This is a genomic window from Methylobacterium indicum, from assembly GCF_017347565.1.
Taxonomy (GTDB): Bacteria; Pseudomonadota; Alphaproteobacteria; order Rhizobiales; family Beijerinckiaceae; genus Methylobacterium; species Methylobacterium indicum.
This window is the reverse complement of sequence record NZ_AP024145.1, coordinates 449013-506402: the sequence shown is the minus strand read 5'-3', so window position 1 is coordinate 506402 and position 57390 is coordinate 449013. Positions and strand designations below refer to the sequence as shown.

The window sequence follows — 57390 nt, the reverse complement described above, 5'->3', positions numbered from 1 at the left end:
CCAGGCGCCGCGGCCGGGAAGCCGGGCGCGCAGGTCCGGCACCACCTGGCCGTCGGGGGCGAGCGCGAAGCGGATCATCCGGTCGGGATTGCCCGCCTGCCGCGTGACCAGGCAGGTCCGCTCCGCGTTGGCGCGGCCGCGCCCGACGCCGGCGTCGAGGACGTCCGGCGGCAGCGCCTCCGCATCCTGCGTCTCGTCCTGCATGGTCGCGCTCATGGATCGACGCTCCCCGATCAGGTCGGCTGGCGCTCGGCGGTCGCGGCGGCATCCTCCTCGACCGGCACGGTCTCGGCGGCCTCGCCCTCGGATTCCTCGCTCTCGGCGTGCTCGCCCTCGGTTTCCTCGCCCTCTTCGGTCTCCTCGACCGGGGGCGCCTCGACCCAGCCGGCATGGACGCGGGCGGCCATGATCATCGCCTCGGCCTCGGCCCGCGAGAGCTCGAACCCGTCGAGGAAGCCGGCATGGCGCACGGCCTCGGGCCCGCGGCCTTCGGTGTAGCCGACGAGATCGTCGGTGGCGCAGCCGGCGAGGTCCTCGACGTTCTTCACGTCGTTCTCGCCGAGCGCGACCATCATCGGGGTCGTGATGCCGTCGATCTCGCGCAGGTCGTCGGCGACGCCGAGCTCGATGCGGCGGGCGTCGTTCTCGGCCTCGATGCGGTTGAGGTAATCGAGGGCGCGAGCCTGGATCTCGGCGCCGGTCTCCTCGTCGAGACCCTGGATGTTGGCAAGCTCCGTCGGCTCGACGTAGGCGATCTCCTCGACCGAGCGGAAGCCTTCCGCGGCCAGCAGCTGTCCGACCGTCTCGTCGACGTCGAGGGCCTGCATGAAGGTGTTGGTGCGCTCGACGAACTCCTTCTGCCGGCGCTCCGATTCCTCGGCCTCGGTCAGGATGTCGATGTCCCAGCCGGTGAGCTGGGAGGCGAGCCGCACGTTCTGGCCGCGCCGGCCGATGGCGAGCGACAGCTGGTCGTCGGGAACCACCACCTCGATGCGGTCGGCCTCCTCGTCGAGCACGACCTTGACGACTTCCGCCGGCTGCAGCGCGTTGACGATGAAGGTCGCCTGGTCCTGCGACCACGGGATGATGTCGATCTTCTCGCCCTGCAGCTCGCCGACCACCGCCTGGACGCGCGAGCCGCGCATGCCGACGCAGGCGCCGACCGGGTCGATCGAGGAATCGCGCGAGATCACCGCGATCTTGGCGCGCGAGCCCGGATCGCGGGCGACCGCCTTCACCTCGACGATGCCGTCGTAGATCTCCGGCACTTCCTGGCCGAAGAGCTTGGCCATGAATTGCGGGTGCGAGCGCGAGAGGAAGATCTGCGGCCCGCGCACCTCGTGGCGGACATCGAACAGGTAGGCGCGGATGCGGTCGCCGGGGCGGAAGGTCTCGCGCGGGATCGATTCGTCGCGGCGCACGATGCCCTCGCCGCGGCCGAGATCGACGATGACGTTGCCGTACTCGACGCGCTTGACGAGGCCGTTCACCACCTCGCCGATGCGGTCCTTGTACTCGTCGTACTGGCGCTCGCGCTCGGCCTCGCGGACCTTCTGGACGATCACCTGCTTGGCCGACTGGGCGGCGACGCGGCCGAAATCGAACGGCGGCAGGGTGTCGGAGATCACGTCGCCGACCTGGGCGGCCGGGTTGTGGCGGCGGGCCGCCGGCAGGTCGATCTCGCGGGCGTCGTTCTCGACCTCCTCGACGACGAGGAGGTGGCGCGACAGGCGCAGGGCCCCGGTGCGGGGGTCGATCTCGGCGTGAACGTCGGTCTCGGCGCCGTAGCGCGAGCGGGCGGCCTTGGCGATCGCCTCCTCCATCGCGCCGATCACGATGGAGCGGTCGATCACCTTCTCGCGGGCGACCGCGTCGGCGATCTGGAGGAGTTCGAGCCTGTTGGCGCTGACGACGGCCATCGGTTCAGTCCTTCCTGGGTTGGTGTCTTTGGAAATTCGGCTGGATCGACTTCAGTGGGCGAGCGGCGGGGCGGCGCCCTCGTCCTCGTCGTCCTCCGCATCGTCCTGCGCATCGTCCTGCGGCGGGGCCGAGCCGCGCCGGAGCGACTCGCGCACGAGCGCGTCGGTCAGGACGAGGTGGGCCTCGCCGATGTCGCGCAGGGCCAGGTCGTAGGAGGAGGGCAGGCCCTCCTTGGCGTCGGGCAGATCGATCCGCACCGTGTCGCCCTGCGGCGCCCGGATGATGCCGCGGAAGCGCTTGCGGCCGTCGAGCGGCGTCGCCAGCTCGACCTTGGCCTCGTAGCCGGCCCAGCGGGCGAAGTCGCCGGCGCGGACCAGGGGCCGGTCGATGCCCGGCGAGGAGATCTCGAGGTAGTAGGCGCCGCCGATCGGGTCGTCGACGTCGAGGATCGGCGAGATCGTGCGGCTCACGGTCTCGCATTCGTCGACCGACATGGTGCCGTCCGGCCGCTCGACCATGATCTGCACCGTGCAGCCGCTCTGGCTGGAGACCTTCACCCGCACGAGGCGAAAGCCGAGGCCCTCGATCGCGGGCTCGATGATCTGCGCGACGCGAGCGGCGACGCCGGTCTCGGTGATCAGGCGCTTCTCGGCCGGGTTCTGGTCTGGGGCGTCGGTCATGAGGTCGGTGCCGTGGTGCGGTCCCCAAGGTTCCCCGGAACGGGGCCCTTGGAGGGGAGGCAATCTGGCGTTCGGCTCGCGCCCGGGGAGGCTTGCGGCAATAAAAAAGAGCGGGCCCCGGGGGGACCCACTCCCGCACCGCAGCCTCATCGGCCACGAACAGAACTGATGAGGCGGAGATAATCCGGGCGGATGCCAAATGCAAGACGTTCGGCGATCGGGCCGCCCGGCGCCTCCCTCCGCGGCCGGACGGAGGCACCGGGCGGGACGTCGTTCAGCCGGCGAGCGCCGGGTAGTCGGTGTAGCCGCGCTCATCGCCGCCGTAGAAGGTCGACCGGTCGTAGCGGTTGAGCGGCGCACCCCGGCGCAGACGCTCGGCCAGGTCGGGATTGGCGATGAACAGGCGCCCGAAGGCGATGGCGTCGGCCCGGCCCTCGGTGAGTGCCGCCTCGGCGGTGTCGCGCACGTAGCCGCCGGCGGAGATCACCTTGCCGCCGAAGGCCGCCTTCACCCGCGCGGCGGCGTCGGGCGCCTCGGGATCGAGGGCGTTGACGTCGCTGTTCTGGTCGGCACGGGGCTCGACCACGTGGAGATAGGCGAGGCCCCGCGTGCCGAGCGCGGCGGCGACGTGGTCGAACAGGGCGCCGGGATCGCTGTCGCGCATGGCGTTGAAGCTGCCCCAGGGCGAGAGCCGCACGCCGATCCGGTCGGCGCTCCAGGCCTGCGCCGCGGCATCGACCACTTCGAGCAGCAGCCGCGCCCGGTTGGCGATCGGGCCGCCGTAGCGGTCGGTGCGGGCGTTGACCCCGTCCTGGAGAAACTGGTCGAGCAGGTAGCCGTTCGCCGAGTGGATCTCGACCGCGTCGAAGCCGGCGTCCCGGGCGTTGCGCACGGCCTGCGCGAAGCCCGCGACGATGCCGGGGATCTCGGATTCCTCGAGTGCCCGGGGCGTCTCGAACGGTACCGGCTGCCCGCTCGCATCCATGTGGCCCATGCCGGTCACCGGCCGGGCCGAGGAGGAGACCGGAACGGCGCCGCCGGGCTGCATCGAGGAATGCGAGACGCGCCCGGTGTGCCAGATCTGCGCCGCGACCAGCCCGCCCCGGCCATGGATCGCCTCGGTGACACCGCGCCAGCCGGCGATCTGCTCCTCGCTGTAGAGGCCCGGCGCGCCCGGGTAGCCGCGGGCCTGCTCGCTGATGTCGGTCGCCTCGGTGATGATCAGACCGCCGCGGCTGGCGCGCTGGCCGTAATAGGTGGCGTTCAGCGGGACCGGCACGTCGCCGGGGCGGCGGGCGCGCAGACGGGTCAGCGGCGCCATCACGACGCGGTGGGCGAGCGACAGGGCGCCGAGTTGGAGGGGCTGGAACAGGGGATCGTGAAGCGACACGGGTGGTTCTCCGGGCGTGATAGGGCCGAGATGGCCGATCGCGCGGCGGCGGTGTAGTGCCGGGCCGGAGGAGCCGCCTTAACGGGACGCGTTATAATCATGGAGACCCGCGACTTGGCGGTGCTGGCGGCGGCGGCGAGCGCCGGCAGCCTCTCGGCGGCGGCGCGCCGCCTCGGCCTGACCCCGATGGCGGCCTCGCGCCGCCTCGCCGCCCTGGAGCGGGACTGCGGTGCCCGCCTCCTGCACCGCACCACCCGCTCGGTCGCGCTCACCGCGGAGGGCGAAGCGCTGCTGCCCTACGCCCAGGCGATGCTGGAGGCCGAGGAGGCCGCCCGCGCCGCCCTCAGCCCCGGCCAGCTCTGCGCCACCGGACTCCTGCGGGCGACGGCGCCGGCCGCCTTCGGGCGCAAGGTGGTGGTGCCGCTGATGCCGGAGCTGCTCGCCGCCCAGCCGGGCCTGCGCATCGACCTGCAGCTGACCGACGCGGTGGTCGACATCGTCGGCGAGGGGTTCGACGTCGCCATCCGGATCGCGCCTTTGCGGGATTCCGGGCTGATCGCCCGGCGACTCGCCCCCAACCCGCGCCTGCTCTGCGCGAGCCCGGCCTACCTCGCCGCGCGGGGCGCACCGGCCGGCCTCGCCGACCTCGCGGCCCACGACTGCGTGCGGCTGACCGGCGTGACGCATTGGCCGTTCCGCTCGGGCCACCAATCCCGCAACGTGCGGATCGAGGGGCGCTTCACGTCGAGCAGCATCGAGGGCGTGCACGAGGCCTGCCGGCGCGGGCTCGGCCTCGCGCTCCTGTCCTACTGGGACGTCAAGGACGAGCTGGCGGAGGGGCGCCTCGCCAGCGTCGCCCTCGGCGATGCCGAGCCGCAGGACCTGTCGATCTGGGCCCTCTACCCGACGGCGCGCTACGCGCCGCCGAAGCTGCGGGTTTTTCTGGCGGCCCTGGAGCGGGGATTGGCGTGAGGGCTCAGACCGACAGCCACCGCCGCACCTGCGCCTCGACCATCCCCGAGCGCGGCCCCGCCTCGACCACCTGGCCGCGATCCATCACCGCGTAGGTGTCGCAGAGGTCGCGGGCCCATTCGAAATACTGCTCGACCAGCACGATCGCCATGTCGCCCTTGCCCCGCAGGTAGTCGATCGCCCGGCCGATATCCTTGATGATCGAGGGCTGGATGCCCTCGGTCGGCTCGTCGAGGACGAGGACGCGGGGACGGGTCACCAGGGCGCGGCCGATGGCGAGCTGCTGCTGCTGGCCGCCCGAGAGGTCGCCGCCACGCCGGCCCAGCATGTCCTTGAGAACCGGGAAGAGATCGTAGATCTCGGCCGGCACGTAGCGGTCGGCGCGCTTGCAGGGCGCAAAGCCCGTTTCCAGGTTCTCCTTGACCGTGAGGAGCGGAAAAATCTCGCGGCCCTGCGGCACGAAGGCGATGCCCTGGCGGGCGCGGTCGTAGGGGGCGAGCCGGCTGATGTCGCGCCCGTCGAGCTTGACCGCGCCCTTCGACACCGGCTGCTGGCCAACGATGGCGCGCATCAGCGAGGTCTTGCCGACGCCGTTGCGGCCGAGCACGGCCGTCACCTTGCCGGGTTCGGCGCTCAGCGAGACGCCGCGCAGGGCCTGCGCCGCGCCGTAATGGAGATCGATGGTCTCGACGGAGAGCATGACTGAAAAAGATCCTCAGCGGCCGAGATAGACCTCGACCACCCGCGGGTCGGCCGAGACGGAATCGATCGAGCCCTCGGCGAGCACCGCGCCCTCGTGCAGGCAGGTGACGCGGCACTGGAGCGCGCGGACGAAGTGCATGTCGTGCTCGACCACGATGACCGCGTGGTCTTTCGCGATGCGGCGCAGGAGCGTCGCGGTCGCCTCGGTCTCGGCATCGGTCATGCCGGCCACCGGCTCGTCGACGAGGAGGAGCTTGGGGTCCTGGGCGAGCAGCATGCCGATCTCCAGCCACTGCTTCTGGCCGTGCGAGAGGTCGGCCGCCGGCCGGGTCCGGTGGGCGGAGAGCCCCACCGTCTCCAGGATGGCGTCGATCTGCGCCCGCTCGACCCGGTTGCGCCAGCCGAACAAAGAGGCGGTCGCGGCGCGGGGGCCTTTGAGCGCCAGCAGGACGTTGTCGGCGACCGACTGGCTCTCGAACACCGTCGGCTTCTGGAACTTGCGGCCGATGCCGAGTTCGGCGATGGCCGCCTCGTCCATCCGGGTCAGGTCGTGCACGCCGTCATAAATCACCTGGCCGGTATCGGGCCGGGTCTTGCCGGTGATGCAATCCATCATCGTGGTCTTGCCGGCGCCGTTCGGCCCGATGATCGCCCGCATCTCGCCGGGCATCAGGGTCAGGGACAGGCCGCGCAGGGCCCGGTAGCCGTCGAACGTGACCTTGATGTCGTCGACGTAGAGCAGGGCCTGGGTGAGGCGCTTCTCGTGAACCGGGTCGGAGGGAGGAAGGGCGATCGCCGCGCTCATGATCCGCGGCCCTCCTCGGCGAGCGTTGGGGGAATGTCCGTGCGCACCTTGGCCCGCCGCGCCCCGAGGCGCTCGGCGAGGGTGCCGAGGATGCCCTTGGGCAGGTACAGAGTGACGACGACGAAGAGGGCGCCGAGGGCGAACAGCCAGGCATCCGGCATGGCGCCCGTGAGCAGCGTCTTGGCGTAGTTGACCAGGACCGCGCCGAGGGCCGCGCCGACGAGGGTGCCGCGGCCACCCACCGCGACCCAGATCACCGCCTCGATCGAGTTGGCGGGGGCGAATTCGGACGGGTTGATGATGCCGACCTGCGGCACGTAGAGGGCGCCGGCCACCCCCGCCATCATGGCGGAGACGGTGAAGGCGAGCACTTTGTAATGCGCCGTGCGGTAGCCGAGGAAGCGGGTGCGGGACTCGGCGTCGCGGATCGCCACCAGCACCTTGCCGAAGGCGGACGTCGTCATGAAGCGGGCGACGAGATAGGCGAGCGCCAGCGCCACGGCGGTGAGGACGAACAGGACGACGCGGGTGCCCTGCGCCTGGACGTTGAAGCCCAGAATATCCTTGAAGTCGGTCAGCCCGTTATTGCCGCCAAGCCCCATATCGTTGCGGAAGAAGGCGAGCATCAGCGCGAAGGTCATCGCCTGGGTGATGATCGACAGGTAGACGCCGGTCACCCGCGAGCGGAAGGCGAGCCAGCCGAACACGAAGGCGAGGAGGCCGGGGACCAGCAGCACCATCACGGCGGCGAAGGGAAACCAATCGAAGCCGTGCCAGTACCAGGGCAGGGACTTGTAGTTCAGGAAGACCATGAAGTCGGGCAGGATCGGGTTGCCGTAGACGCCGCGCGGGCCGATCTGGCGCATCAGGTACATGCCCATCGCGTAGCCGCCGAGCGCGAAGAACGCGCCGTGGCCGAGCGAGAGGATGCCGCAATAGCCCCAGACGAGATCGAGGCTGAGCGCCAGGATCGCGTAGGCGAGGTACTTGCCCATCAGCGAGACGGCGTAGGTCGGGACGTGGAGGCCCGAGCCCGGCGCGGTCAGCAGGTTGAGGGCCGGCACGGCGATGCAGGCCGCCGCCAGCACGCCGAGGAAGATCCAGCCCGGCTTGTCGATGCGGGAGAGCAGCATGGTCAGGCCTCCACCGCCCGGCCCTTGAGCGCGAACAGGCCGCGCGGCCGCTTCTGGATGAACAGGATGATGAAGACGAGGAGCAGGATCTTGCCGAGCACCGCGCCCGCATAGGGCTCGAGGAACTTGTTGGCGACGCCGAGCGTGAGCGCCGCCACCAGCGTGCCCCACAGGTTGCCGACGCCGCCGAAGACCACGACCAGGAACGAATCGATGATGTAGCCCTGGCCGAGATTGGGCGAGACGTTGTCGATCTGCGAGAGCGCGACCCCCGCCACGCCGGCGATGCCCGAGCCGAGGCCGAAGGTGAAGGCGTCGATCCAGGGCGTGCGGATGCCCATGGCGGCGGCCATGCGGCGGTTCTGGGTGACGGCGCGGGTCTTCAGGCCGAAGGAGGTCGCCTTCAGGATCAGGTTGAGGGCGACGAAGACGGCGAGCGCGAACACCACGATCCACAGCCGGCCCCAGGTGATCGAGAGGCCGAAGAGATCGAAGGCGCCGGACATGTAGGACGGCGCGCCGACCTCGCGGTTGGTCGGGCCGAAGACCGAGCGCACCGCCTGCTGGAGGATGAGGCTGATGCCCCAGGTGGCGAGCAGGGTCTCCAGCGGCCGGCCGTAGAGGTGGCGGATGACGGTCCGCTCGATCAGGACGCCGACGGCGCCGGCCGCCAGGAAGGCGAGCGGGATCGCGATCGGCAGCGACCAGTCGAACAGGCCAGGGGCCTTCTGGCGGATCAGCTCCTGCACCAGGTAGGTGGTGTAGGCGCCGAGCATCACCATCTCGCCATGCGCCATGTTGATGATGCCCATCACCCCGAAGGTGATGGCAAGGCCGATGGCGGCGAGCAGCAGCACCGAGCCGAGCGACACGCCGTACCAGGCGTTCTGGACGTTCGCGATCAGGGCCTGGCGGGTCTCGATGCTGGACACGCCGCGGGCGGCGGCGTCGCGCACGCTCTGGGCGGGATCGGTCGCGAGGCCGCGCAGGATGCCGAGCGCTTCCGAATCGCCGCGGGCCTGGAGGATGTCGATCGCCGAAAGCCGCTCGATCTCAGGGGTGCCGGACTTCGCCAGCAACGCCGCGGCGCGGGCCTCCTGCAGGCTGCGCTTCACGCCCGCGTCGGATTCGCGGGCGAGCGCGGCGTCGAGGGCCGGCAGCGCGGCGGCGTCGCGGGCCTTGAACACCGCATCGGCGGCGTTGCGGCGGGTGGCGGCGTCGGGGGCGAGCAGGTTGAGGCTGCCGAGGGCGGCGTCGATCGCGCGGCGGACCCGGTTGTTGACGCGCACGGGCTTGAGGCCGTCGGGGCTCACGGCGGCGCCGGTGCGGGCGTCGGTCACCTTGGCGCCGTCCTTGATGGCGAGCGCCTTGTCGTCCGGGCGGTAGAGCAGGCGGTTGTCGGCGAGCGCACGCAGGACCGGCCCGGCCTTGGGATCGCCGCTGGTGGCGAGCGCCGCGATGCCGGCCTCGATGTCGGAATAGCTGTCGCTGGCGAGCCGGGCATAGGCGGCGTCGGGCCCGGTCTGCGCGGCGGCGGGCAGGGCCCAGACGGCGCACCAGGCGACGAGGAGAAGGACGAGGCAACGGCGCATTCAGTCAGTGTCCGGGGGAGAAGAATGTATTTGCCTCGCGAGACGAGGCGGCGGTGGTGGCGTCCATCGTGCTGGGCGCCCGCCCCTTTCCCGGACGACTGGAACGAAGTGGAAGGAGATCCGGGATCCAGCACGAGACGCCGCGAAGCGTCCGCTCGTCTGCAACGTCGCAGTTTGCAGAGCCGCTTCGCGGCGCTTCTCTTGCTGGATCCCGGATCTCCTTCCGCTGGCGCTGCAGTCGTCCGGGAAAGGGGAGCCAGGAGGCATCCCCTTGCAGCCTCTCCCCTTCCGGGGGAGAGGCCTATCGTCAGGCGCCTTACGCGCCGCCGCACTTCTTCGTCTGGGTGTTGTAGTTGCCGCACTTGAGCTTCACCCAATCGGCCTCGAGGTCCTTCGAGCCCTCGAGCTGCTTCGACCACGCCTCGCCGGGGATGAGGTCTTTGGTCTTCCACACCACGTCGAACTGGCCGGAGGCCTCGATCTCGCCGATGAAGACCGGCTTGGTGATGTGGTGGTTCGGCAGCATCTTGGCGGTGCCGCCGGTGAGGTTCGCCTGCTCGATGCCGGGCAGCGCGTCGATCACCTTGTCGGGATCGGTGCTGCCGGCCTTCTCGACCGCCTTCACCCACATGTTGAAGCCGATGTAGCTCGCCTCCATCGGGTCGTTGGTGACGGCCTTGGGGTTCTTCTTGAACGCCTGCCACTGCTTGATGAACGCCTCGTTCTCCGGCGTCTTGATCGACTCGAAGTAGTTCCACGCGGCGAGGTGGCCGACGAGCGGCTTGGCGTCGATGCCGGCCAGCTCCTCCTCGCCGACCGAGAAGGCCATCACCGGGATGTCGGTGGCCTTGATGCCCTGGTTGCCGAGCTCCTTGTAGAACGGCACGTTGGCGTCGCCGTTGACGGTCGAGACCACCGCGGTCTTCTTGCCGGCCGAGCCGAACGCCTTGATCTTCGACACCTCCGTCTGCCAGTCCGAGAAGCCGAACGGGGTGTAGTTGATCATGATGTCCTCGTCCTTCACCCCCTTCGACTTGAGGTAGGCTTCGAGGATCTTGTTGGTGGTGCGCGGGTAGACGTAGTCCGTCCCCTCCAGCACCCAGCGCTTGGTGCCGCCGCCATCCTCCGACATCAGGTAGTCGACCGCCGGGATCGCCTGCTGGTTCGGCGCCGCGCCGGTATAGAACACGTTGCGCTCGCTCTCCTCGCCCTCGTACTGGACGGGGTAGAACAGGATGTTGTTGAGCTCCTTGAACACCGGCAGCACGGACTTGCGCGACACGCTGGTCCAGCAGCCGAACACCGCCGAGACCTTGTCCTTGGCGATCAGCTCGCGCGCCTTCTCGGCGAAGAGCGGCCAGTTCGAGGCCGGATCGACCACCACCGCCTCGAGCTTCTTGCCGAGCACGCCGCCCTTCTTGTTCTGCTCGTCGATGAGCATCAGCATGGCGTCTTTGAGCGTCGTCTCGGAGATCGCCATCGTGCCCGAGAGCGAGTGCAGGATGCCGACCTTGATGGTCTCCTGCGCCGAGGCGGCCGTGTTCGCCAGCGTGCCGAGTGCCACGCCGCCCGCGACCGCAGCGCGCGAGAGCCAACCCTTCCACGTCATCGTCATCGTCTCCCTGGGCCGATGCGGCCGCGCACCGATCCGCAAAGCTCGTGCCAAGGAATTTTTCGAAAAGGTTCCCGCCGCTCCAGGCTCATTTTGTGGGCATGCGCCGGATTTCGGGGCCGTTTGCCCGTGTTCCACCACCCAATCTGCCTGCCTTGGCGCCATTCTGCCTAGGCCGGCGCCAAGGCTACGCTCGCGCCGCGCCTGCCCTAATTGTCCAGTCGAGCGACAATCGACGAGGCGTGAGGAGAACCGGGGTGATCGAGGACCTCTGGTACAAGAACGCGGTGATCTACTGCCTCTCGGTCGGCTCCTTCATGGATGCCAACGGCGACGGCATCGGCGATTTCGAGGGACTGGAACGTCGCCTCGATTATCTGCTCGGCCTCGGGGTGACGGCGATCTGGCTGCACCCGTTCCAGCCCTCGCCGGGGCGCGACCACGGCTACGACGTGGCCGATTATTACGGCGTCGATCCGCGCTACGGCACGCTCGGCGACTTCGTCGCCTTCACGCACGCCGCCAAGCAGCGCGGCATGCGGGTGCTGATCGACCTCGTGGTCAACCACACCTCCGACCAGCATCCCTGGTTCAAGGCCGCCCGCTCCGACCCCGACGCCCCTACCCGCGACTGGTACGTCTGGTCGAAGACCAAGCCGGCGAACGCCCACGAGGGCGTGGTCTTCCCGGGCGTGCAGAAGAGCACCTGGACCTACGACAAGGAAGCCAAGGCCTGGTACTTCCACCGCTTCTACGACTTCCAGCCCGACCTCAACACCGCCAACCCCCACGTCCAGGCCGAGATCCTGAAGATCATGGGGTTCTGGATCCAGCTCGGCGTCTCGGGCTTCCGGATGGACGCGGTGCCGTTCGTCATCGCCGAGAAGGGGCCGGAGGTCTCGGGGGAGCCGCGCGAGCAGTTCGAGCTCCTGCGCCTCTTCCGCGAGTTTTTGCAATGGCGCCAGGGCGACGCGATCATCCTGGCCGAGGCCAATGTCCTGCCGCGCCAGGACCTCGACTATTTCGGCGACGACGCCGACCGCATGCACATGATGTTCAACTTCCAGGTCAACCAGGCTTTGTTCTACGCGCTGGCCTCGGCCGATGCGCGCCCCCTGGTCAAGGCGCTGCAGAAGACCTGGAACCGGCCGCCCTCGGCGCAATGGGCGATCTTCCTGCGCAACCACGACGAGCTCGACCTCGGCCGGCTCACCGAGAAGCAGCGCCAGACCGTCTTCCAGGCCTTCGGCCCCGAGCCCGAGATGCAGCTCTACGACCGCGGCATCCGCCGCCGCCTCGCGCCGATGCTCGGCGGCGACCGGCGCCGGATCGAGCTCGCCTACAGCCTGATGTTCACCCTGCCGGGCACGCCGGTGCTGCGCTACGGCGACGAGATCGGCATGGGCGACGACCTCTCGCTGCCCGAGCGCGACTGCGCCCGCACGCCGATGCAGTGGTCGCACGAGCCCCAGGGCGGCTTCAGCCTGAACGACCGCCCGGAATCGCCGCCGATCCACGAGGGCCCGTATGCCTTCAGCCACGTCAACGCGGCGGCCCAGCGCTGCGCGCCGGAATCGCTCCTCAACTGGATGGAGCGCATCATCCGCATGCGCAAGGAGGTGCCGGAGATCGGCTGGGGCGACTTCACGGCGCTCGACACCGGCGATACCGGGATCCTCGCCCTGCGCTACGACTGGCGCAACAACGCGGTGCTGTGCCTGCACAACCTGTCGCCGGAGCCGAAGGAGATCACCTTCGCCACCGGCCTCGACGGCGACGGCCGCAACCTGATCGACCTGCTGACCGGCCAGCGCAGCCTCGCCAACGACGACGGCTGCCACCGGGTGCTCATGGAGGGCTACGGGTATCGGTGGTTCCGGGTCGGAGGCCTGGACTACCTGCTGCGGCGCAGCGAGATCTGACTCACCCCACCAGCCCCGGATCGATCGTCCGGGGCGCCGCGAGCCAGTGCGGCACCGGCAGGTCGCGGGCGCGCAGGAAGTCGGGGTCGAACAGCTTCGAGGCGTAGCGGGTGCCGTAGTCGCACAGGATCGTCACGATGGTGTGGCCGGGGCCGAGATGGCGGGCGAGCCGGATCGCGCCGGCCACGTTGATGCCCGACGAGCCGCCGAGGCACAGGCCCTCCTCCTCCAGGAGGCCGAAGACCAGCGGCAGCGCTTCGCTGTCCGGGATGCCGAACGACACGTCCGGGCGAAAACCCTCGAGGTTGCCGGTGATGCGGCCCTGGCCGATGCCCTCGGTGATCGAGTTGCCCGAGGCCTTGAGTTCCCCGGTGGCGTAGTAGGGGTGCAGCGCCGAGCCGTCGGGATCGGCGAGCCCGATCGCTACCCCGGGGTTGCGGGCGCGCAAAGCCGCCGCGGTGCCGGCGAGCGTGCCGCCGGTGCCGGCCGCGCAGATGAAGCCGTCGACCTTGCCCCCGGTCGCCTCCCAGATCTCGGGACCCGTCGTGGCGATATGGGCCTCGCGGTTGGCGAGGTTGTCGAACTGGTCGGCGAAGAAGGCGCCGCCGGGCTCGGTGGCGGCGAGCCGCTCGGCGAGGCGGCCGGCCACCTTCACGTAGTTGTTGGGGTTGGCAAACGGCACCGCCGGCACCTCGACGAGGTCGGCCCCGGCGAGCCGCAACGCCTGCTTCTTCTCCGCCGATTGCGTGTCGGGGATCACGATCACGGTGCGGTAGCCCCGCGCCGCGCCGACGAGCGCCAGCCCGATGCCGGTATTGCCCGCCGTGCCCTCGACGATGGTGCCGCCCGGCCGCAGGGTGCCGGCGCGCTCGGCCGCCTCGACCATCGACAGGGCGGCGCGGTCCTTCACCGACTGGCCCGGATTCATGAACTCGGCCTTGCCCAGGATGGTGCAGCCGGTCTCCGCCGAGGCGCGCTTGAGGCGGATCAAGGGCGTGCCGCCGATCGCGGCGAGGATGTCGGGGCGGATCATCGGGACCATCCGGTGCGGGCGGGCGAAGGGCCCACCAAGGGTGACCGGTGATGCCGCGAAACCGCAGGAGCGGCAAGGCGCGCCGGCCTGGAATGCTTCCAGGTCGCGTTGACGCCCAGCCCCGTAAATGTCAGCCTTCCTGCCATATCGGCGTGGTCTCGAGAGGCTGGTGAAACCGGCCCGCACCGCGCGAGGAGGAGAGGAACACGCGATGGGCACGCCCGCGACCACCCCGTCCCTTCGGCCGGTCAGCCTCGACGACAAGTACGACCTCTCCCGCGACCAGGTCTTCGTCACCGGCACTCAGGCCGTGATCCGGATGCTCTTGATGCAGCAGGCCCGCGACCGGGCGGCGGGGCTCAACACCGCGGGTTTCGTATCGGGCTATCGCGGCTCGCCGATCGGCGGGCTCGACCAGAACCTGGTCCGGGCGAAGAAAGTCCTCGACGCCGCCAACATCGTCTTTCAGCCCGGCCTCAACGAGGAACTGGCCGCCACCGCCCTGTGGGGCTCGCAGCAGGCCGAGATGCGGGGCGAGGGCCGCTACGACGGCGTGTTCGGCCTCTGGTACGGCAAGGGCCCGGGCGTCGACCGCTCCGGCGACGTGTTTCGCCACGCCAACATGGCCGGCACCTCGCGCCACGGCGGCGTGCTGGCGCTGATGGGCGACGACCACACGGCGGAATCCTCCACCGTCGCGCACCAGTCGGAGTTCCACTTCGTCGACGTCATGAGCCCGATCCTGAACCCGGCCGGCGTGCAGGAGATCCTGGATTACGGCCTCTACGGCTACGCGATGAGCCGCTATTGCGGCACCTGGGTCGCCTTCAAGTGCATCAAGGAGAACATCGAATCGACCGCGAGCGTCGATGCCCGCCTCGACCGGGTGAAGATCGTTCTCCCCGACGATTTTCTCATGCCGCCGGGCGGGCTCAACATCCGCACGCCGGACGGCATCCTCGAGCAGGAGGCCCGCCTCCAGGACTTCAAGCGCGACGCCATGCTGGCCTTCGTGCGCGCCAACAACCTCAACCGCATCGTGCTCTCGGGCGGGCGCCAGCCGAAGATCGGCATCATCACGGTCGGCAAGTCCTATCTCGACGTGCGCCAGGCGATGGACGACCTCGGCCTCGACGAGGTCAAGGCCAACGACATGGGGTTGCGCCTCTACAAGGTCGCCTGCCCGTGGCCCCTGTCGCGGCGCGAACTCGCGGCGTTCGCGGACGGCCTCGACCTCGTGATGGTGGTAGAGGAGAAGCGCTCGCTGATCGAGGTGCAGCTGCGCGAGGAGCTGTACGGGTCGGCCCACCAGCCGGTCTGCATCGGCAAGCGGGACGAGGCGGGGAACTGGCTCTTCCCGGTGAAGGGCGCGCTCGATCCCAACGACATCGCGGTGGCCCTCGGCGAGCGCCTGCTGCGCTACCACCGCAACGACGACCTCGCGGGGCGCGTCGCCCGGCTCAAGGGGGCGCAGGAGCGGCTGGCCCAGACCGCCGACATCGCGGCCCGGATCCCGCATTTCTGCGCCGGCTGCCCGCATAATTCCTCGACCAAGGTGCCCGACGGCATGCGGGCCTATGCGGGCATCGGCTGCCACTACATGGCGCAGTGGATGGACCGCGAGACCGACGGCTTCACCCAGATGGGCGGCGAGGGCGCGAACTGGATCGGCGAGAACGCCTTTTCCAAGCGCGGCCACGTCTTCCAGAATCTCGGCGACGGTACCTACAACCATTCGGGGTCGCTGGCCTTGCGCTGGGCCGTCGATACCGGCACGACGATCACCTACAAGATCCTGTTCAACGACGCGGTGGCGATGACCGGCGGCCAGCCGCACGAGGGCGGGCTCACCGTCGACCGCATCGCCGCGCAGGTGCGGGCGGAGGGCGTCGAGCGCATCGCGCTCGTCACCGACGAGCCGGACAAGTACCCCTCGACGGTGAGCTGGCCGCACGGGTTGACGATCCACCACCGCGACGAGCTGGACGCGGTGCAGCGGGAACTGGCCACCGTGCCGGGCGTCTCGGTGATGATCTACGACCAGACCTGCGCCTCCGAGAAGCGCCGCCGGCGCAAGCGCAACGCCTATCCCGACCCCGACAAGCGGGTGATCATCAACGAACTCGTCTGCGAAGGCTGCGGCGACTGCTCGGTGCAGTCGAACTGCGTCGCGGTGCAGCCGGTCGAGACCGAGTTCGGCCGCAAGCGCCGCATCGACCAGTCGAGCTGCAACAAGGACTTTTCCTGCGTGAAGGGGTTTTGCCCGTCCTTCGTGACGGTGCACGGCGCCAAGCCCCGCAGCACGCCGGCCGGTGTCCCGGTGGCGACCGACGCGGCGCCGGACGCCGGCCTGCCCGAGCCGGCGATCCCTGCGATCGACGGCACCTACAACCTGATCGTCACCGGCGTCGGCGGGACCGGCGTGGTGACGGTCGGGGCGATCCTCGGCATGGCGGCGCATCTCGAGGGCAAGGGCCTCGGCATGATCGACATGGCCGGCCTCGCCCAGAAGGGCGGGGCGGTGTTCAGCCACGTGCGGCTGGCGAACCGCCAGGAGGACATCCACGCCATCCGGGTCGGGGCGGGCGCCGCCGACCTCGTGCTCGGCTGCGACCTCGTCGTCAGCGGCAACCGCAAGGTGCTGTCGGCGATCGCCAGAGGTCGCACCCACCTCGTCGTCAACACCGCCGAGGTGATGCCGGGCGAGTTCACCCGCCGGCCCGATTTTTCCCTGCCGGCCGAGCGGATCAAGCGGGCGATCCGCGAGGCCGCCGGGCCCGAGCACGCCGATTTCACCGATGCGACGAGCCTCGCGGTCTCGGTGCTCGGCAATGCGCTCGCCGCCAACATGTTCATGCTGGGCTTCGCCTGGCAGCGCGGGCGGGTGCCGCTGTCGCGGGACGCGCTCCTGAAGGCGATCGAGCTCAACCGCGAGGCGGTGGCGATGAACCGCGCCGCCTTCGCCTGGGGCCGGCGCGCGGCGGCCTCGCCCGAGACCATGCGGGCGGTCGAGGCGCCCGCCCCGGACCTGGCGCCGGATCTCGACGGGGTGATCGCCAAGCGCGTCGCCTTCCTGACCGCCTACCAGGACGCGGCTTACGCCGCGCGCTACGCCCAAACCATCTCGGCCCTGCGGGCGCGGGAATCGGCGACCGTGCCCGGCCAGTCGGCCCTGACCGACGCCGCCGCCCGCTCGCTCTTTCGGCTGATGGCCTACAAGGACGAGTACGAAGTCGCGCGGCTCTACACCGACGGCAGCTTCCAGGCCCAGGTCCAGCGCACCTTCGAGGGCGAGAACCTCCGCTACGAGTTCCACCTCGCCCCGCCGCTGCTCGCCCGCCGCGACCCCGCCACCGGCCGGCCGCGCAAGATGACCTTCGGGCCCTGGATGATGACGGCGTTCGGGATGCTGGCCCGGATGAAGGCCTTGCGCGGCACCGCCTTCGATCCGTTCGGCTACACGCGGGAGCGGCGCGAGGAGCGGCGGCTGGTGCAGGATTTCGAGGCGCTGCTCACGGAGATCGCCTGCGACCTCACGCCCGCCAACCACGCCGCGGCGGTGGGCTTGGCCGGCCTGCCCCAGCGCATCCGCGGCTACGGGCCGGTGAAGGCGAAGAACCTGGAGGCGGCGCGGGACGAGGAGGCGACGTTGCTGGCCCGCTTCCGCAGCCAGGACGCCCCGCTCGCGACGGCGGCGGAGTAGAGCGCTCTTTCCGACCCACAAGGGCATGGCTGACCGGGGAAAAGAAAAGGCGCGCCTCAACCCTCCCCCCTCTGCGGGGGAGGGTGGCCCCTGCATCAGCAGGGGCCGGGAGAGGGGCAGCGCGACGTTGATCCAGGGAGCGCCCGCCAGAACGGCTCTGCCATATCCGGAAGCGTGGTTCCCCTCTCCCGGCCTGCTCCGCAGGCCACCCTCCCCCGCAGAGGCTGGCGTGTTCACACTTCTCGGTTCGAGAGCTTTCCCCTCAAAGGTAATGCGCCTCTCCTCCCCCTTGTGGGGAGGAGTTGGAGGTGGGGGTGGTGCCGCGTAGAGCGCGAGGCTACTCCGGCACCACCCCCACCCCTAACCCCTCCCCACAAGGGGGAGGGGAAAGCGCGCCTATTCACAGAGGGTTAGCTCTCAAGCCGAGATGTGTGAATCCGCTAGCCCGCAGAGGGGGGAGGGGAAGTGCCTTCTCCTCCGCCACCCCTGCCACACCCCACCCGGAGCCCCCGGCATGAAGGACTTTCCCGCCGCCTATCAAGTCAGCGAAGGCTCGGCCCTGTCGGTCGACCGGCCGTTCTACGAACGGATCGCCGCCGAGACCGGCGGGCGCAGCCTGGTCGATGCCTTCACCATCCCGATCCGCTTTGGGCGGGCCTGGAGCGTGCCGGCGGGCCACGTTTTCCGCATCGTGGCGCCGGAGGGGCCGCAGGTCGGCGACCTCAACATCTGGAACCGGCACGACCCGCGCGAGCGGCTATGGGCGGCGCGCACCCGCCAGCTTCAGGGCGCCCATGTCACGACCTTCGACCGGCTGTGGTCGACCCTGCCGTTCCTGCGCCCGCTCGTCACCATCACGGCCGACACACTGGCGCATTACGGCACCGACGAATATGGCGGCCGGGTCCACGATCTCCTCGGCACCCGCTGCGACCCCTACGTCAACAAGCTGCTCACCGGCCAGGACTTCCACTTCCACTGCCACTCGAACCTCACCCGCGCGGTGATGCCGTTCGGCCTGACCGAATTCGACGTCCACGACGTGCTCAACGTGTTCCAGGTCACCGGCCTCAACCACGACGACCTGTACTTCATGCGCGACTGCCCGGCCAAAGCCGGCGACTACCTCGAATTCTTCGCCGAGATCGACCTGCTCTGCGCCCTCTCGACCTGCCCGGGCGGCGACCTCTCGGTGCCGCTCTGGGGCCCCGACGCCCGCGACCCGATCGACGTGTGCCGGCCGCTCGCCGTCGAGGTCTATCGGCTCGCACCGGACCTGACCGAGGGCTGGCGGAGCCCGGAGGTGGCCCCCTATCGCGGCCAGCACGGGCTCCAGGCCGAGAAGGGCTGGTGGGACAAGGCCTAGAGCATTTTCCGACGAAGTGGATGCCGGTTCGTCGAAGAAAATGCGGCAAAACAAAGACTTAGAGAGCTTCGCGATTGCAACGCGATCGTGAAGCGCTCTAGCGGAGCGGCAACGCCAAACAGACCGCCACCAGGATCACCGCGTAGGCGACCGTGCGGAACATCCGGTCGGAGGCGCGGTGGAAGCCCTGCGAGCCGACCCAGAGGCCCAGGCCGTAGGGCAGGAGCAGCGGCACCGCCTCCGCGAAGCGGGGACCGGTGAGCACGCCGGTCGCCGTGAATACGACACCCGAGATCAGGGTCGAGAGGCCGAAATACGCCATCAGGTTGTCGCGCACCTGACGCGCGGAGGCGCGCTGGCTGGCGAGCCAGAACACGGCGAGCGGCATGCCGCCGAGCGCGGCAAAGCCGCTCGCCAGGCCCGAGGCGCCCCCCGTCGCGAGCGAGAGCGGCAGCGACGGGTCCGCCTTGTAGCGCCAGCCCGAGACGAGCGCGGCGAGCGCCAGCAAGATCGCGCCCGCGGTGATCCAGCGGGTCAGCGTCGGATCGAGATGGGTGAGGAGCTGCACGCCGACCGGCAGCAGGAGGGTGGAGCCGATCAGCAGCGGCACCACCTCGCGCCAGACCGCCCGCGGGGCGGAGCGGGCGCCGAACCACAGCGAGAACGGTGCGTCGACCACCCAGATCAGCCCGACCGCCGCCGCCGGGCCGACGGCAGCGGCGGCCACCGGCACGAACACCATCGCGAAGCCGAAGCCGGTGAAGCCGCGCACCAGCCCGCCGACGAGCGCGGCGAGGAACAGGGTGGCGGCCCGGGCGTCGAGCGGGAGCAGCGCGGCGAGATCGAGTGACATAAGGTCACCACGCACCCCACGGTGACGATTCGTCAAGGTCTCGGGCGCAAGGGTGCTTCAGGCATGTTCACGGAACGTCCCGTGCTGGCGGTGCAGCGGTTTCCCGGCTAGACACCGGCGCTCTTCGCGCCGGGACGGTTTTTCGGCATGATGCGGGCGCCGCCCGCACCCACGGCAAGGACACCTGAGCGGCGATGAGCGAACCGATCCGCATCCTGGGCATCGATCCGGGCCTGCGCCGCACCGGCTGGGGCCTGATCACCGTGACGGGCACCCGCCTCGCCTTCGTGGCGAGCGGCACCGTGACCTCGAACGGCGACGACGACCTCGCCACCCGCCTGTGCAGCCTGCACGAGGGCCTGACCAAGGTCGTCGCCACGATGCTCCCCGACGAGGCCGCCGTGGAAGAAACCTTCGTCAACAAGGACGCGCAGGCGACCCTGAAGCTCGGCCATGCCCGCGCCGTCGCCCTGCTGGTGCCGGCGCTCGCCGGCCTGCCGGTGGCCGAATACGCCGCCAATCTGGTGAAGAAGACCGTGGTCGGCGCCGGCCACGCCGAGAAGGACCAGGTCGGCGCCATGGTGCGCTTCCTCCTGCCGAAGGCCACCGCCGACACGGCGGATGCGGCGGATGCGCTCGCCATCGCCATCACCCATGCCAGCCACCGCGCGGCGCGGATGCGGGCCGCGACCCATGCCGCGGCGGCGGGACCGGGCGCCGGCCGGATCGCCCGGGCGGTGGCGCGGGGTTAGGGACAGCGGCCCGGTCAGTTCGAGTTGCGAGGGATCGTCGTCGAACCTCGACAGACCGCGTCGCGGGTCATGTCACTGGTAATGGATAGCGCTCGATCACGACGTCCGTCTCGTCGGCCGTGATCTCGAGCACATGGTTGACCAGATCGTCGCCGAGGGCGGCGATCTCGTCGAGCGCGATGTCGAACAGTTCCTCCTGCAGGGCGAGGTTCATGCCGGGCGGGCCGTTCAAGCAGACGAGCCCGGCATGAATCGGTTGCAGCGCATGCAGACCGGGCTTGCCCGGCGCACCGGCAGGACCGCGGAAATCGTAGGAATTCTTCGTCACCAGCGTCCAGTCTTCATCCACCGCGCGACGGATCAGGTGCCAGTCCTGAATACCGCCAAGGCCGAGCCAGTGGACATGCGAGGATTCCGCATATCCTCTGTCTCGCGCCATCGTCGTCAGCCGCTGGCTCAGGCATTCGTCGATCAGAAACTTCATCCGGCCGTCTTGCGCGGTACGCGCTTGCGCTCGACGGGCCGAATACCAGCGGACAGGACAGTGCCGCGCGGCCGCCCACGCAGCGGGTGGGCGGTGGCGTAGATGACTGCAAGCTCGATCTGACGATCGGTCAGCGACGGGTAGGCGTCGCGGATGCGCCCGATCGGTTCGCCGGCTCCCACCGACGCGGCGACGTCGTGCACGGGCACACGCGTCCCGCGCAGCACCTCGGCCCCTCTCATCACTGCCGCGTCGCGCGACACTTCAGCCTCGGCCTCGCGCAGCCGCTCGTAACCGCATGCGGTGCGCGCGAGGAACGGCGCAAGATCGACGCTCCAGTATTCTTCGTCGAGCGTCCAGTTCTGGCGCGAGAGCGCGCTATACTGCGAAAACTCGACGTGACGCAGCCGTTCCTCGAAGCGCGTGAGGATGTGCTTGCGGAGACCCGGCGTGAAGGTGTCGGCCGCCGCATAATAGAAGGCGATCATCACGCAGGCGCCGGGCGTGAGCCGGCGGCCGTCGTCGAGCACGGAGAAACCCTCCGGGAGCACATGCTCGTCGATCGCGCGGTCGACCGCCTTCACGGCGATGCCGGACACGAAGGCCGCCTCCGGTGGGCGGAGCAGGTCGGTCCGTTCAGCCATGATTGCCGTCATAACTCTTCCGCATGATCGGAAGATATATGGGCCGCGTCTGCGTTTCAATGGATCGGCGCTCGGGCGTCGCGCGGACGGCGGAGACGGCTTGTCTTAAAAAACGATCGTTCGTATGAATGGGGAAAATGGGAGGAGGCGCCGATGATCCCGAACGCCGCGCGTGAATTCAACTTCGGCCTGGGCGAGACTGCCGAGGCGATCCGCGACAGCGTGCGCAGCTTCGCGCAGGAGAAGATCGCGCCGCGGGCCGAGGAGATCGACCGCACCAACACCTTCCCACGCGACCTCTGGCCCGAGATGGGGGCGCTCGGCCTCCACGGCATCACGGTCGAGGAGGAGTATGGCGGCCTCGGCCTCGGCTACCTCGCCCATTGCGTGGCGATGGAGGAGGTGTCGCGGGCCTCGGCCTCGGTCGGCCTGTCGTACGGCGCGCATTCCAACCTGTGCGTCAACCAGATCACGCGCAACGGCTCGGACGCGCAGAAGCGGAAATACCTGCCCAAGCTCATCTCCGGCGAGCATGTGGGGGCGCTCGCGATGTCGGAGCCGGGGGCCGGCTCGGACGTGGTGTCGATGAGGACCCGCGCCGAGAAGCGGGGCGACCGCTACGTGCTCACCGGCTCGAAGATGTGGATCACCAACGGACCCATCGCCGAGACCCTGGTGGTCTACGCCAAGACCGACCCGGCGGCGGGGCCCCGCGGCATCACCGCCTTCCTGGTCGAGAAGGGCATGAAGGGATTCTCCACCGCCCAGAAGCTCGACAAGCTCGGCATGCGCGGCTCGGATACCTGCGAGTTGGTCTTCGAGGAGTGCGAGGTCCCGGAGGAGAACGTGCTCGGCCAGGTCGGCCGCGGCGTCAACGTGCTGATGTCGGGCCTCGATTACGAGCGGGCGGTGCTGGCGGCGGGGCCGCTCGGCATCATGCAGGCCTGCCTCGACGTGGTGATGCCCTACGTCCACGAGCGCAAGCAGTTCGGCCAGGCGATCGGCGAGTTCCAGCTTGTCCAGGGCAAGCTCGCCGACATGTACGTCTCGACCAACGCCGCCAAGGCCTATGTCTACGCGGTGGCCCAGGCCTGCGACCGCGGCGAGACCACCCGGGAGGACGCGGCCGGCGCGATCCTCTACGCCGCCGAGCGGGCGACGCAATGCGCCCTCGACGCGATCCAGCTCCTCGGCGGCAACGGCTACATCAACGACTACCCGACCGGGCGCCTGCTGCGTGACGCCAAGCTCTACGAGATCGGCGCCGGCACCAGCGAGATCCGCCGGATGCTGATCGGCCGCGAGCTCTTCACCAAATCCGCCTGAGGGTCGAGCCGATGCCGGTCATTCCCACCAGCGCCGACCTCACCTCCGGGGCGGCGGAGCAGAACCGCGCCGCCTGGGGCGAGTTGCGCTCCGCCCTCAAGAGCCACCGCGCCAAGGCCGCCGCCGGCGGGCCGGCGCGGGCCCGCGAGCGCCACGTCGCCCGCGGCAAGCTCCTGCCCCGCGACCGGGTGCTGCGCCTGCTCGATCCGGGCTCGCCGTTCCTGGAAGTCGGGGGCCTCGCCGCTCACGGGATGTACGGCGACGAGATCCACGCCGCCGGAATCCTCACCGGCATCGGCCGGGTGGCCGGCCGCGAGGTGATGGTGGTCTGCAACGACGCCACCATCAAGGGCGGCACCTACTACCCGCTCACCGTCAAGAAGCACCTGCGGGCGCAGGAGATCGCGCTCCAGAATCGGCTGCCCTGCCTCTACCTCGTCGATTCCGGCGGCGCCAACCTGCCGCAGCAGACGGAAGTCTTTCCCGACCGCGAGCATTTCGGCCGCATCTTCTACAACCAGGCGCAGATGTCGGCCGCCGGCATCCCGCAGATCGCCTGCGTGATGGGCTCCTGCACGGCCGGCGGCGCCTACGTGCCGGCGATGTCGGACGAGAGCGTGATCGTGCGCCGCCAGGGCACGATCTTCCTCGGCGGTCCCCCTCTCGTGAAGGCGGCAACCGGCGAGATGGTGAGCGCGGAAGACCTCGGCGGCGCCGACGTGCATGCCCGGCTGTCGGGCGTCGCCGACCATTACGCCACCGACGATGCCCACGCGCTCGCCATCCTGCGCCGCATCGTCGGGGGCCTCAACACCGTCAAGCGGCCCGATCTCGACATCGCGGCCTCCGTCGAGCCGGCCTACGGGGCGAGCGACCTCGACGCCCTGGTGCCCACGGACCTGCGCAAGCAGTACGACGCCCGCGAACTCATCGCCCGCCTCGTCGACGGCTCGGAGTTCGACGAGTTCAAGCGGCTCTACGGCACCACGCTGGTCACGGGCTTTGCCCGGCTGCACGGCATGCCGGTCGGGATCCTCGCCAATAACGGCATCCTGTACTCGGAGAGCGCGCTGAAAGGCGCGCACTTCATCGAACTCTGCTGCCAGCGCCGGATTCCGCTGATCTTCCTCCAGAACATCTCCGGCTTCATGGTCGGGCGCGAGGTCGAGGCCGGGGGCATCGCCAAGAACGGGGCGAAGCTCGTGACCGCCGTGGCCACCGCGGCGGTGCCGAAGCTCACGGTGATCGTCGGCGGCTCGTACGGGGCCGGCAATTACGGCATGTGCGGCCGGGCCTACTCGCCGCGCTTCCTGTTCGCCTGGCCGAACTCCCGCATCTCGGTGATGGGCGCCGAGCAGGCGGCGAGCGTGCTCGCCACCGTCAAGCGCGACAACATCGAGGCCGGGGGCGGCGCCTGGAGCCCTCAAGAGGAAGAGGCGTTCAAGGCGCCGATCCGCGCCGGGTTCGAGGAGGAGGGCTCGCCCTACTACGCCACGGCGCGGCTGTGGGACGACGGCATCATCCTGCCCGAGGAGACGCGCCGGGTGCTCGGCCTCTCGCTCTCGGCCTGCCTCAACGCGCCGGTGCCGGAGACCCGGTTCGGCCTGTTCCGGATGTGAGGACAGCATGACCACACGCCGCCTCGCCTCCGTCCTGATCGCCAACCGCGGCGAGATCGCCTGCCGGGTGATCCGCACCGCCCGGGCCCTCGGGATGCGCACCATCGCGGTCCATTCCGAGGCCGACCGCGACGCGATGCACGTCGCACTGGCCGATGAAGCCCACTGCATCGGCCCGGCCGAGGCCTCCGCCTCGTACCTGCGCATCGACCGCATCATCGAAGCGGCCCGGGCGAGCGGGGCCGAGTGCATCCACCCGGGCTACGGCTTCCTGTCGGAGCGGCCGGACTTCGCCGAGGCCTGCGCGCAAGCCGGCATCGTCTTCGTCGGACCTCCTGCGTCGGCCATCCGCGCCATGGGCCTCAAGGATGCGGCGAAGGCGCTGGTGGCAGAAGCCGGCGTGCCGGTGGTGCCGGGCTATCACGGCGCCCGCCAGGAGCCCGACTTCCTCGCCGCGGAGGCGGCGGCGATCGGATACCCCGTCCTCATCAAGGCGGTGGCCGGCGGCGGCGGCAAGGGCATGCGCCGAGTCGAGGGACCGGCAGACTTCGCCGATGCGCTGGCTTCCGCGCAGCGGGAAGCCCAGAACGCCTTCGGCGACCCGCGGGTGCTGGTCGAGAAGTACGTCCTGTCGCCGCGCCACGTCGAGATCCAGGTTTTTTGCGATGGCCACGGCAATGCCGTCCACCTGTTCGAGCGCGATTGCTCGCTCCAGCGCCGCCACCAGAAGGTGATCGAGGAGGCGCCCGCCCCCGGCATGCCCGACGAGGTCCGCGCCGCCATGGGCCGGGCCGCCGTCGAGGCGGCGAAGGCGGTCGGCTATGTCGGCGCCGGCACGGTCGAGTTCATCGCCGACGGCCGCGAGGGCCTGCGCCCCGACGGCTTCTGGTTCATGGAGATGAATACCCGGCTCCAGGTCGAGCATCCGGTGACCGAGGCGATCACCGGGCACGACCTCGTGGAATGGCAGTTCCGCGTCGCTTCCGGCGAGGCGCTGCCGGTCGATCAGGCGGGGCTCGCGATCCGCGGCCACGCCGTCGAGGCCAGGCTCTACGCCGAGGATCCGGATCACGGTTTCCTGCCCTCGACGGGTCCGCTGCGGGCGCTCGTTCTGCCGTCCGGTGAGGGCATCCGGGTCGATACCGGCGTGCGGGCGGGCGACCGGGTGACCCCGTTCTACGACCCGATGATCGCCAAGGTGATCGCCCACGGCGCCACCCGCGACGAGGCGCTGGATCGGCTGGCGGGGGCGCTCGGCCGCACGCTGGTGGCGGGGCCGAAGACCAACGTCGCCTTCCTGAAGGCACTGGCCGAGGCGCCGGATTTTCGCGAAGGCCGCTTCGATACCGGCTTCATCGACCGCGACCTCGCGGCCCTGACGGCACCGAGCCCGCACCGCGACGCTGCGATCCGGGCCGGACTCCGCGCCCTGGTGACGCGGGACCGGCCCGCCGGCGCCGGTTCGCCCTGGGACGCGGCGGACGGGTTCCAGCTCGGCGAGGCCCGGCGCCAGACCTATCCCTTCATGCTCGAGGGCGAGCCGGCCGAGGCCGTGCTGCACTGGGGTCCGTCCGGGCTCACGGTGGAGTACGACACGGCCGGCCCCGAGCCGGATTCCGTCACGGTGGTGGAGGCGCCGCCCGGCCTGCTGGTGCTCGCCGAGGGCCGCCAGATCGCGCTCAGCCCCCCCGACCCCTTCGCGGTCGATCTCGACCACATCGACCAGGGCGGTACCATCAAGGCGCCGATGCACGGCCGCCTCGTCGCGGTGCTGGTCGCCCCCGGCGACAATGTGGTGCGCGGCCAGCGCCTCGCGGTGGTCGAGGCGATGAAGATGGAGCACGCGCTGACCGCGCCTGCCGACGGCACGGTCGCCGAGGTCCTGGCGGAGGCCGGCCAGCAGGTCGCCGAGGGCGCCCGCCTGATCACCCTGACCACGGAGGATGCCGCGTGAGCACGATTCCGGCTTCGACCCATCCGCGCGGCGGGCTGTACTTCGAGGATTTCGAGGTCGGCGCCACGCTCCGCCATCGCCTCACCCGGACGGTGACGCAGATGGACAACATGCTCTTCTCCAACATGACGCTGAACCCGCAGCCGCTCCACATCGACGCGCATTTCTGCGCCACCGAGACCGAGTGGGGCCGGCCGCTGATGAACTCGCTGTTCACCCTCGGCCTGATGATCGGCATCTCGGTCAACGACACGACCGTCGGCACCACGATCGGCAATCTCGGCATGACCGAGACCCGCTTTCCCGCCCCGCTGTTCGAGGGCGACACGGTGAGCGTGACGACGGAGGTCGCCGCCAAGCGCGAATCGCGCTCGCGGCCCACCGCCGGCATCGTCGACTTCATCCACCGGGCCTATAACCAGGACGGCACGCTGGTGGCGGAATGCCGCCGCCAGGCGATGATGCGCAAGCGACCCGCGAGCGAGGCCTGAGATCCGATGCGCTCCCTGCTGTTCGTCCCCGGTGACTCGCCCCGCAAGCAGGAGAAGGGGCTGGAAGTCGGCGCCGACGCCCTGATCCTCGACCTCGAGGATTCGGTCGCCCTGCCGGAGAAGGGCAAGGCCCGCGAAATCGCCGCCGGCTTCCTGGCGCGGATGCGCGACGTCGCCGGCCGGCCCAGGCTCTACGTGCGCGTCAACGCCCTCGATACCGGCCTCACCGAGGACGACCTCGCCGCGGTGATGCCGCACGCGCCCGACGGGATCATGCTGCCGAAGGCCGAGGGCGGCCCGAGCGTGGGGCAGCTCGGCGCGCGCCTCGCCGTCCACGAGGCGGAACACGGGCTGCCGGACGGCGCCACCCGCATCCTGCCGATCGCCACCGAGACCGCCCGCGCCGTCTTCGCACTCCAGAGCCTGCCGGGAGCGAGCCGGCGGCTCTCCGGCATCACCTGGGGGGCGGAGGATCTCTCCGCCGATCTCGGCGCCGAGACCAACCGGGGCGAGGACGGCGCCTGGACCGCGCCGTTCGTGCTCGCCCGCAACCTGACCCTGATGGCGGCGGCCGCCGCGGAGGTCGACGCGATCGACACCATCAACGCCCTGTTTCGCGACCTCGACGGGCTCGCCCGCGAGTGCCGGGAGGCGCGGCGCGACGGGTTCGCCGGCAAGATGGCGATCCATCCGGCGCAGGTCGCGGTGATCAACGAGGCCTTCACGCCGACCGACGCGGCACTCGCGCAGGCGCGCAAGGTCGTGGCCGCCTTCGCGGAGGCGCCCGGCATGGGCGTCGTCGGCATCGACGGCGAGATGTTCGACCGGCCGCACCTGCGCCGGGCGGAGCGGCTGCTGGCACGGCTGGGGTGAGGCGGCGTCCGTAGCCGCCTCCGCTCATCCCGGGAGCCGCCGGGCAGACCGCGGGATGGCTGGACGGGCGCGTCAGATCCAGCGCTTGCGCCGCTTGAAGCTCTTCAGGTTGCGAAAGCTCTTGCGCTGGTCGCCGGCGCCGCCGAGGTAGAATTCCTTCACGTCCTCGTTGGTGCGCAGCTCCTCGACCGTGCCGTCGAGCACCACCTTGCCCTGCTCCATGATGTAGCCGCGGTCGGCCACCGACAGGGCCGCGCGGGCATTCTGCTCGACGAGCAGGATGGTGACGCCGAGATCCTGGTTGATCTGGCGGATGATCGAAAAGACCTCCTTCACCAGGAGCGGCGAGAGGCCCATCGAGGGCTCGTCCATCAGGATCAGGCGCGGGCGGGCCATCAGCGCGCGGCCGATCGCCAGCATCTGCTGCTCGCCGCCCGAGAGGTAGCCGGCGGCACCGGTGCGCTCCTTCAGGCGCGGAAAGTAGGTCAGCACCCGTTCGAGATCCGGGCCGATCTCCTTGTCGCGGCGCGAGAAGGCGCCGAGGCGCAAATTCTCCATCGGCGTCATGTCGGCGACGATACGGCGGCCCTCCATCACCTGGAAGATGCCGCGGCGCACGATCCTGTCGGGCTCGATGCCGTCGATGCGGGTGCCGTCGAACACGATCTCGCCGCGGGTGACCTCGCCGTCCTCCGAGCGCAGGAGGCCCGAGATGGCCTTGAGCGTCGTCGACTTGCCGGCGCCGTTGGCGCCGAGCAAAGCCGTGATCGAGCCCGCCGGCACGTCGAGGCTCAGGCCCCGCAGGACCAGGATCACGTCGTCGTAGACGACCTCGACGTTGCGCAAGCTGAGGAGCGGGGCCTGAGTGGCCTCTTGGGTCGGGCGTTCGAGGGTCGTGACCTGCGACATCGGATGGCTTTCAGTCAGCGAGATGCGACGTCGAACCCTCCCCCCTCTGCGGGGGAGGGTGACGAGCGGATGCGAGCCGGGAGAGGGGCAGCGCGACGCTATTCCAGGGAGCGCCCTTCAGAACAGGTCCGCTTTATCCGGAAGCGTCGCCCCCTCTCCCGCCCCGCATCCGCGGGGCACCCTCCCCCGCAGAGGGGGGAGGGTTACGGGCGGGTCATCTGTCAAGGACGGCCCTTACCACCCCTGCCACTCGCTCTTGCGCGGCAGCGTCACGGTCTTGACCGGCTCGAGCTTGATCGTGCCGGCCTTCATCAGGTCGGGCAGCGCCCCGTCGGTCGGGCCCGAGACCTTGGCGCGGTAGATGTGGACCTCCATCATCCCGCGATGGTCGGTGGGCGACCAGGTCGAGGGGACGCAGACGCCCTCCATCCCGGCCGGCACCCAGTCCTTCTTCTGGTAGAAGCCCTTGCGGACGTTGGGGCCGGCAAGCCCGCCATTGTCCTTGGCCCAGGCCAGCGCCTCGGTCATGTAGAGGGCGGCGCAGATACCGGTATAGTAGTGCACCGGGCGATAGGCGGTGCCGGCGGCATCCGACACCTTCGAGATCTCGGCCGCCATCGCCATGCCGGGCGCGGTGCTGCCGCTCACCGCCGCGGTGCGGACCGGGAAGACGACGCCGTTCGCCGCCTCGCCGGCCGCCTTGGCGGCGTTCTCGTCCATGCCCCAGACGTTGCCCATGAACTGGATGTCGGTGCCGACCGACTTGCAGGACTTCAGAAGCGAGATGTTCGAGCCGCCGGTATTGCCGAGATAGGCGTAGTTCGCCCCGGCATTCTTGGCGGTGAGGCATTGCGCCGTGTAGTCGCCGGGCGCAAGCGCGAAGACGATCGCCGGCAGCACCTCGAAGCCGAGGTCCTTCGCCATCGCCTCGCCGGCTTCCTTGGGCGAGTTCGGGTAGGGGTGGTTGCCGCCCATATGGACGTATTTCGGCTTGCCGGTCTTGCCCTTGGCCTTCCAGTCGTCGGCGGCCCATAGCAGCATGGCGCGGAGCGCGTCCGAGTAGGACGGGCCGTAGAAGAAGTTGTAGGGCGCGGCCTTGGCCTTGCCGCTGGCGCCGGTCGGGTCGCTGACCTGCGCGGCGTAGCTCCCGGAGATGTACGGGATCTCGTCCTTGGTGACGAAGGCCGACAAAGCCTCGGTGTCGGCGGTGCCCCAGCCCTGGATCGCCGCGACCTTGTCGCGCCCGCCGGTCCACTTCTTGTAGAGCGCGACGGCGCGCGGCACCTGGTAGCCGTAATCGACCGACTCGACGTTCATCTTCTCGCCCTTGATGCCGCCCTTGCGGTTCACGTAGGCGAGCGCGTCGGCCACCCCTTGGGCGTAGGGCACGCCGACATCCGAGGTGGCGCCGCTCTGGTCGGCGAGATGGCCGATCGGGATCTCGGCGGCGAGGGCGGGAACGGCCAGGGCGAGAATGGCGGCCGAGGACAGGGACAGGCGAAGCATGGGTCTGGTTTCCTCCGGTGGGTGGGCTGGTTCGCCAGCCTCGTCGATGATGTTTACGGTACACGACAGAGAATGATGGCCAAGCCAATTATTCGTGCCGATTCTTCGCGACCCTCTCCCTTTCCCGGACGACTGGAGCGTCAGCGGAAGGAGATCCGGGATCCAGCGGTAAAACTTCGCGAAGCGACCGACTGCCCGCAACGGTGCAGTCTGCTGAGCCGCTTCGCGGCACATCTTGTGCTGGATCCCGGATCTCCTTCCACTTCGTTCCAGTCGTCCGGGAAAGGGAGAGCTCGTGGTCAGTGTCCCCCTTGATCCGGCCGCGATCCGCCTGGCTTGTTTGTCGATGATGTCAGTGCGAGAACGGATACAGCTTCCAGTACGCCTTGATCTGGCGCCAGCGATGGGCGAGCCCGTCGGGCTCGAACATCAGGAAGAGCACGATCACCAGACCGATCGCCATCTCGCGCAGGAAGGACAGGTTGTCCTTGAGCGACAAGGCCCGGTCGAGGGCCGAGCCGCGGACCGCGTCGGTGAGCCAGCCCATGGCTTCGGGCACCAGCACCATGAAGGCGGTGCCCATCAGCGTGCCCATGATCGAGCCGAGCCCGCCGATGATGATCATGCCGAGGAACTGGATCGAGAGCAGGATGCCGAAGCCCTCGACCGAGACGAATTGCAGGTAATGCGCGTAGAGCGCGCCGCCGATGCCGGCGAAGAAGGCCGAGAGGCCGAAGGACAGGGTGCGGTAGCGGGTGAGGTTGATCCCCATCATCTCCGCCGAGAGGTAGTGGTCGCGGACCGCCACCAGCGCCCGGCCGTCGCGGGAGCGCATCAGGTTGGTGGCGAGCACGAAGGTCAGCATCAGATAGGCCAGCACCACGTAGAAGTAGCGGTGGTCGGTGTCGAAAGCAAAGCCGAAGATCAAGAAGGCGTCGGCCGCGGTGCCGGCGACGCCTCCGGTGAACCAGTTCGCCCGGGCGAAGAAATCCTGCAGGATGTACTGCGCGGCGAGCGTCGCGATGGCGAGGTAGAGCCCCTTCAGGCGGGCCGCCGGCAGGCCGAAGATCAACCCGACCGCCGTCGTCAGGACGCCGGCGAGCGGGATCGCGAAGAAGACGGGAATCCCGTAATTGTTCGACAGCCAGGCCGACGCGAAGGCGCCGAAGCCGAAGAAGGCGGCGTGCCCGATCGAGATCTGCCCGGTGAAGCCGACCAGGATGTTGAGTCCCAGAGCCGCCACCGCGAAGTAGCCGATCTGTATCAGCAGGCTCAGCCAGTAGCGGTCGAGCACCAGGGGCGCGCAGCAGAGCAAGGCCAGCCCCGCCCAGACCGCGTAGCGGCTGCCGGCGGTGGGGAAGATGGTCGTGTCGGCGGCATACGTGGTGCGGTAGTCGCCGGCGGGGATCAGGCTCTGGGTCGCCATCAGACGCGCTCGATGTCACGGGTTCCGAACAGGCCGTAGGGCTTGATCATCAGGATCACCACCAGGACGTAGAAGGGAACGATCTCGTAGAGGTTGCCCCAGTGCAGGTACTGGCCGTCGACGTATTGCGCGACGTTCTCCAGCACCCCGATGACGAGGCCGCCGATCACCGCGCCGACGACCGAATCGAGCCCGCCGAGGATGACGGCCGGAAACACCTTGATGCCGTAGAGCGACAGGGCCGAGGACACGCCGTTGACGATGCCGACCACGATGCCGGCGACCGACGACACCACCGCCGAGATCGCCCAGGCCATCGCGAACACGTTGCGCACCGAGATGCCGAGGGATTGGGCCACCTGCTGGTTGAAGGCGGTGGCCCGCATGGCGAGCCCGTGCTTCGAATACTGGAAGAACCAGGCGAAGCCCGCCATCATGGCGACCGAGATGCCGAGGCTCATCAGGTACACGGTCTGGATCTCGAGCCCGAGGAACGACACCGACTGGGTCTGGAAGATCGGCGGGAAGGGCTGGGCGAAGACGCCGAACAGCCACTTGCACAGGGCCTGGAAGAAGATCGACAGGCCGATCGTCACCATGATGACCGAGATGATCGGCTCGCCAATCAGGGGTCTCAGCACCACGACTTGCAGCGCGATGCCGAAGACCAGCATGAACGCGAAGGTGATGCCCATGCCGACGAGGAACGGCAGCTGGTAGGTGGTGAGCAGCCACCAGCACACCCAGGCGCCGATCAGCAGGAACTCGCCCTGGGCGAAGTTCACGACCTGGCTCGCCTTGTAGATCAGGACGAAGCTCATCGCGACCACGCCGTAGAGGGCGCCGACGATCAGCCCGTTGACGACGAGCTGGAGCAAGAGGTGGGTGTTCATGGCCTCAAGGCCCCTATTCGGCGGCGGCGAGGGTGGCGGGGGCCGCCGTGAGGTCGATCACCGGCAGGGTGGTGCGGATGCGTTGCGTCGTGCCGTCCTGGAACCGGATCACCGTATCGACCCGGTAGCTCGGCGCCCCGGCATAGATCGTGTCGATCAGGTCTCCGTACTTCTCGTTGATGACGCCGCGGCGGACCTTGCGGGTGCGGGTCAATTCGCCGTCATCGGCATCGAGCTCCTTATAGAGGAGCACGAATTTGGCGACACGCTGCACGTCGGTGAGGCCCTGGTTGACCTTCTCGACCTCACGGCGGATCAGGTCGATCACCGCCGGCTTCGCGGCGAGGTCCGAGTAGGTGGTGAAGGCGATGCGGTTCTTCTCGGCCCATTTGGCGACGACCGCGTAGCGGATGCAGACGAGCGCCGCCAGATATTCGCGCCCGGCGCCGAGGATCACGGCCTCGGCCACGTAGGGCGAGAATTTCAGCTTGTTCTCGATGTATTGCGGCGAGAAGCGCTCGCCGTGGATGTTGACGGCGAGGTCCTTGATCCGGTCGATGACGACGAGTTCGCCCTTCTTGTCGACGTAGCCGGCATCCCCGGTGTGCATCCAGCCGTCGCGCACGTCGCTCGGGGTGTCCGGGCCGGCCTTGTAGTAGCCGTGGAACATGTTGGCGTGGCGCGCCAGCACCTCGCCGATGCCGTTGCGGTCGGGGTCCAGCACCCGGATCTCGATGCTGTCGTCGAAGGGCACGCCGACCGTGTCGAAATCGACCGTCTCGCCCCGGTGCAGGGTGTAGGCGCCGAGCGTCTCGGTCTGGCCGTAGAGCTGGCGCAACGGCACGCCCATGGCGCGGAAGAACCGGAACGTGTCGGGGCCGAGCGCCGCCCCGCCGGTCGCCGCGGAGGTGAGCCGCGTGAAGCCGAGACGATCGCGGAGCGCCCGGAACAGCAGGGCCTCGGCGGCGCCCGAACGTTTGCCGTGGTCGAGGGCCGAGAGACCCATCCTCATGCCGCGCTCGTAGAGGGCGCGCTTGAAGGGTGAGGCGTCCATCATCCGGGCGCGCACGTCGGCGGCCACCGCCTCCCAGACCCGGGGGGCGAAGAGCACGAAGGTCGGGGCGATCTCCCGGAAATCGTGCATGAGCGTGTCGGCATCCTCGACGAAGTTGACCTTCATGCGGGAGAGGAGCGCCTGACCCAGCGCGTAGACCTGCTCCATGATCCAGGGCAGCGGCAGCACCGAGACGTAATCGTCCTCCGGCCCCTTCGGATCGGCGGCGAGGTAGCGGGCGCAGTGGCGCAGGACCCGCCCCCCGCTCAGCATCGCGAGCTTCGGCCGCGCCGTGGTGCCCGACGTGGTGCAGAGGATCGCCACCGCCTCGGCGTCGGTCGCATCGACCATCCGGTCGTAGAGGCCGGGATCGGCCGCGTGCAAGGCTTCGCCCTTGGCGGCGAGCGCGTCGGCCGAGATCAGCCGCGGATCGTCGTATTTGCGCATCCCGCGGGGATCGCAATAGACGATGTGGCGCAGGCTCGGCACCTGGTCGGCGAGGTTGAGGAGCTTGTCGACCTGCTCCTCGTCCTCGGCGATCACCGCCTTCACCTCGGCGAAGGCCAGGAGATACTGGACCTCGTCCTCGAGCGCGTCGCGGTAGAGGCCGAGCGACAGGGCGCCGAGCGCATGGGCGGCGATCTCGCCGGCGACCCAGTCGGGCCGGTTGTCGCCGATGAGCCCGACCACGTCGCCGCCGTCGATCCCGAGATCGGAGAGGCCGAGCGCGAAGGCGCGGGTGCGGGCGTGGTACTCGGCCCAGGTCGTCGGGCGCCACAGCCCAAAAATCTTTTCGCGCAAAGCCACCTCGCCCGGATGCGCGGCGGCGTTGCGGCGCAGGAGCTTCGGGAAGGTGTCGGCCTCACGCGCGATGGCTGAGAAATCGGTCGTCACGACGCGGCCCTCGCGGGTTCGAGGGTTGCGGGCTCCTCGTCGTCCTCGCCGAGATAGGCTTTGCGCACATGCGGATCGGCCAGAACCGCCTCGGGGCGGCCGAGCGCGATGCGGCGGCCGAAATCGAGCACCATGACGCGATGCGAAATGTCCATGACCACGCCCATGTCGTGCTCGATCATCACGACGGTCATGCCGAACTCCTCGTTGAGATCGACGATGTAGCGGGCCATATCCTCCTTCTCCTCGAGGTTCATGCCGGCCATCGGCTCGTCGAGGAGGATCAGCTTGGGCTCCAGCGCCATGGCACGGGCGAGTTCGACGCGCTTGCGCAAGCCGTAGGAGAGGGTGCCGGCCGGCGCCTTGCGGTAGGCCTGGAGGTCGAGGAAATCGATGATCTCCTCCACCCGGCGGCGATGCGCCAGTTCCTCGCTCCGCACCCCCGGCAGCCAGTAGAGCGAGCCGGTGACGAAGTTGTTGCGCATCAGGTGGTGGCGCCCGACCAGGATGTTGTCGAGCACGGTCATGTGGTGGAACAGCGCGAGATTCTGGAAGGTCCGGCCGATGCCGAGCTTGGGGCGCTGGTTCGGCGTCGCCTTGGTGATGTCGCGGCCGTCGAGCAGGATCTGCCCCTCGGACGGCTTGTAGCGGCCCGAGATACAGTTGATCATCGAGGTCTTGCCGGCGCCGTTCGGGCCGATGATCGAAAAGAGCTCGCCCTTCTCGACCGCGAAGCTGACATCCGTCAGTGCCTTCACGCCGCCGAAGCGCAACGAGATCTGGCGAACCGCAAGGGTTTCCGCCACGCCTGACCCTCCCTGGGATGGCGGCCGCGCTCGTCTCCGGCGCCGCTCTGCCTGTGGCGGATGCCCGGTATGTGTCCGGATCATCCGCCTTGGAAATACGTTCGACTGTTTTTTTCCGAGCGTCAAGTGCTACACTGGCGCGACGAAAGTCGTGGGGTCGGGCGCCCCGTCAGCGTAGGGTTAAGGGCAGCATGGCGCGTATCGCAGGCTCGTCGGGACCGCGGACCGAGGAGGCCATCCGGCGGGCGGGACTCAGCCTCATCGCCACCCACGGCTACGCTGCGATGAGCCTGCGCCAGCTCGCGGCCGAGGTCGGCATCCAGCAGGGCTCGCTCTACAACTATTTTCGCAACAAGCAGGAATTCCTGTTCGACCTCATCCGCGGCCACATGCTCGACCTGCACGCGGCCCTCGACGCGGCTTTGCTCTCCGAGGGCAGCGCCGAAGCGCGGCTGACCCGGTTCACGGAGTTCCACGTCGCCTATCACGTCGCGCGGCCGCAGGAGGTGTTCATCTGCTACTCGGAGCTGCGCAGCCTCGAGCCGGACAACCTCGCCGCCGTGGTGGCGATGCGGCGCGACTACGAGCGCAAGCTCGGCGAGATCCTCGACCACGGCCGCGCCACCGGCGAGTTCCACCTCGCCGATACCCGGATGGCGACGCTCGCCATCCTCGCCATGCTGTCGGGCATCTGCACCTGGTACAAGCCGGGCGGGCGCCTCTCGACGGGAGGCCTGCAGGAGATCTTCACCGGGATGGTGCTGGCGCTCGCCCGCGGCGAGACGCAGACGCTCGCCCGCGGCGAGACGCAGGCGCTCGCGCCCAGCGAGGCCGTGGAGCCCGTCGCGGTGCCGGCACGCCGGCGCGGGGGCCTGCGGGCCGGGGTCGGTTAGGGCCTCGCATCGTCTATCGACCGTGCAGCCGGCGACGCCACGACACGAGGGCGGCCGGATTTTTGCATTCGGTGCCGCAGCGGCAAGATTTTCGCGAACATCCGCGCATTGTCACAATCACCTACAAAATAAACCAGGCATTCACTTCCCGCCTTCTATTTCCCGGCGGACATCCGGCAGGGTCCGGATCCGGAGTGGCCGCCCCATGTTCGTGCTCACCCTTCCCCGCAAGTTCGCCTTGCTGATCGCGCTCGCCGCAACGAGCCTGGTCGCGCTCGGCGGGATCGCGCTCAACTACCAGTACGAGGCGATGCTGGCCCAGCGCATCGAGCGTCTGTCGCTGATCACCGAGGCCGCCGCCAACATCGTCGAGCGCTACCGGCAGAAGGCGATCAAGGGCGAGATCACCGAGGCCGCGTCCCGCGAGGCGGCGCTCGCCGACATCGCGGCGATGCGGCACGGGCGCGACAACTACCTGTTCGTGAACGACGGCACCGGCACGGTGATCGCCCACCCGGCCGCGAAGGTGGTCGGCCGCAACCTGATGGGCGTGACCGATCCGACCGGCTTCCGCTACGTCGCCGACGTGATGCCCCGGGCCAAGCGCGACGGCGCGGCCACCTTCCGTTATACCTGGGTCCCGGAGGGCGAGACGGCGGCGGTGCCGAAGATCGGGCTCTTCCGCTTCTACGCGCCCTACGATTTCTACATCGGGACCAGCGACTACGTCAGCGACCTGCGGGCGATGATCGTCGCCCAGGTCCAGCGCCTCGCCCTCGCGGCGCTCCTCATCGTGCTCGTCCTCGGCGGCGCCTCGCTGATGATCGTCCGCTCGATCGTGCGGCCGATGGAGCGCCTGCGCGCCGCGATGACCGCGCTGTCGGAGGGGCGCACCGACCTCCCGGTGCCGGAGACCGGGCGGCGCGACGAGGTCGGGGCGATGGCCCGCACGGTGCTGGTCTTCCGCGACAACGCGATCGAGCGCGAGCGGCTGCGGGGCGAGAGCGAGGCCGAGGAGCTGCGCCGGATGCGCCGCGCCGCCGCGCTCGACGACCTGATCCGGGGCTTCGAGGCCGCGATCACCGGCGTGGTCGCCACCGTCTCGACCGCCGCGGGCGAATTGCGCGGCACCGCCGAGACCATGACGGCGACCGCCCGCGAGACCGCCGCGCAATCGACCACCGTGGCGGCGGCCGCCGAGCAGGCCTCGTCGAATGTCGGCACCGTGGCGGTGGCGGCCGAGGAACTCGGCGCCTCGGTCCAGGAGATCGGCCGCCAGGTCGACGGCTCGGCCCGTCTCGCCCGGGCCGCGGTCACGGAGGCCGGGCAGACCGCCGATCAGGTCCGGGCGCTGACCGAGGCCACCGCCCGCATCGGCGACGTGGTCGGGCTGATCTCGTCGATCGCCGCGCAGACCAACCTGCTCGCGCTCAACGCCACCATCGAGGCGGCGCGGGCCGGAGCGGCGGGCCGGGGCTTCGCGGTCGTCGCCGCGGAAGTGAAGGAACTCGCCGGCCAGACGGCCAAGGCGACGGAGGAGATCACCGGCCAGATCGCGGCGATCCAGGCCTCGACCGGCCTCGCCGCCGGCGCGATCGGCGGGATCACCGCGCGGATCGAGGAAATCTCGGGCGTCGCGACCTCGATCGCCGCGGCGGTGGAGGAGCAGGGCGCGGCGACGCAGGAGATCGTCCGCAACATCGCGCAGGCGGCGGACGGCACCGGCGAGGTCACCGGTAACATCGCCGGCGTGGCGGGCGCGGCCGAGGAGACCGGCGCGGCGGCGAGCCAGGTGCTCGCCTCGGCCTCCGAGCTGTCGCGCCAATCCGCGCGCATCTCGGCCGAGGTCGATCGCTTCCTGGCGCAGGTCAGGGCGGCCTGAGGGCCGGGCGGCCGCAAGGTGCCGGCGGCTCCCGGAGCCCGGCGGCCGCCCCTCCCCTCACCCCACCGGCCGCTCGTCGGCGACGACCTTGCCGTCGTTCGGCAGGCTGCCCGGGGCGACGAGATCGACCGTGCCGCGCAGCTTCGTCACCGCCCGCAGGGTCTCGGCGACGCGCTCCGCCAGGGCGGCGTCGGGGGTGGGGCTCTCCGCCCGCAGCGCCATGGCGTCGGCCTCGTCGGCGCGGGTGACCACGAGGCGCAGGCGGCCGAGCTCGGGATGGCGGCGGGCGATCTCGGCGACCTGCTCGGGGCGCACGAACATGCCCTTCACCTTGGCGGACTGGTCGGCCCGGCCCATCCAGCCGCGAATGCGGCGACCGCCCGGCAGGAAGGCCGTGAGATCGCCCAGCGCGTAGCGGATCAGCGGCCGGTCGAGGTCGAGCACCGTGACGACGATCTCGCCGACCTCGCCCTCCGGCACCGGATCGCCGGTGCCGGGGCGCACGATCTCGAGGATCAGCCCCTCGTTGACGAGGAGGCCGGGCTCGCCCGGGGTCTCGTACGCGATGAAGCCGACATCCGCCGTGGCGTAGGCCTGGGCTGCGGCGATGCCGCGCTCCCGGAACTCGGCCTGGAGCGAGGCCGGGAAGGCGGCGCCGGAGACGAGCGCCTTCCCGAGCGAGGACACGTCCCGCCCGGCCTTGGCGCCGGCATCGAGCAGCACCTTGAGGAAGTCCGGCGTGCCGACATAGCCCGCCGGCCGGTAGGCCTCGATCAGGTCGAGCTGCTGCTCGGTGTTGCCGGGCCCGGCCGGGATCACCGCGCAGCCCAAGGCCCGCGCGGCGGTGTCGAAGATGAAGCCGCCCGGCGTCAGGTGGTAGCCGAAGGTGTTGAGGACGACCTCGCCGGCCCGGAAACCCGCGGCTTCGAGCGCCGGCGCGCCGCCCCACGGGTCGTCGCCGGCCCGCTGCGGCTCGAAGATCGGCCCCGGCGAGGTGAACAGGCGGGCAAACCCGCCGACCGCCCCCGGCACGAAGCCGCCGAAGGGCAGCGTCTCGCGCTGGCGCGCCGGCATCTCGCCCTTGCGCAGGACCGGCAGGCGGGCGAGCGCGGCGCGGTCGGTGACGGTGGCGGGGTCGATGCCGGCGAGGTGCGCGGCGTAGGCCGGGGCCTCCAGGGCGGCCGCGAGGGCGGCCGGAAGGCGCGCGTGCAGCGCGGCGGGGTCCCGGGTCTCGGTGTCGGGCATGAAGGGGCGTCCTCCCGGAGATGAGCCCGCGCGTTGGCCGCGCGGTGCGTCAGGATCGATGGGCCAGGCCGTTTCGGCGGAGCGCGGGCATTCGCGCCGGGCGGGCCGCCGCGACGCGCGCGGCGACGGCCGTCCCGGCCGCATCCTACGACAGCATGGGCGATCTCGACAGCCGGTCTCGAAGGAACGCCCGCCGGGGCGTCGCCAGCAAGACCGGTCAGGACGGACGGGGCTCGGCTCGGCCATGGTGCGGGCATGGACCGACCGCCCACCCCCGACCTCGTCGCCGACACCCTCGCCTGGATCGAGGGCCGGCTCGACGAGCGCCTGACGCTGGCCCGCCTCGCCGACCGGGCGGGGCTCTCGCCCCATCACTTCTCGCGCCTGTTCACCGCCCGGATGGGCCTCGCGCCGATGGCGCATGTCCGCACGCGCCGCCTGGTGCGGGCGGCCCGGCGCCTCGTCGCCGAGCCCGGCCTGCGGCTCGTCGATCTCGCCTTCGAATCGGGCTTCGAGTCCCAGGAAGCCTTCACCCGCGCCTTCGGGCGCCATTTCGGCGTCAGCCCCGGCCGGTTCCGCCGCGGCCTCGCCCTCCCGGACGGAGACCCGCCCATGCCGCACCCCGCCGCGACCTCCCGCGCCGTCGCCCGCCTGCCCGGCCTCGCGACCCGCGACGCCTTCACGGTCGCCGGTCCGACACGCCGCTTCGACCCGACGACCGCCGCCACCATCCCGGACCTCTGGTCGCGGCTGATCCGGGCCCTGCCCTTCGTCGACGGGCAGGTGCCGAGCTGGTCCACCTACGGCGTCGTCTGGAGCGCCGACCGGGAGGAGGGCAGCTTCGACTACCTGGCCGGCGTCGGCGTGTGGCCGGACGGCACCCTGCCGGCGGGCTTCGTGCGCAAGGCGATCCCTGCGGCGACCTACGCGGTCTTCCGCATCACCCTCGACGGGACCGCCCTGCCCCCGCAGGTCAAGGGCGCGATGGCGACGATCTGGGGCGAGCTGATCCCGGCCTCGGGGCTCACGGTGGCCGACGGCCCCGACTTCGAGCTCTATGACGGCCGCTTCGCCCCCGACCGGCCCGGTACCGTCATCGACGTGCACGTGCCCGTCATGGTGTGAAGGATCCACGTTCGGGGGAGCGGCCTCATCCCCTCCCGATACTGAAATCCTGGAAACGATCGTTTTCCATCGTTTCTATTTGTTGAGCTAACAAATGCCGGCACACTCCCTCCATCGACAGCGCGCACCGCGCATCGCCCGGGCGCCCCGATGGAGACGACCATGAGCAAGCCCTACGCCCGCCTCGACCTCGACCAGGCCGTCGTCCTCCTGATCGATCACCAGGCCGGCCTGATGTCGCTGGTGCGCGACATCGATCCCGACCGGTTCAAGAACAACGTGCTGGCGGTGGCCGACCTCGCCGCCTACTTCAAGCTTCCGACCATCCTCACGACCAGCTTCGAGGAGGGCCCGAACGGCCCGATCATGCCGGAGCTGAAGGCCAAGTTCCCGGACGCACCGTTCATCGCCCGCCCGGGCCAGATCAACGCCTGGGACAACCCCGATTTCGTCGCCGCCGTGAAGGCGACGGGGCGCCGGCAGCTCGTCATCGCGGGCGTCGTCACCGAGGTCTGCGTCGCCTTCGTGGCCCTGTCGGCGATCGCGGAGGGCTACGAGGTCTTCGCGGTCACGGATGCCTCCGGCACCTTCAACCCGCTGGTGCGCGACGGCGCCTGGAACCGGATGTCGGCGGCGGGCGTGCAGCTGATGAACTGGTTCGCGGTCGCCTGCGAGCTGCACCGCGACTGGCGCCGGGACGTCGAGGGGCTGGCGACGCTGCTCGGCGACCACATCCCGGATTACCGCAACCTGATGACGAGCTACGCGGCCCTGCGGCCGCAGGCCTCCGGCGCCTGACCTGGCGCTCCCATGGAGACCGGCGGGGCCGTTCGGGGAACCGTCGGAGACGGGAAAGGCGCGGGAGATCCCCTCTCCCCGCCCGCGGGGAGAGGAGGAAGCCAGTGCCTTTCCTCGAGGCGCTCCGGCGTGGGGGAGAGGTCACGACCTCCCCGGCACGACCCCCGCCCCCCGCCGGCGCAGCAGCCGCCCGTCGATCGCCACCAGCCCGGCGCCGATCAGCGCCATGCCGAGGAGCTGGCGCGGCACCACCGGCTCGCCCAGCACCAGGGCGCCGAGGAGCAGCGCCGAGACCGGGATCAGGAAGGTGACGAGCATCAGGTTCGTCGCCCCGGCGCTCGCCAGCAGGCGGAAGAAGATCACGTAGGCGAAGGCGGTCGACAGTGCGGCGAGGCCGACGACCGCCGCGACCACCGTGAGAGGAGGCATCCCCAGGGTCCAGGGCCGGTCGACCGCGAGGGCGACGGGCAGGAGCAGGGCCGTCGCGGCGGTGACTTGGCCGGCGGCGGCGGAGAGCGGCGGGATGCCCATGCGCTTGAAGCGCCGCCCGTAGAGGCCGGCAAAGGCGTAGGAGAGGGCCGCGAGCAGGATCGCGCCCTGCGCCAGGACCTCGGCCCCGAGCCCGGCCAGCAGCGAGGGCCCGACCATCACGGCGACGCCCGCGAGCCCCGCCAGCACGCCGGCGAGGCGGTGGGCCGTCAGGCGCTCGTCGGTGGTGAGGACGTGCGCCACCAGCACGCCGAAGAGCGGCGTGGTGGCGTTGAGGATCGCCGCGAGGCCCGAGGCGATGTGGGTCTGGCCCCAGGCGATGAGGCAGAACGGCACCGCGTTGTTGAGGAAGGCCGCCCCCAGGAAGGCGCGCCAGACGGACGCGCCCCGCGGCATCGGGATGCCCCGCAGCCGCAGCACCAGGGCGAGGATCGCGGCCGCGAGCCCGACGCGCAGGACCACCAGGGTCAGGGGCGGCAGCGCCGACAGGGCGATGCCGACGAAGAAGAACGAGCCGCCCCACAGGACCGAGAGGCCGAGGAGCAGGCCCCATTCGGCAGGGGTCATCGGGCGGTTGGCGGCGGGCTGCATCGGATTCTCCGGGCGAGGACGCCGCACCCTGGCGCACGGGATGCCCCAGCGGCATCCCGATCCTTGCGGCGCAATCCGCCCGGCGCTCAATCGCGCCAGAACGGCTTGTCCGCCTCGCGCACCGCATCGGCCCGCGAGAGGCCGACATCCTTCAGGAGCCCGTCGGGGCAGCGCAACAGGGCGCGGCGCTCGCGGCGTCGGTCGGCCCAGAGCTCGAGGCGCTCGACGAGCGAGACGGGGTTGCGCCGGCGCGCGGGCGCGAGGCGGACGATGGGAACGAGGCGCAGGTTTCCTCGGCCAGCGACGAGGCTCGTCATGGCTCTCTCCGGGTCGGACGATGGGGTTCGTGAGGGAGAGATTGCCTTTCCGGGACGGCGCGCGCAAACCAGATCGCCTCGTCCTTCGCCCCAGGAAATCTGGGCCACCGGGAGATCTGGTCCATGGCTCGCGATCTCGGACCCCGCCGGCGCCTGCCGCCGCTCAACGCCGTGCGGGCCTTCGAGGCGGCTTCGCGCCACGCCACCTTCCACGAGGCCGGGGACGAGCTCGGGGTCAGTGCCGGCGCGGTGGCCCAGCAGGTGAAGATCCTGGAGGGCTGGTTCGGCTTGGCCCTGTTTCGCCGGCTGCCGAGCCGGGGCGTCGCCCTGACGCCGGCCGGGCAGCGCTTCGCGGCCGCCGCCGGAGAGATTCTGGACCAGCTCGCCGAGGCGACCGCCCGGCTGCAGCGCCTGGGCCGGGACCACGTGCTGACCGTGAGCACCACCCATTCCTTCGCCAGCCTGTGGCTGATCCCGCGGATCGGCAGCTTCCGCGCGCAGCATCCCGACCTCGACGTGCGGGTCGTCGCCAACAACCGCCTGGTCGATTTCGCCCGCGACGACGCGGATCTCGCGATCCGGCACGGGCGCGGGCGCTATCCGGGCCTGCGCTCCGACCTGCTGATGCGCGACGTGGTCTTCCCGGTCTGCAGCCCGCATCTTCGCGACGGGGCGCCGCCGCTGCGCGCGCCCGACGACCTAGCGCGGCACACCCTGCTGCACGACGACGACCCGATCGACCTCGAATCGGTGGGCTGGCCGCAATGGCTGGCGGCCGCCGGGGTGCCCGGCATCGACGCCTCGCGGGGGCCCCGCTTCACCCACACCTTCATGGTGCTGCAATGCGCCACCGCGGGCGGCGGGGTCGGCCTCGCGACGCGGGTGCTCGGGGGCGACCTCGTCGCCGGCATCGGACAGGGCGCGACCGGCCTGGTGCGGCCCTTCCCGGACGAGGTGGCGAGCCCCTACAGCTTCTTCCTCGTGACGCCGACCGAGACCGACGCCCCGAAGGTGGCGTGCTTTCGCGCCTGGATCACCGCGCAGGCGGAGGCGTGGGCCCGGTGAGGGCGGGGCGGGCGGCGTCCGCGTCCCCCGACCACGAGACGCCGCGCCCCTCGCCGAGCAGGATCCAGGCACCGGGCTCGGGCCGCGTCCGGCCCGGCAGCAGGCGGCGGAGAAGGGCCGCGAGGCGCGAGAACCAGAACGACATCATCGAACGCGACTCCACGGGCAGGATCGGCCGGACAAGCGTGGCCGCGAGACCGTTGTGCCGCGGGGGAACGATCGGTTCCATGACCGGGCGTCCCGATTCCTTGCCTGCCCGTCCGCATCGGCCACCCGTCAATCCCGCAACGCCGCATGGGCGGCGAGGAAATCGACGAAGCAGCGGATGCGCAGGGACAGCCGCTCGTGCCCGGCATAGAGCGCGTGGACGTCCTCGGCGTCGCCGGGGCTGAACGCCTCCAGCACCGGCACGAGGCGGCCCGCCGCGATGTCCTCCTCGACGTGGAACCGGGCGAGGCGGGCCAGCCCCGCGCCGCCGAGCGCCATCATCCGCACCACCTCGCCGGAATTGCCGAAGAAGTTGCCGCGCACCGGCCGCTGCGCCACCGCCCCGTCGATCAGGAACGGCCAGGTATCGAGGGAGCGGCGGAAGCTGAAGGCGAGGCAGTTGTGGTGGGCGAGCGCATCCGGATGGGCGGGCAGGCCGGCCCGCGCGAGGTAGTCCGGGGAGGCCACCACCGCGAGGCGGCCGCGGCCGAGGCGCTTGGCCCGCAGGCGCGTGTCGCGCAACGGGCCGATGCGGATCGCCACGTCGGCCCGGGCCTCGACGAGATCGACCACGTCGTCGGTGAGCGCGAGGTCGACCCGCATCCTGGGGTGCCCGCCGAGGAATCGCGGCAGGACCGGCAGGATCACCTTCGTGCCGAACGGCACCGAGGCGTTGACCCGCAAAAGGCCGCTCGGCACCGCCGCGTCGCGGCCGAACCCGTCCTCGATCGCGGCGAACTCGGCGATCAGCTCGGCGGCCCGGCGCAGGTACAGCTCGCCCTCCGGCGTCAGGGTCATCGACCGGGTGGTGCGCCGGATCAGGGAGACGCCGAGGCGCGCCTCCAGCCGCGCCACCGCCCGGCTCACCGCCGAGGGCGTGCGCCGCAGCGCCTTGGCGGCGGCCGCGAAGCTGGCGCGCCGCGCCACCTCCACGAAGGCCTCCATCTCGCCCAGGCGGTTGTCCATGGCCGGTCCATTGGTGCGTCCGATGCACGAGTATCGTGCCGGCCCGCGCGCTGGTCATCAATCGCCCGCGTCGTCATCTCGGGGTCTCACGAATGGAGACCCTCGGGGTCTCCCGGACGGAGACCACAGCCATGGACCTCAGGATCGGCGGCCGGACCGCCCTCGTCACCGGTGCCACCGCGGGCATCGGCCTTGCCATCGCCCGCCGCCTCGCGGCGGAGGGCGCCGCGGTCGTGCTGCCCGGCCGCAACCAGGCGAAGCTCGACGCGGCGGCCGCATCTATCGCGGCCGAGCCCGGCGCCCGGACGCCCCGGACGGTGCTGGCCGACCCGGCGACGGCCGAGGGCGCGGCGGCGTTGATCGCGGCGGTGCCGGAGGTGGATATCCTCGTCAACAACCTCGGCATCTACGAATCGAAGGCCTTCGAGGCGATCACCGACGCGGACTGGCACCGCCTGTTCGAGGTCAACGTCGTCTCGGGCGCGCGGCTCGCCCAGGCCTACTTCCCCGGCATGCTGGCGCGGAATGCCGGGCGGATCGTGTTCGTGTCGAGCGAATCCGGCCTCGTGCCGCCCCCCGACATGCTGCACTACGCGGTGTCGAAGACCGCCCAGCTCACCATCGCCCGGGGCCTGGCGCAGCGCACCCGCGGCACCGGCGTGACGGTGAATTCCGTGTTGCCCGGCCCGACCCGCTCGGAGGGCATCGTCGACTTCCTGAAGAGCGTCGCCTCCGATCCGGACGCCCCGGCGGCGGCGCTGGAAGAAGAATTCTTCCGGGTCCACCGCCCGCTCTCGCTGCTCGCCCGGATGATCGAGCCCGACGAGATCGCCGGCCTCGTCGCCTATCTGGCGAGCCCGCTCGCCGCCGCCACCAACGGCGCGAGCCTCCGGGTCGAGGGCGGGATCGTGCCGACCATCGCCTGAGCGGGACCGCCCGCGGCGCCAAGCGTGGCAAGACGGGCGAAACCGGGCGCAGGCTCGGCCGTTGAGGGGGGATGCCCGCTACGGAAGGCCCCGCCCGGTTGCTCCGCGTCCTCACCTACAACGTCCGCCGCTGCCTCGGCGCCGACCGCCGCCTCGACCCGGCGCGCATCGCCGCGGTGATCGCGGCCTGCCGGGCGGACGTGGTGGCGCTCCAGGAGCTCGATGTCGGGCGCGCCCGCAGCGGCGGGATCGATCAGGCGGAGGCGATCGCCGCCCGGCTCGGGATGCGCTCGCACTTCCATCCGGCGATGCGGGTGATGGAGGAACTCTACGGCGACGCGATCCTGACCGCCCTCCCCTCCCGGCTGGTGCGGGCGGAAGGGCTGCCAGAAAGCGCCGGCCGCGAGCCCCGCGGCGCGCTCTGGGCCGCGGTCGGCGTCGGCGACGCCGAGGTGCAGGTCGTCACGACCCATCTCGGCCTCGACCGGCGCGAGCGGGCGGCGCAGGCGGCGGCGCTCCTCGGACCCCGCTTCCTCGGCGATCCCGCCTGCCACGATCCGGTGGTGCTGCTCGGCGACTTCAACGCCCTGCCGGGCTCGGCCGTCCACCGCCGCCTCGCCGACCGGCTGCCGGACGCGGAGGGCCCCGTCCGCCGGGCCTGGGCCAGGCCGACCTTCCCGGCCCGCCTGCCGCTCCTGCGCATCGACCACGTCTTCGTCAGCCGCGGCGTCGCGGTGCGGAAGGTGCATCGGGTCCAGGGCCGCCTCGCCCGGACCGCCTCCGACCACCTGCCCCTCGTCGCCGACCTCGACCTCGCGCCGGACGTCGCGCCCCCTGCCCTCGCGCTCCGGGAGGAACCCGCGTGACGACGACACAAGACCAGAACCGTGAAAAGACCTCCGCCCGGCGCCGGTTCTGGACCATCCTCGCCACCCTCGTCAGCGTCGGGCTCGGCGGCTACCTGCTCTACCGCACGCTCTCCGGCTACAGCCCGGGCCAGCTCGTCGACGCGGTGCGGGCCCTGCCGGCGAGCCGGCTCCTCGCGGCCGGGGGTTTTGCCGCCGCGAGCTATCTCTGCCTCACCGGCATCGACTGGCTGGCGCTCCGCGCCGCCGGCAAGCCCCTGCCCTATCCCCGGGTGGCGCTGGCCGCCTTCATCAGCCTGTCGCTCGGCCACAGCATCGGATTCGCCGGCCTGAGCAGCGGGGCGATCCGCTACCGGTTCTACACCCGCTGGGGCCTCGGCACGGCGGACGTCGCCAAGGCGGTCCTGTTCTGCGGCGTCACCGTGGCGGTCGGCCTGATGGCGCTCGGCGCGGTCGCGGTGCTGGTCCATCCCGGTCTCGCCCAGGAGGTGACGGGGCTCGGCACCGGCGCCGTCCTGGCGGCGGGGCTGGCCTGCGCGGCTTTCGTCGCGGGCTATCTCGCCCTCGCCGCCTGGTGGCGCAAGCCGCTGACCTTCCGGCGCTGGTCGATCGAGATGCCGCCGCTGCCGCTCGCCGCCGCGCAGGTGGCCCTGGGCGCCGTCAACTTCGCCCTGGTCTCGGCCTGCCTGCATCAGGTGCTCATGGCGGTCTCCGACGTGGGCTACCTCGCCGTCGCCTCGGTCTTCGTCATCGCCAACGCGGCGGTGCTCATCACCCACGTCCCGGGCGGCGTCGGGGTGATCGAGAGCGTGGTCGTCCACCTCCTGCCGAAGACCGACGTGATCGGCCCGCTCATCGCCTTCCGGTGCATCTACTTCCTGGTCCCGCTGGCGCTCGGCCTCGTCGCCTTCGCGGCGACCGAGGCGGTGTTCCGGTGGCGCGATGCGGGCGGGGCGCGCAGCCCTACCCCGTCCCGAACGGCCGCTCCGGGTCGAGCAGCTCGGAGCTGACGAGCGGATCGAGCAGGCCCTCCTCCTCCGGCACCTCGCAGACCCGCAGGCTGCGGGGACCGCCCATGTGGCGCCGGATCGCCGCGATGAGGCCGTCCCGCTCGGCGGCCTCCGCCAGCACCTCGGGCGCCACGCCCAGGTGCTCGGCCGCCAGGCGGTCGCGCAGGGACAGAATCGCCCGGCGCTCCTCAGGCGTGCGGGCCTCGACCGCGAGGTCGCATTCGGTGTCGAGGGCGACCGAGCGATTGTTGAGGTTCGAGGAGCCGATGCGCAGGAACCCGTCGTCGACGATGACGAGCTTGGCGTGGACCTCGATCTCGCACTCTTCGCCCTCATCGCCCTCGGTGCCCGGAACCACCGGATAGGCCACGAGCAGGCGCCCGAAGCGGTCGATGGCGCGCAGGCGGCGCAGCACCCGGTCCCGCGGCGTGCCCATGGCGACGCGCTCGGTGAAGTTGTGCGAGCGGCGCGTGATCACCACGACGATCTCGGGTCCGTCCTCCGCCGTGAGGTGGGCGGCGAGCGCGTCGGCCACGAAATCGGCGGTGAGATACTGCGCCTCGAGGTAGAGGGTCTTTCGGGCCGCGGCGAGCGACGCGGCGGTGAGCGCCGCCGCCTCCTCGACCGAGGGCTCGTCGCCCTGGAGCGGCATGGTGCGGGCGATGGCGACGGGCATGTCGGTGAAGAGCGGCGCCAGGTCCCGCGGCCAGACCGGCGCGGCGCCGCGGACGGGCGCCAGCACCTCGCCGGTGGCGGCGCGCCAGCGCTCGCGGGCGATCGCGCCGATCCGCGCGGCGGCCTCGCCATCCACCGCCATCTGGAGGTCGTGGACCGGGGGATAGAGCTCGCCGTCGGGGTTGGTGCGCAAGGGGTCGCCGGCCGTGTGGGCGGGGGTGTCCCAGCGCCCGACCGTCAGGTCGATGCCGCCCGCAAACGCGATGCGGTCGTCGATGCAGACGAGCTTCTGGTGGTGGGCGGCATAGAGCGGGTGGTGGGTGTCGAGGCGCAGCTCGACCCGCGGATGGGATTCCCACTCGGCCCCGAACAGCAGCGGCAGAGCCGCGCCCGGCCCGTGCAGGGTGGCGACGCTCCAGACCAGCACCCGCACCTGGAGGTCCGGCCGCCGCGCCGCGAGGTCGCGCAGGAGCGGCCCGAGCGGGGGCGACTCCTCCGGCGACGCGTCGTGGCGCAGGCGGATGCGCCCGTCGAAGTCCCAGCCGACGATCAGGATCGAGGATTGCGCCTGGCGCAAGGCCTCCTCCAGACGGGCGAAGTACTCGGCGGAATCGACCATCACGGCGACCCGCTCGGCCCGGGCCACGCACCAGCAGGTGCGGCCGGGCTGAAACAGGGTCTCGCGCGCGGGCGCGAGGGCCGCGGGTTCGCCGGTCACGGGGTGCTCGTCGCTCATCGGGCCTGTCCGGTCATGAGACGCTCGTTCCCTCCTGCACGCCTAACGGCTCTGTCGAGTGCCGGAACGGCAAGCGGAGCCATCCGTTCCGAACGCCGGCCGCCCCCAGGCGATTCGCCGGTCCGGCCACCGGCCGGTTTCCAGCACCGTCCCGCCTCCCTACCTTGCGGGCGGCAGGCCGGAGGCGAGCACCGTTCCGATGCGCAGGACGTCCTCATTCACCGAACGCGACATCCTGCGCAACTGCGGCCACGCCTCCTTCCACGACGGCGCGCGCGACCTCGCCGCGGGCCGGGTGCGCGAGATCGAGTGCGACGGAGACAATACCATCGAAGGCGACGTCGAGAGCCGCACGGGCAAGACGGTGTACAGCGTCACGGTCGCCGTGGAGAAGGGCCGCACGGGCACCGTCATCACCGGGCACTGCACCTGCCCGGACCGCACCAATTGCCGGCACGTCGCGGCGGTGTTGCTCGGGGCGTTCCGGGGCACCGTCCGGCGCGTCCCGCCTCCACCAACTCCCGAGACACGGGCGGCCCGGCTGCTCCAGTTCCAGGATTCCGCCGGCCCCGAGGCCCTGCCGTCGGAGCTGGAGAGCTGGATCCGGACCCTCGACCGCGCCCGCCGAACCGGCAGCGAGGCGTTTCCGCCCGAGATCGACCGGCGCCTGATCTACGTCCTCCTAGCCCTGCCCGGCCACGGCGGCACGGCGCCCCGCCTCGGCGTCGCGCCGATGCAGGCCCGCATCCTGAAGAGCGGGGCGCTGTCGGCCAAGGCTCGCCCGGTCGAGCCCTACGCCATCGTCCACGCGGGGACCCCGAGCGCCTACCTGCGCCCGTCGGACCTGCGCATCCTCAAGTCCCTCGCCGGGCGGCCGCGCGAGGCCGAGGCCGACGCGCCGCCGGCCTATTCCTTGCTCGACGAGGCCGGGGCCGAGATCCTGGAGCGGGTCCTGGCGACCGGCCGGGCCCGGTTCGGGACCGTGCTGGGACCGGCCCTGGCGGCGGGCCCGCCCCGGCCCGGCCGGATCGACTGGGTCGAGGGCGAGGAGACCCTGGCGCCCCACCCGCGCCTCGACGACGGGGACGGCACGGGCGCGGAGCCGGGTGAAGGGGCGGACGAAACGACGAACCAAGGCACGGTTTTGGCCCTCGCGGCCCGACCGCCGGCCTATCTCGATGCCGGGTCCGGGCTCGTCGGGCCGATCGAGGTCGGGGTGCCGCCCCACCTCGCCGCCGCCCTCATGGCGGCCCCGGCGGTACCGGCGGCCTCGGCGCGGGCCCTCAACGCGGCGCTCGCCGAGGCGGTGCCGGACCTGCCCCTGCGCCTGCCGGAGCCGCCGCGGGAGACGATCGTCGACGTCGCGCCGGTGCCGGTCCTGCGCCTGTTCCAGATCGAGGCACCGGCGCCCTTCCTGTACGGGCAGCCGCCCTCGACCGTGCCCGTGCGCCTCGCCGCGCTGTCGTTCCGCTACGGCCCCGTCGCGGTGCCGTTCGGCGACCCGCGGCAGCGGCCGAGCCGGCTCGCCGGCGGCCGGCTCCACGTCGTGGAACGCGACGGCCCGGCCGAGCGGCGGGCGGTGGCGCGGCTCCTCGCCCACGGCCTGTCGCCGCTCCAGGAGCGCCGCACGCCCCTGGCCCTCGGCTACGCCCAGCACCAGGGCCATGCCCGGGACTTCCTGCCCGATGCCGGCGAGGACGCCTGGCCCGCGATCCAGGCCGAGGCCCTGCCCGCCCTCAAGGCGGCGGGGTTCGAGGTCACGGCCGATCCGAGCTTCCGCGGCCGGGTGCTCCATCCGGATGGGGCGGTCGAGGTCGCGATCCGCGAGAGCACCGGGATCGACTGGCTCGAGCTCGACCTCGGGGTCGAGATCGAGGGCGAGCGCATCCCCCTCGCCGAGCCGGTCGCCGCGCTGCTGGCACAGCCCGGCTTCGCGATCGAGGCGCTCGACGAGACCTCGCCCGAGCCCGTGATGGTGCCGCTGCCGGACGGGCGGGTGCTGGCGCTGCCGGCCGCCCGGCTCAGGCCGATCCTGCTCGCCCTGCGCGAACTGAGCCTCGGTGGCACCGGCGAGGGCGGGCGCCTGAAGCTCGGCCTCGTCGACGCCGCCACGCTCGCGGCCCTGGAGCGGGCGAGCGAGGCCGCGAGGATCGCCTGGCGCGGCGGCGAGTCGTTACGCGCCATGGGCCGCCGCCTGCTGGCCGAGGGCGGCATCCCGCCCGTGGCGCCGCCGGAGGGGTTTCGCGCGGCCTTGCGGCCCTACCAGGCGGAGGGGCTGTCCTGGCTCGCCTTTATGCGCGAGGCCGGCCTCGGCGGAATCCTCGCCGACGACATGGGGCTCGGCAAGACCGTGCAGGCGCTGGCGCTGATCGCCCGCGAGAAGGCGGACGGGCGCCTCGACAGGCCCGCCCTCGTGGTCGCGCCGACGAGCCTGATGACGAACTGGCGCCGGGAGGCGGAGCGCTTCGCCCCCGACCTCGCGGTGCTGGTCCTGCACGGGCTCGGCCGCCGGGAGCATTTCGACGCGATTCCCCGGCACGACCTCGTGCTCACCACCTACCCCCTCGTCGCCCGCGACCAGGCGGTGCTCGGCGCGCAGGCGTGGCACCTCCTGGTCCTCGACGAGGCCCAGACGATCAAGAACCCGGACGCGGCGACGACCCGGATCATCCGTGCGCTCACCGCCCGGCACCGGTTCTGCCTTTCGGGCACGCCGCTGGAAAACAACCTGGCGGAGCTCTGGTCGCTGTTCTCCTTCGCCTGCCCGGGGCTCCTCGGCGAGCGCCGCACCTTCGCGCGGGACTGGCGCACGCCGATCGAGAAGCACGGCGATGCCGAGCGCGGCCGTCTGCTGGCACGGCGGATCCGGCCGTTCCTGCTGCGCCGGACCAAGGAGGAGGTCGCCCGCGACCTGCCGGCCAAGACCGAGATCACCGAGGAGGTCGAGATGGGCGAGGCCCAGCGCGCCCTCTACGACTCGATCCGCCTGGCGATGCATGCCCGGGTGCAGGAGGCGATCGCCGCCAAGGGTTGGGAGCGCAGCCGCATCGTCGTCCTCGACGCCCTCCTGAAGCTGCGCCAGGCCTGCTGCGACCCGCGCCTCCTGAAGCTCGAGCACGCGGCCGAGGCCGGCTCGGCCAAGCTCGAACGGCTGGAGGAGCTGCTCGAGGCCCTGCTGGCCGAGGGGCGCCGGGTGCTGGTCTTCTCGCAATTCACCTCGATGCTCGCCCTGATCAAGCCGCGGCTCGACCGGGCCGGCATCGCCTACACGGAACTGACCGGCCGCACCCGCGACCGGGAAGGGGCGATACGGCGCTTCGAGACCGGCGCGGCGCGGGTGTTCCTCATCAGCCTCAAGGCCGGCGGCACCGGGCTCAACCTCGTCGCCGCCGACACGGTGATCCTCTACGATCCCTGGTGGAACCCGGCGGTGGAGGCCCAGGCGATCGACCGCGCCCACCGCATCGGCCAGGACAAGCCGGTCTTCGTCCACCGGATCGTCGCGGCGCGCAGCATCGAGGAGAAGATGGAAGCGCTCAAGGCCCGCAAGAGCGCGCTCGCCGAGGCGCTGTTCGACCACGACGGCGCCCCGACGCGCGCGCTGACGCCGGCCGACATCGACGCGCTGCTGGAGGCGTGAGGCACCGCCGGAACGAGGGCTTCGGCGCCGCCCGGCGGCGCTCACGCCGCCTGCTGGATCCCAACGGCGCTCACGCCGCCCGCCCCATTGCCGCGGCGCTCACGCCGCCTGCCGCATCCCCGCGGGGCTCAGCTCCGGCAGGGCGGCCACGGCGGGCCGCGCGAACAGGTAGCCCTGGAACAGGGTGATGCCGGCCTCGCGCAGGGCGGCGAGCTCGTCGGGGGTCTCGATCCCCTCGGCGATCACCGCGACGCCGAGCGCGCGCGCGATGCCGATCACGCCCGAGACGATCGCCCGCCGGGCCGGGGAATCGGCGATGCCGCGGATCAGCTCCATGTCGAGCTTGATCAGGTCGGGCTGGAACCGCGCCAGCAGGCCGAGGCCGGCATAGCCGGCGCCGAAATCGTCGAGCGCGGTGAGGAAGCCGCGCTGGCGGTAATCGGTGATGATGCGCTGGACGTGGGCCACGTCGGTCATGCGCTCGTTCTCGGTGAACTCGAACATGATCCGCTGGTGGGAAAACCCGATCCGCCGCGCCGCCTCGAGCGTCGCCCGGATGCAGGCCGCCGGCTCGTAGACCGCGTTCGGCAGGAAGTTGATCGACAGCCGCACGTCGCCGGCCGGAAACAGCCCGCCGGCCAGCTCGATCGCCTTGGTGCGGCAGGCCTGGTCGAACCGGTAGCGGTTGTCGTCGTTGACCTGGCCGAGGATGTAGCCGGCCCCCTGCCCCTCGGTGCCCCGCACCAGCGCTTCGTAGCCCCAGACCCCGTCAGTCTCGATGTCGACGATGGGGTGGAAGGCCATCGTGAAGGCGAAGGGAAGCGGTTCGCCGCTCCTGCATTGCCCGCATCCGCTCCGCTCTGTCATCATCCTGCTCCGAATCCGTCTGGGAATACCCTCCCAGGGTTATCTTCATGTAAGGTAAAACCTGCAGCTCACATGCCGGATAGGGTGGACGTGCCCGTGAATTCGGCGCGACGTCAGCCGACGCGGACGTCCCGGCTCGCCGGCACGGTGCCCGCCGCCCACCGCCCCTTGCCGGCGGCCTTGGCGCGGTAGAGCGCCGCGTCGGCCTCCGCCAGGAGCGCCGCCGGCTCCATGCCGGGAGCGGCCCAGGCGATGCCGACGCTGACGCCGATGCCGAGCCCGCCCGGGCAATCCGGCCCGAGGTCGCAGGGGGCCTTCACGGCCTCGATCAGGTGCGCCGCCACGATCGCGGCCTCGTGCGCCCGGTCGCCGCCGGCGAGGATCACGAACTCGTCGCCGCCCAGGCGCGCCGCCTCCCAGTCCGGCGGGAGCGCGGCGGCGATCCGGGCGGCGACCTCGATCAGCAGGGCGTCGCCGACGCCGTGGCCGAAGCAGTCGTTGACCGCCTTGAAGCCGTCGAGGTCGAGGTAGAGCAGGGCGAGGGACTCGTCCCCGGCGGGCAGACGGGCCGCGAGGCCGTCCATCAGCCCGGTGCGGTTGAGGAGGCCGGTCAGCGGGTCGTGCGTGGCGCGGCGCTGGTTCTCGCGCTTGGCGAGCAGCACCTCGACGTAGGTGTGGTTGAGCCGCACGGTCGTGATGCCGGTCGCCACCGCGAAGATCAGGCCGAGGCCCGCGGCGAGCAGGAACCAGGCGTCGCCGTAATACAGCGGCAGCGCGATCTTCAGCGGCATGTCGCAGAGAACGATCATCGCCACGGCGAGGCGCGGGGCGGCGTAGTTGCGGGTCACGATCCCGCTGAGAATGCCCATCATCGTCAGCGGCGCCAGGACCTGCAACAGCGGGTCGCCGCTGAGAAAGCACAGGAGCGTCATGGTCCCGACCATCCCGGCCCAGGCCACGCTCGAGGCGAGCAGGAGGTCGGTCGGGGCCGGCCGGTTGTCGGCGACGGCACGCCGGGCGCGCAGGATGATCCCGATCCGGGCGGCGAGCAGGGTCAGGTCCGCGGCCAGCAGGCCGAGGAAGAGCGGCCCGGGATGCCGGATCGCGGCCGCGAGCTCGACGGCCAGCATCGCCAGGGCGCCGAGCGCCAGGGAGGCGAGGGAGGAGGACAGCGTCGCGAGCAGGCGCACGCGCACGTCGTCCGGCAGGTCGAGACCCGGATCCGCCAGCCAGCGCAGCAGCACCGCCTTCGGCAACAGGTAGGACGGCGTCGGGTCGTGCATCGCTGGTATCCCGGGCCGCTCTCTCGCGCGTCCGCAAGACAGCTTTCGGTCGGGCACCTTAAGAATCGATGACGCGGCGATCGCCTGTCGTCGCGTTCCAGACGCTCAGCCGTGTTCCTCTGAGCGAGGTCTGTCCTCCACTGAAAGAATTCCTTGCGTCAGGCCCGACGCAGCCAGTCGATCAGCCCGGCGCCGGGGGCGAGCCAGACGAAGGCCCAGAGAAAGGCCGAGGAGAGATTGGCGAGCCAGAACGGCAGCCGCGGCAGCAGCGCCACCCCGGCGATCAGCGGCACCACCGCCCGGGCCGGGCCGATGAAGCGGCCGACGACGATCGCCCAGGCGCCCCAGCGCTGGCAGAAGGCCTCGCCCTTCCGCACCATCTCGGGGTAGCGGCTGAGCGGCCACATCCGCTTGGCGCCGTCCTTGTAGTAGCGGCCGACCTCGTAGGAGACCCAGTCCCCCAGGATCGCCCCGACCGCCGCGCCCACCATCACGGGCAGGAACGGGATCGCGCCCGAGCCGATCAGCGCCCCGATGCCGATCAGGATCACGGTCGCCGGCACGAGGAGCGAGAGCACCGCCAGGGATTCGCAGAAGGCGATGATCCCGGTGATCACCGGCGCCCAGGCCTGGTGGTCGCGCACGAAATCGAGCACCGTGGTGCGCATGCTCTCGAAGTCCATCTCGAACCTTAACCTTGGGGTGGCGGGCAGCAGGGAGAAGTCGCCAGGCCGCGCGGACGTTCCGCGGGGACGTTCCGCGGGGACGTTCCGCCGGAGCGTTGCGCGTCGCAGATCGTGTCGGTCCGGCGCGGCGAGCGCCGGGCGAATCCCGCGGGGGCCTCCCGCCGTTCGGGGCGGTTGCCAGGAGCGCCCGATCCGGGGATCGTGCGGGCCTCGCGCCCCGGCCCCGGCCGAGGGCGCCCCCGCGAGGGTCCCGTGCCGCGATGAACGTCCTGTCGATCCAGTCCCACGTCGCCTACGGCCATGTCGGCAACGCCTCGGCGGTCTTCCCGATGCAGCGCCTCGGGGTCGAGGTCTGGGCCGTGCACACGGTGCAGTTCTCCAATCACACCGGCTACGGCGCCTGGCGCGGCCGGGTGTTCGACGGGCCGGCGATCGAGGAGCTGGTCGAGGGCATCGCCGAGCGCGGGGTGCTGCCGACCTGCGACGGCGTGCTGTCGGGCTACATGGGCTCGGCCGATATCGGCACGGCGATCCTCAGGGCGGTCGAGCGGGTGCGGGCGGCCAACCCCGCGGCCCTCTATTGCTGTGACCCGGTGATCGGCGATGTCGGCCGCGGCGTGTTCGTGCGGCCCGGCATCCCGGAATTCATGCGCGACCACGCCGTGCCGGCGGCCGACCTCATCACCCCCAACCAGTTCGAGCTCGACTACTTGAGCGGGATCGAGACCCGGACGCTGGCCGACGCGAAGGCGGCCGTCGCCGCCGTGCAGGCGAGCGGCCCGAAGGTGGTGCTGGTCACCTCGCTCCACACCGAGGAGACGCCGGACGACAGCATCGACATGCTGGCCGGCGAGGCCGGCCGGTTCTGGCGCCTGCGCACCCCGCGCCTGTCCTTGAGCGTCAACGGCGCGGGCGACGCCACCGCCGCCCTGTTCCTGGTGCACTACGCCCGCACCCGCTCGGCCGGCGAGGCGCTGGGGGCGGCCGCCGCCTCGGTCTTCGGCCTCCTGCGGCGCACCGAGGAGGCCGGCGCCCGGGAGATCCTGACGGTCGCGGCGCAGGACGAGTTCGTGGCCCCGAGCCGGACCTTCCCGGTCGAGGCGGTGTGAGCGGTCACGCCTCCGGAGCCGGTCTCAGGCCTCCAGCGCCAGGAGCGCGAAGCTCGCGAGCCAGTGCTCGCCCATGTAGTCGTCGGCGAGGTGCGGCAGCGCCGCGGCGAGATGCGCCTCGGCCGCCTCGCGCAGGATCAGGACCCGCGGGTCGCCGTCGGTGAGCGCGCCGGCGAGGGAGCGCAGGCACCAGGCCCGGCTGAGGTTGAGCCCGTCGAGATGGGCGATCTTGCCGTCGCTGCGGTCGGTGACGGTGGCCGGCCGAAACAGGGTCTCGGGCCGGCGTTCGGCGAGGCGCGGCAGGAAGCGGTCGAACCACGGCCCGAACGCGTCGGCCGGCATCAGGCGGCGCAGGCACTCGGCCTCGATCAGGGCGGAGGACAGGAAGTCGTCGCCGCTCGGCTCGCCCCAGGCCGGGCAATCGGCATCCTCGCCGTACCAGCGCAGGGCGGTGGCGCGCAGCAGATCGGTCAGCGCCGCATCCCCGGTTCCTTGCGCGTAATCCGCCGCCATGCGCAGCCCGAAGGCGGTGTTGAAATGCGTGCCGACCCGAACCGGGTAGGGCGAGAGCGGCAGGAAGTCCCGGAAGCGCCGGGCGAAGATCTCCGCCATCGGGGCGAGCGCCCGCGCCCAGCGCGGATCGGGCAGGCGCGCCAGCTCGTCGGCGAGCTTCAGCGCCCAGGCCCAGCCGTAGGGCCGC

The 57390-nt window shown here is 71.0% G+C and carries 48 protein-coding genes and 1 pseudogene (2 of these 49 running past the window's edge); 20 read left to right on the top strand and 29 right to left on the bottom strand.

Annotated elements, in window-relative coordinates; translation table 11 throughout:
• From miv_RS02375 to miv_RS02360, 4 genes and pseudogenes are all read right to left on the bottom strand, one after another.
• Window positions 1-216: the 5' end (the start) of an RNA-binding protein gene (locus miv_RS02375; RefSeq protein WP_207181248.1), read on the bottom strand. The gene continues 579 nt to the left of window position 1, outside the view; the window shows 216 of its 795 coding nt (coding positions 1-216); its start codon is at window positions 214-216; its stop codon lies off the left edge, out of view.
• 17 nt (window positions 217-233) lie between these two features.
• On the bottom strand, window positions 234-1919 hold the full coding sequence (gene nusA, locus miv_RS02370; RefSeq protein WP_207181246.1) for a transcription termination factor NusA: 1686 nt from the start codon (window positions 1917-1919) through the stop codon (window positions 234-236).
• 72 nt (window positions 1920-1991) lie between these two features.
• Window positions 1992-2600: pseudogene (gene rimP, locus miv_RS02365) on the bottom strand (ribosome maturation factor RimP); the annotation flags it as partial.
• Window positions 2601-2874: 274 nt separating this feature from the next.
• Entirely contained in the window at window positions 2875-3990 is a 1116-nt protein-coding gene (locus miv_RS02360; protein WP_058618138.1) for an alkene reductase, read from the bottom strand.
• A gap of 99 nt (window positions 3991-4089) precedes the next feature.
• On the opposite strand from miv_RS02360, the gene miv_RS02355 reads away from it, so the two are divergent.
• Window positions 4090-4962: a LysR family transcriptional regulator gene (locus tag miv_RS02355; protein WP_058618137.1), complete on the top strand. Its 873-nt coding sequence runs from the start codon at window positions 4090-4092 to the stop codon at window positions 4960-4962.
• A 4-nt stretch (window positions 4963-4966) separates the two neighbouring features.
• Here miv_RS02355 and urtE read toward each other — a convergent pair whose 3' ends face one another.
• The 5 genes from urtE to urtA all read right to left on the bottom strand — a co-directional run bounded on the left by urtE (window position 4967) and on the right by urtA (window position 10803).
• Window positions 4967-5662: an urea ABC transporter ATP-binding subunit UrtE gene (gene urtE, locus miv_RS02350; protein WP_048426927.1), complete on the bottom strand. Its 696-nt coding sequence runs from the start codon at window positions 5660-5662 to the stop codon at window positions 4967-4969.
• 15 nt (window positions 5663-5677) lie between these two features.
• Entirely contained in the window at window positions 5678-6469 is a 792-nt protein-coding gene (gene urtD / locus miv_RS02345) for an urea ABC transporter ATP-binding protein UrtD (RefSeq protein ID WP_207181243.1), read from the bottom strand.
• Window positions 6466-7602 carry an urea ABC transporter permease subunit UrtC gene (urtC, locus tag miv_RS02340; protein ID WP_207181242.1) on the bottom strand — a complete coding sequence of 379 codons (1137 nt, stop codon included), beginning with the start codon at window positions 7600-7602 and terminating at the stop codon, window positions 6466-6468. Before urtC ends, urtD begins: the two co-directional genes overlap by 4 nt.
• A gap of 2 nt (window positions 7603-7604) precedes the next feature.
• On the bottom strand, window positions 7605-9194 hold the full coding sequence (gene urtB, locus miv_RS02335; protein ID WP_058618133.1) for an urea ABC transporter permease subunit UrtB: 1590 nt from the start codon (window positions 9192-9194) through the stop codon (window positions 7605-7607).
• Window positions 9195-9510: 316 nt separating this feature from the next.
• The gene (urtA, locus tag miv_RS02330) at window positions 9511-10803 is read right to left on the bottom strand and encodes an urea ABC transporter substrate-binding protein (protein ID WP_048429777.1); all 1293 of its coding nucleotides are present in this window, start codon (window positions 10801-10803) and stop codon (window positions 9511-9513) included.
• A gap of 260 nt (window positions 10804-11063) precedes the next feature.
• Between urtA and miv_RS02325 the strand changes: the two genes are divergently transcribed.
• Window positions 11064-12728, top strand: a complete 1665-nt coding sequence (locus miv_RS02325; protein WP_207181241.1) for an alpha-amylase family protein — start codon at window positions 11064-11066, stop codon at window positions 12726-12728.
• Between the two features lies 1 nt (window position 12729).
• Here the strand turns inward: miv_RS02325 and miv_RS02320 are convergent, their stop codons facing one another.
• On the bottom strand, window positions 12730-13761 hold the full coding sequence (locus miv_RS02320; RefSeq protein WP_244748826.1) for a cysteine synthase A: 1032 nt from the start codon (window positions 13759-13761) through the stop codon (window positions 12730-12732).
• A gap of 211 nt (window positions 13762-13972) precedes the next feature.
• On the opposite strand from miv_RS02320, the gene miv_RS02315 reads away from it, so the two are divergent.
• Both miv_RS02315 and miv_RS02310 read left to right on the top strand, forming a co-directional pair.
• Window positions 13973-17464: an indolepyruvate ferredoxin oxidoreductase family protein gene (locus miv_RS02315; protein WP_207181239.1), complete on the top strand. Its 3492-nt coding sequence runs from the start codon at window positions 13973-13975 to the stop codon at window positions 17462-17464.
• A 514-nt stretch (window positions 17465-17978) separates the two neighbouring features.
• Entirely contained in the window at window positions 17979-18830 is an 852-nt protein-coding gene (locus miv_RS02310; protein WP_207181238.1) for an urea carboxylase-associated family protein, read from the top strand.
• 97 nt (window positions 18831-18927) lie between these two features.
• On the opposite strand, the gene miv_RS02305 is transcribed toward miv_RS02310, so the two are convergent.
• Window positions 18928-19683, bottom strand: a complete 756-nt coding sequence (locus tag miv_RS02305) for a sulfite exporter TauE/SafE family protein (RefSeq protein ID WP_207181236.1) — start codon at window positions 19681-19683, stop codon at window positions 18928-18930.
• 194 nt (window positions 19684-19877) lie between these two features.
• On the opposite strand from miv_RS02305, the gene ruvC reads away from it, so the two are divergent.
• On the top strand, window positions 19878-20435 hold the full coding sequence (gene ruvC / locus miv_RS02300; RefSeq protein WP_048427067.1) for a crossover junction endodeoxyribonuclease RuvC: 558 nt from the start codon (window positions 19878-19880) through the stop codon (window positions 20433-20435).
• Window positions 20436-20502: 67 nt separating this feature from the next.
• Here ruvC and miv_RS02295 read toward each other — a convergent pair whose 3' ends face one another.
• Together miv_RS02295 and miv_RS02290 are read right to left on the bottom strand one after the other, a co-directional pair.
• Window positions 20503-20919: a DUF5615 family PIN-like protein gene (locus miv_RS02295; RefSeq protein WP_207181234.1), complete on the bottom strand. Its 417-nt coding sequence runs from the start codon at window positions 20917-20919 to the stop codon at window positions 20503-20505.
• Window positions 20916-21563 (bottom strand): DUF433 domain-containing protein, encoded by a 648-nt coding sequence (locus miv_RS02290; protein ID WP_207181232.1) that lies wholly within the window; start codon window positions 21561-21563, stop codon window positions 20916-20918. Before miv_RS02290 ends, miv_RS02295 begins: the two co-directional genes overlap by 4 nt.
• Window positions 21564-21716: 153 nt before the next feature.
• On the opposite strand from miv_RS02290, the gene miv_RS02285 reads away from it, so the two are divergent.
• Genes miv_RS02285 through miv_RS02265 form a run of 5 tightly spaced genes read left to right on the top strand, consistent with a single transcriptional unit; the run spans window position 21717 to window position 27826 of the window.
• On the top strand, window positions 21717-22889 hold the full coding sequence (locus tag miv_RS02285) for an isovaleryl-CoA dehydrogenase (RefSeq protein ID WP_207181230.1): 1173 nt from the start codon (window positions 21717-21719) through the stop codon (window positions 22887-22889).
• Window positions 22890-22900: 11 nt separating this feature from the next.
• Window positions 22901-24508, top strand: a complete 1608-nt coding sequence (locus miv_RS02280; protein ID WP_207181228.1) for a carboxyl transferase domain-containing protein — start codon at window positions 22901-22903, stop codon at window positions 24506-24508.
• Between the two features lie 7 nt (window positions 24509-24515).
• On the top strand, window positions 24516-26462 hold the full coding sequence (locus miv_RS02275; protein WP_207181226.1) for an acetyl-CoA carboxylase biotin carboxylase subunit: 1947 nt from the start codon (window positions 24516-24518) through the stop codon (window positions 26460-26462).
• Window positions 26459-26953 carry a MaoC family dehydratase gene (locus miv_RS02270; RefSeq protein ID WP_048427072.1) on the top strand — a complete coding sequence of 165 codons (495 nt, stop codon included), beginning with the start codon at window positions 26459-26461 and terminating at the stop codon, window positions 26951-26953. Before miv_RS02275 ends, miv_RS02270 begins: the two co-directional genes overlap by 4 nt.
• A gap of 6 nt (window positions 26954-26959) precedes the next feature.
• Window positions 26960-27826, top strand: coding sequence for an HpcH/HpaI aldolase/citrate lyase family protein (locus tag miv_RS02265; RefSeq protein WP_207181224.1), 867 nt, complete (start codon window positions 26960-26962; stop codon window positions 27824-27826).
• A gap of 72 nt (window positions 27827-27898) precedes the next feature.
• On the opposite strand, the gene miv_RS02260 is transcribed toward miv_RS02265, so the two are convergent.
• From miv_RS02260 to miv_RS02235, 6 genes are all read right to left on the bottom strand, one after another.
• Entirely contained in the window at window positions 27899-28735 is an 837-nt protein-coding gene (locus miv_RS02260; RefSeq protein ID WP_207181222.1) for an ABC transporter ATP-binding protein, read from the bottom strand.
• Between the two features lie 234 nt (window positions 28736-28969).
• Complete coding sequence (locus miv_RS02255; RefSeq protein WP_207181220.1) at window positions 28970-30241, bottom strand: ABC transporter substrate-binding protein; 1272 nt, start codon at window positions 30239-30241, stop codon at window positions 28970-28972.
• A 352-nt stretch (window positions 30242-30593) separates the two neighbouring features.
• Entirely contained in the window at window positions 30594-31667 is a 1074-nt protein-coding gene (locus miv_RS02250) for a branched-chain amino acid ABC transporter permease (RefSeq protein ID WP_207181218.1), read from the bottom strand.
• Window positions 31667-32560, bottom strand: coding sequence for a branched-chain amino acid ABC transporter permease (locus miv_RS02245; protein ID WP_048429761.1), 894 nt, complete (start codon window positions 32558-32560; stop codon window positions 31667-31669). The genes miv_RS02250 and miv_RS02245 overlap by 1 nt, the downstream gene beginning before the upstream one ends.
• Window positions 32561-32573: 13 nt before the next feature.
• Entirely contained in the window at window positions 32574-34508 is a 1935-nt protein-coding gene (locus tag miv_RS02240) for a long-chain fatty acid--CoA ligase (RefSeq protein WP_207181216.1), read from the bottom strand.
• On the bottom strand, window positions 34505-35314 hold the full coding sequence (locus miv_RS02235; protein WP_048429763.1) for an ABC transporter ATP-binding protein: 810 nt from the start codon (window positions 35312-35314) through the stop codon (window positions 34505-34507). The genes miv_RS02240 and miv_RS02235 overlap by 4 nt, the downstream gene beginning before the upstream one ends.
• A gap of 191 nt (window positions 35315-35505) precedes the next feature.
• Between miv_RS02235 and miv_RS02230 the strand changes: the two genes are divergently transcribed.
• Window positions 35506-36207 (top strand): TetR/AcrR family transcriptional regulator, encoded by a 702-nt coding sequence (locus tag miv_RS02230; protein ID WP_207181214.1) that lies wholly within the window; start codon window positions 35506-35508, stop codon window positions 36205-36207.
• A gap of 205 nt (window positions 36208-36412) precedes the next feature.
• Entirely contained in the window at window positions 36413-38089 is a 1677-nt protein-coding gene (locus miv_RS02225; protein ID WP_207181212.1) for a methyl-accepting chemotaxis protein, read from the top strand.
• 57 nt (window positions 38090-38146) lie between these two features.
• Here the strand turns inward: miv_RS02225 and miv_RS02220 are convergent, their stop codons facing one another.
• Window positions 38147-39334: a phenylacetate--CoA ligase family protein gene (locus miv_RS02220; RefSeq protein ID WP_207181211.1), complete on the bottom strand. Its 1188-nt coding sequence runs from the start codon at window positions 39332-39334 to the stop codon at window positions 38147-38149.
• 255 nt (window positions 39335-39589) lie between these two features.
• Here miv_RS02220 and miv_RS02215 point away from each other — a divergent pair, with 255 nt between their 5' ends.
• Entirely contained in the window at window positions 39590-40459 is an 870-nt protein-coding gene (locus miv_RS02215) for an AraC family transcriptional regulator (RefSeq protein ID WP_207181210.1), read from the top strand.
• Between the two features lie 162 nt (window positions 40460-40621).
• On the top strand, window positions 40622-41257 hold the full coding sequence (gene ycaC, locus miv_RS02210; protein ID WP_207181209.1) for an isochorismate family cysteine hydrolase YcaC: 636 nt from the start codon (window positions 40622-40624) through the stop codon (window positions 41255-41257).
• A 141-nt stretch (window positions 41258-41398) separates the two neighbouring features.
• On the opposite strand, the gene miv_RS02205 is transcribed toward ycaC, so the two are convergent.
• On the bottom strand, window positions 41399-42337 hold the full coding sequence (locus miv_RS02205) for a DMT family transporter (protein WP_207181208.1): 939 nt from the start codon (window positions 42335-42337) through the stop codon (window positions 41399-41401).
• Window positions 42338-42423: 86 nt separating this feature from the next.
• Entirely contained in the window at window positions 42424-42654 is a 231-nt protein-coding gene (locus tag miv_RS02200) for a DUF1127 domain-containing protein (protein ID WP_058618515.1), read from the bottom strand.
• A gap of 123 nt (window positions 42655-42777) precedes the next feature.
• On the opposite strand from miv_RS02200, the gene gcvA reads away from it, so the two are divergent.
• Complete coding sequence (gcvA, locus tag miv_RS02195; RefSeq protein ID WP_207181207.1) at window positions 42778-43719, top strand: transcriptional regulator GcvA; 942 nt, start codon at window positions 42778-42780, stop codon at window positions 43717-43719.
• On the opposite strand, the gene miv_RS02190 is transcribed toward gcvA, so the two are convergent.
• On the bottom strand, window positions 43688-43882 hold the full coding sequence (locus miv_RS02190) for a hypothetical protein (protein ID WP_207181206.1): 195 nt from the start codon (window positions 43880-43882) through the stop codon (window positions 43688-43690). The genes gcvA and miv_RS02190 overlap by 32 nt on opposite strands.
• 113 nt (window positions 43883-43995) lie before the next feature.
• Window positions 43996-44892: a LysR substrate-binding domain-containing protein gene (locus miv_RS02185; protein WP_207181205.1), complete on the bottom strand. Its 897-nt coding sequence runs from the start codon at window positions 44890-44892 to the stop codon at window positions 43996-43998.
• Window positions 44893-45023: 131 nt separating this feature from the next.
• On the opposite strand from miv_RS02185, the gene miv_RS02180 reads away from it, so the two are divergent.
• The 3 genes from miv_RS02180 (at window position 45024) to miv_RS02170 (ending at window position 47694) form a co-directional block, all read left to right on the top strand.
• Window positions 45024-45818 carry an SDR family NAD(P)-dependent oxidoreductase gene (locus miv_RS02180; RefSeq protein WP_207181204.1) on the top strand — a complete coding sequence of 265 codons (795 nt, stop codon included), beginning with the start codon at window positions 45024-45026 and terminating at the stop codon, window positions 45816-45818.
• A 98-nt stretch (window positions 45819-45916) separates the two neighbouring features.
• Entirely contained in the window at window positions 45917-46684 is a 768-nt protein-coding gene (locus miv_RS02175; protein ID WP_244748825.1) for an endonuclease/exonuclease/phosphatase family protein, read from the top strand.
• Complete coding sequence (locus tag miv_RS02170; RefSeq protein ID WP_207181202.1) at window positions 46681-47694, top strand: lysylphosphatidylglycerol synthase transmembrane domain-containing protein; 1014 nt, start codon at window positions 46681-46683, stop codon at window positions 47692-47694. The genes miv_RS02175 and miv_RS02170 overlap by 4 nt, the downstream gene beginning before the upstream one ends.
• On the opposite strand, the gene miv_RS02165 is transcribed toward miv_RS02170, so the two are convergent.
• A complete protein-coding gene (locus tag miv_RS02165) occupies window positions 47648-49105 on the bottom strand; it encodes a phospholipase D-like domain-containing protein (protein WP_207181200.1) in 1458 nt (485 codons plus the stop codon). The two genes, miv_RS02170 and miv_RS02165, sit on opposite strands and share 47 nt — an antisense overlap.
• A gap of 199 nt (window positions 49106-49304) precedes the next feature.
• On the opposite strand from miv_RS02165, the gene miv_RS02160 reads away from it, so the two are divergent.
• Complete coding sequence (locus miv_RS02160) at window positions 49305-52745, top strand: DEAD/DEAH box helicase (RefSeq protein ID WP_207181199.1); 3441 nt, start codon at window positions 49305-49307, stop codon at window positions 52743-52745.
• Window positions 52746-52844: 99 nt separating this feature from the next.
• Here the strand turns inward: miv_RS02160 and miv_RS02155 are convergent, their stop codons facing one another.
• The 3 genes from miv_RS02155 to miv_RS02145 form a co-directional block, all read right to left on the bottom strand.
• Window positions 52845-53612, bottom strand: a complete 768-nt coding sequence (locus miv_RS02155) for an EAL domain-containing protein (RefSeq protein ID WP_058618507.1) — start codon at window positions 53610-53612, stop codon at window positions 52845-52847.
• Between the two features lie 113 nt (window positions 53613-53725).
• On the bottom strand, window positions 53726-54895 hold the full coding sequence (locus miv_RS02150) for a GGDEF domain-containing protein (RefSeq protein WP_207181197.1): 1170 nt from the start codon (window positions 54893-54895) through the stop codon (window positions 53726-53728).
• Between the two features lie 158 nt (window positions 54896-55053).
• On the bottom strand, window positions 55054-55578 hold the full coding sequence (locus tag miv_RS02145) for a DedA family protein (protein WP_207181194.1): 525 nt from the start codon (window positions 55576-55578) through the stop codon (window positions 55054-55056).
• Window positions 55579-55841: 263 nt separating this feature from the next.
• On the opposite strand from miv_RS02145, the gene pdxY reads away from it, so the two are divergent.
• Window positions 55842-56690, top strand: a complete 849-nt coding sequence (gene pdxY / locus miv_RS02140; protein ID WP_207181193.1) for a pyridoxal kinase PdxY — start codon at window positions 55842-55844, stop codon at window positions 56688-56690.
• Between the two features lie 24 nt (window positions 56691-56714).
• On the opposite strand, the gene miv_RS02135 is transcribed toward pdxY, so the two are convergent.
• A protein-coding gene (locus tag miv_RS02135; protein WP_207181191.1) for a DUF2891 domain-containing protein crosses the window boundary here: on the bottom strand, window positions 56715-57390 show its 3' portion. It continues 329 nt past the right edge of the window; only the last 676 of its 1005 coding nucleotides appear in the window; the start codon falls outside the window, past its right edge; it ends in the stop codon at window positions 56715-56717.

Coding starts and splice junctions, on each gene's coding strand:
- nusA (WP_207181246.1), bottom strand. CDS start 1,919: ATGGCCGTCGTCAGCGCCAACAGGCTCGAACTCCTCCAGATCGCCGAC.
- miv_RS02355 (WP_058618137.1), top strand. CDS start 4,090: ATGGAGACCCGCGACTTGGCGGTGCTGGCGGCGGCGGCGAGCGCCGGC.
- urtE (WP_048426927.1), bottom strand. CDS start 5,662: ATGCTCTCCGTCGAGACCATCGATCTCCATTACGGCGCGGCGCAGGCC.
- urtD (WP_207181243.1), bottom strand. CDS start 6,469: ATGAGCGCGGCGATCGCCCTTCCTCCCTCCGACCCGGTTCACGAGAAG.
- urtC (WP_207181242.1), bottom strand. CDS start 7,602: ATGCTGCTCTCCCGCATCGACAAGCCGGGCTGGATCTTCCTCGGCGTG.
- urtB (WP_058618133.1), bottom strand. CDS start 9,194: ATGCGCCGTTGCCTCGTCCTTCTCCTCGTCGCCTGGTGCGCCGTCTGG.
- urtA (WP_048429777.1), bottom strand. CDS start 10,803: ATGACGTGGAAGGGTTGGCTCTCGCGCGCTGCGGTCGCGGGCGGCGTG.
- miv_RS02320 (WP_244748826.1), bottom strand. CDS start 13,761: ATGATCCGCCCCGACATCCTCGCCGCGATCGGCGGCACGCCCTTGATC.
- miv_RS02315 (WP_207181239.1), top strand. CDS start 13,973: ATGGGCACGCCCGCGACCACCCCGTCCCTTCGGCCGGTCAGCCTCGAC.
- miv_RS02310 (WP_207181238.1), top strand. CDS start 17,979: ATGAAGGACTTTCCCGCCGCCTATCAAGTCAGCGAAGGCTCGGCCCTG.
- miv_RS02305 (WP_207181236.1), bottom strand. CDS start 19,683: ATGTCACTCGATCTCGCCGCGCTGCTCCCGCTCGACGCCCGGGCCGCC.
- ruvC (WP_048427067.1), top strand. CDS start 19,878: ATGAGCGAACCGATCCGCATCCTGGGCATCGATCCGGGCCTGCGCCGC.
- miv_RS02295 (WP_207181234.1), bottom strand. CDS start 20,919: ATGAAGTTTCTGATCGACGAATGCCTGAGCCAGCGGCTGACGACGATG.
- miv_RS02290 (WP_207181232.1), bottom strand. CDS start 21,563: ATGGCTGAACGGACCGACCTGCTCCGCCCACCGGAGGCGGCCTTCGTG.
- miv_RS02285 (WP_207181230.1), top strand. CDS start 21,717: ATGATCCCGAACGCCGCGCGTGAATTCAACTTCGGCCTGGGCGAGACT.
- miv_RS02280 (WP_207181228.1), top strand. CDS start 22,901: ATGCCGGTCATTCCCACCAGCGCCGACCTCACCTCCGGGGCGGCGGAG.
- miv_RS02275 (WP_207181226.1), top strand. CDS start 24,516: ATGACCACACGCCGCCTCGCCTCCGTCCTGATCGCCAACCGCGGCGAG.
- miv_RS02265 (WP_207181224.1), top strand. CDS start 26,960: ATGCGCTCCCTGCTGTTCGTCCCCGGTGACTCGCCCCGCAAGCAGGAG.
- miv_RS02260 (WP_207181222.1), bottom strand. CDS start 28,735: ATGTCGCAGGTCACGACCCTCGAACGCCCGACCCAAGAGGCCACTCAG.
- miv_RS02255 (WP_207181220.1), bottom strand. CDS start 30,241: ATGCTTCGCCTGTCCCTGTCCTCGGCCGCCATTCTCGCCCTGGCCGTT.
- miv_RS02250 (WP_207181218.1), bottom strand. CDS start 31,667: ATGGCGACCCAGAGCCTGATCCCCGCCGGCGACTACCGCACCACGTAT.
- miv_RS02245 (WP_048429761.1), bottom strand. CDS start 32,560: ATGAACACCCACCTCTTGCTCCAGCTCGTCGTCAACGGGCTGATCGTC.
- miv_RS02230 (WP_207181214.1), top strand. CDS start 35,506: ATGGCGCGTATCGCAGGCTCGTCGGGACCGCGGACCGAGGAGGCCATC.
- miv_RS02225 (WP_207181212.1), top strand. CDS start 36,413: ATGTTCGTGCTCACCCTTCCCCGCAAGTTCGCCTTGCTGATCGCGCTC.
- miv_RS02220 (WP_207181211.1), bottom strand. CDS start 39,334: ATGCCCGACACCGAGACCCGGGACCCCGCCGCGCTGCACGCGCGCCTT.
- miv_RS02215 (WP_207181210.1), top strand. CDS start 39,590: ATGGACCGACCGCCCACCCCCGACCTCGTCGCCGACACCCTCGCCTGG.
- ycaC (WP_207181209.1), top strand. CDS start 40,622: ATGAGCAAGCCCTACGCCCGCCTCGACCTCGACCAGGCCGTCGTCCTC.
- miv_RS02205 (WP_207181208.1), bottom strand. CDS start 42,337: ATGCAGCCCGCCGCCAACCGCCCGATGACCCCTGCCGAATGGGGCCTG.
- miv_RS02200 (WP_058618515.1), bottom strand. CDS start 42,654: ATGACGAGCCTCGTCGCTGGCCGAGGAAACCTGCGCCTCGTTCCCATC.
- gcvA (WP_207181207.1), top strand. CDS start 42,778: ATGGCTCGCGATCTCGGACCCCGCCGGCGCCTGCCGCCGCTCAACGCC.
- miv_RS02185 (WP_207181205.1), bottom strand. CDS start 44,892: ATGGACAACCGCCTGGGCGAGATGGAGGCCTTCGTGGAGGTGGCGCGG.
- miv_RS02180 (WP_207181204.1), top strand. CDS start 45,024: ATGGACCTCAGGATCGGCGGCCGGACCGCCCTCGTCACCGGTGCCACC.
- miv_RS02165 (WP_207181200.1), bottom strand. CDS start 49,105: ATGAGCGACGAGCACCCCGTGACCGGCGAACCCGCGGCCCTCGCGCCC.
- miv_RS02160 (WP_207181199.1), top strand. CDS start 49,305: ATGCGCAGGACGTCCTCATTCACCGAACGCGACATCCTGCGCAACTGC.
- miv_RS02155 (WP_058618507.1), bottom strand. CDS start 53,612: ATGACAGAGCGGAGCGGATGCGGGCAATGCAGGAGCGGCGAACCGCTT.
- miv_RS02150 (WP_207181197.1), bottom strand. CDS start 54,895: ATGCACGACCCGACGCCGTCCTACCTGTTGCCGAAGGCGGTGCTGCTG.
- miv_RS02145 (WP_207181194.1), bottom strand. CDS start 55,578: ATGGACTTCGAGAGCATGCGCACCACGGTGCTCGATTTCGTGCGCGAC.
- pdxY (WP_207181193.1), top strand. CDS start 55,842: ATGAACGTCCTGTCGATCCAGTCCCACGTCGCCTACGGCCATGTCGGC.